42 protein-coding genes are annotated in these 54183 nt (G+C 52.6%); 17 read left to right on the top strand and 25 right to left on the bottom strand.

Annotated elements, in window-relative coordinates; all coding sequences use genetic code 11:
- The first annotated feature begins 380 nt into the window (after positions 1-380).
- Complete coding sequence (locus Q3A88_RS16605; protein ID WP_039525560.1) at positions 381-671, top strand: DUF333 domain-containing protein; 291 nt, start codon at positions 381-383, stop codon at positions 669-671.
- Positions 672-704: 33 nt separating this feature from the next.
- Here the strand turns inward: Q3A88_RS16605 and Q3A88_RS16600 are convergent, their stop codons facing one another.
- From Q3A88_RS16600 to Q3A88_RS16590, 3 genes are all read right to left on the bottom strand, one after another.
- Complete coding sequence (locus Q3A88_RS16600) at positions 705-1697, bottom strand: 2-hydroxyacid dehydrogenase (protein ID WP_014915622.1); 993 nt, start codon at positions 1695-1697, stop codon at positions 705-707.
- Positions 1698-1816: 119 nt separating this feature from the next.
- Positions 1817-3370 (bottom strand): methyl-accepting chemotaxis protein, encoded by a 1554-nt coding sequence (locus tag Q3A88_RS16595; RefSeq protein ID WP_110163198.1) that lies wholly within the window; start codon positions 3368-3370, stop codon positions 1817-1819.
- A 359-nt stretch (positions 3371-3729) separates the two neighbouring features.
- Positions 3730-5283, bottom strand: a complete 1554-nt coding sequence (locus tag Q3A88_RS16590; RefSeq protein ID WP_317178313.1) for a methyl-accepting chemotaxis protein — start codon at positions 5281-5283, stop codon at positions 3730-3732.
- A 372-nt stretch (positions 5284-5655) separates the two neighbouring features.
- On the opposite strand from Q3A88_RS16590, the gene Q3A88_RS16585 reads away from it, so the two are divergent.
- Both Q3A88_RS16585 and Q3A88_RS16580 read left to right on the top strand, forming a co-directional pair.
- Entirely contained in the window at positions 5656-8247 is a 2592-nt protein-coding gene (locus Q3A88_RS16585; protein WP_317178312.1) for a YdbH family protein, read from the top strand.
- Positions 8248-8262: 15 nt separating this feature from the next.
- Positions 8263-8496, top strand: coding sequence for a YnbE family lipoprotein (locus tag Q3A88_RS16580; RefSeq protein WP_094371003.1), 234 nt, complete (start codon positions 8263-8265; stop codon positions 8494-8496).
- 43 nt (positions 8497-8539) lie between these two features.
- Here Q3A88_RS16580 and Q3A88_RS16575 read toward each other — a convergent pair whose 3' ends face one another.
- Positions 8540-9145 carry an FMN-dependent NADH-azoreductase gene (locus Q3A88_RS16575; RefSeq protein WP_317178311.1) on the bottom strand — a complete coding sequence of 202 codons (606 nt, stop codon included), beginning with the start codon at positions 9143-9145 and terminating at the stop codon, positions 8540-8542.
- A 304-nt stretch (positions 9146-9449) separates the two neighbouring features.
- On the opposite strand from Q3A88_RS16575, the gene hrpA reads away from it, so the two are divergent.
- A complete protein-coding gene (gene hrpA, locus Q3A88_RS16570) occupies positions 9450-13337 on the top strand; it encodes an ATP-dependent RNA helicase HrpA (protein WP_317178310.1) in 3888 nt (1295 codons plus the stop codon).
- Between the two features lie 16 nt (positions 13338-13353).
- Here the strand turns inward: hrpA and Q3A88_RS16565 are convergent, their stop codons facing one another.
- The 7 genes from Q3A88_RS16565 to rstA form a co-directional block, all read right to left on the bottom strand.
- On the bottom strand, positions 13354-14193 hold the full coding sequence (locus Q3A88_RS16565) for an EcsC family protein (protein WP_317178309.1): 840 nt from the start codon (positions 14191-14193) through the stop codon (positions 13354-13356).
- 47 nt (positions 14194-14240) lie between these two features.
- The gene (locus Q3A88_RS16560) at positions 14241-16019 is read right to left on the bottom strand and encodes an EAL domain-containing protein (RefSeq protein WP_317178308.1); all 1779 of its coding nucleotides are present in this window, start codon (positions 16017-16019) and stop codon (positions 14241-14243) included.
- A gap of 468 nt (positions 16020-16487) precedes the next feature.
- Positions 16488-17369, bottom strand: coding sequence for a serine protease (locus Q3A88_RS16555; RefSeq protein WP_317178307.1), 882 nt, complete (start codon positions 17367-17369; stop codon positions 16488-16490).
- A 240-nt stretch (positions 17370-17609) separates the two neighbouring features.
- Complete coding sequence (locus Q3A88_RS16550) at positions 17610-17912, bottom strand: type 1 fimbrial protein (protein ID WP_110163203.1); 303 nt, start codon at positions 17910-17912, stop codon at positions 17610-17612.
- Between the two features lie 405 nt (positions 17913-18317).
- Positions 18318-18728, bottom strand: a complete 411-nt coding sequence (asr, locus tag Q3A88_RS16545; RefSeq protein WP_317178306.1) for an acid resistance repetitive basic protein Asr — start codon at positions 18726-18728, stop codon at positions 18318-18320.
- A gap of 178 nt (positions 18729-18906) precedes the next feature.
- Positions 18907-20220 (bottom strand): two-component system sensor histidine kinase RstB, encoded by a 1314-nt coding sequence (gene rstB / locus Q3A88_RS16540; protein WP_317178305.1) that lies wholly within the window; start codon positions 20218-20220, stop codon positions 18907-18909.
- Positions 20217-20954 carry a two-component system response regulator RstA gene (gene rstA / locus Q3A88_RS16535; protein ID WP_233991169.1) on the bottom strand — a complete coding sequence of 246 codons (738 nt, stop codon included), beginning with the start codon at positions 20952-20954 and terminating at the stop codon, positions 20217-20219. The genes rstB and rstA overlap by 4 nt, the downstream gene beginning before the upstream one ends.
- A 221-nt stretch (positions 20955-21175) precedes the next feature.
- Here rstA and Q3A88_RS16530 point away from each other — a divergent pair, with 221 nt between their 5' ends.
- The 3 genes from Q3A88_RS16530 (at position 21176) to Q3A88_RS16520 (ending at position 25075) form a co-directional block, all read left to right on the top strand.
- On the top strand, positions 21176-22378 hold the full coding sequence (locus Q3A88_RS16530; RefSeq protein ID WP_317178304.1) for an immunity 26/phosphotriesterase HocA family protein: 1203 nt from the start codon (positions 21176-21178) through the stop codon (positions 22376-22378).
- A 327-nt stretch (positions 22379-22705) separates the two neighbouring features.
- Positions 22706-24262, top strand: coding sequence for an EAL domain-containing protein (locus tag Q3A88_RS16525; RefSeq protein ID WP_317178303.1), 1557 nt, complete (start codon positions 22706-22708; stop codon positions 24260-24262).
- 237 nt (positions 24263-24499) lie between these two features.
- Positions 24500-25075 carry a YceI family protein gene (locus tag Q3A88_RS16520; RefSeq protein WP_039509604.1) on the top strand — a complete coding sequence of 192 codons (576 nt, stop codon included), beginning with the start codon at positions 24500-24502 and terminating at the stop codon, positions 25073-25075.
- A gap of 49 nt (positions 25076-25124) precedes the next feature.
- On the opposite strand, the gene Q3A88_RS16515 is transcribed toward Q3A88_RS16520, so the two are convergent.
- From Q3A88_RS16515 to folM, 3 genes are read right to left on the bottom strand one after another with little or no spacing between them, the layout of a single operon-like run.
- Positions 25125-25928, bottom strand: coding sequence for an anti-sigma factor family protein (locus tag Q3A88_RS16515; RefSeq protein ID WP_110163209.1), 804 nt, complete (start codon positions 25926-25928; stop codon positions 25125-25127).
- Entirely contained in the window at positions 25925-26440 is a 516-nt protein-coding gene (locus Q3A88_RS16510; RefSeq protein ID WP_039501235.1) for a sigma-70 family RNA polymerase sigma factor, read from the bottom strand. The genes Q3A88_RS16515 and Q3A88_RS16510 overlap by 4 nt, the downstream gene beginning before the upstream one ends.
- A 30-nt stretch (positions 26441-26470) precedes the next feature.
- Positions 26471-27193: a dihydromonapterin reductase gene (gene folM, locus Q3A88_RS16505; protein ID WP_039509600.1), complete on the bottom strand. Its 723-nt coding sequence runs from the start codon at positions 27191-27193 to the stop codon at positions 26471-26473.
- Between the two features lie 138 nt (positions 27194-27331).
- Between folM and Q3A88_RS16500 the strand changes: the two genes are divergently transcribed.
- Positions 27332-27748, top strand: a complete 417-nt coding sequence (locus Q3A88_RS16500) for a hypothetical protein (RefSeq protein WP_014915606.1) — start codon at positions 27332-27334, stop codon at positions 27746-27748.
- 38 nt (positions 27749-27786) lie between these two features.
- Here the strand turns inward: Q3A88_RS16500 and dauA are convergent, their stop codons facing one another.
- The 3 genes from dauA to Q3A88_RS16485 form a co-directional block, all read right to left on the bottom strand.
- Complete coding sequence (gene dauA, locus Q3A88_RS16495) at positions 27787-29490, bottom strand: C4-dicarboxylic acid transporter DauA (protein ID WP_110163211.1); 1704 nt, start codon at positions 29488-29490, stop codon at positions 27787-27789.
- Positions 29491-29653: 163 nt separating this feature from the next.
- Entirely contained in the window at positions 29654-30754 is a 1101-nt protein-coding gene (gene chaA / locus Q3A88_RS16490; protein ID WP_110163212.1) for a sodium-potassium/proton antiporter ChaA, read from the bottom strand.
- Between the two features lie 327 nt (positions 30755-31081).
- Complete coding sequence (locus Q3A88_RS16485; protein ID WP_110163213.1) at positions 31082-31885, bottom strand: siderophore-interacting protein; 804 nt, start codon at positions 31883-31885, stop codon at positions 31082-31084.
- Between the two features lie 558 nt (positions 31886-32443).
- On the opposite strand from Q3A88_RS16485, the gene Q3A88_RS16480 reads away from it, so the two are divergent.
- Complete coding sequence (locus tag Q3A88_RS16480; protein ID WP_110163214.1) at positions 32444-33127, top strand: gamma-glutamylcyclotransferase; 684 nt, start codon at positions 32444-32446, stop codon at positions 33125-33127.
- 80 nt (positions 33128-33207) lie between these two features.
- Here Q3A88_RS16480 and Q3A88_RS16475 read toward each other — a convergent pair whose 3' ends face one another.
- The 4 genes from Q3A88_RS16475 to narX all read right to left on the bottom strand — a co-directional run bounded on the left by Q3A88_RS16475 (position 33208) and on the right by narX (position 38585).
- A complete protein-coding gene (locus Q3A88_RS16475) occupies positions 33208-34248 on the bottom strand; it encodes a DUF481 domain-containing protein (protein WP_110163215.1) in 1041 nt (346 codons plus the stop codon).
- A 302-nt stretch (positions 34249-34550) separates the two neighbouring features.
- A complete protein-coding gene (locus Q3A88_RS16470) occupies positions 34551-35828 on the bottom strand; it encodes an acyltransferase family protein (RefSeq protein WP_110163216.1) in 1278 nt (425 codons plus the stop codon).
- Between the two features lie 305 nt (positions 35829-36133).
- Positions 36134-36784, bottom strand: coding sequence for a two-component system response regulator NarL (narL, locus tag Q3A88_RS16465; protein WP_010276892.1), 651 nt, complete (start codon positions 36782-36784; stop codon positions 36134-36136).
- Positions 36777-38585: a nitrate/nitrite two-component system sensor histidine kinase NarX gene (gene narX, locus Q3A88_RS16460; RefSeq protein WP_181393576.1), complete on the bottom strand. Its 1809-nt coding sequence runs from the start codon at positions 38583-38585 to the stop codon at positions 36777-36779. Before narX ends, narL begins: the two co-directional genes overlap by 8 nt.
- 336 nt (positions 38586-38921) lie before the next feature.
- Between narX and Q3A88_RS16455 the strand changes: the two genes are divergently transcribed.
- From Q3A88_RS16455 to narI, 5 genes are all read left to right on the top strand, one after another.
- The gene (locus Q3A88_RS16455) at positions 38922-40310 is read left to right on the top strand and encodes a NarK family nitrate/nitrite MFS transporter (RefSeq protein ID WP_039289088.1); all 1389 of its coding nucleotides are present in this window, start codon (positions 38922-38924) and stop codon (positions 40308-40310) included.
- A 714-nt stretch (positions 40311-41024) separates the two neighbouring features.
- The gene (locus Q3A88_RS16450) at positions 41025-44786 is read left to right on the top strand and encodes a nitrate reductase subunit alpha (RefSeq protein WP_317178302.1); all 3762 of its coding nucleotides are present in this window, start codon (positions 41025-41027) and stop codon (positions 44784-44786) included.
- Positions 44786-46351, top strand: a complete 1566-nt coding sequence (gene narH / locus Q3A88_RS16445) for a nitrate reductase subunit beta (protein WP_010276902.1) — start codon at positions 44786-44788, stop codon at positions 46349-46351. Before Q3A88_RS16450 ends, narH begins: the two co-directional genes overlap by 1 nt.
- Positions 46344-47063 carry a nitrate reductase molybdenum cofactor assembly chaperone gene (narJ, locus tag Q3A88_RS16440; protein WP_014915595.1) on the top strand — a complete coding sequence of 240 codons (720 nt, stop codon included), beginning with the start codon at positions 46344-46346 and terminating at the stop codon, positions 47061-47063. The genes narH and narJ overlap by 8 nt, the downstream gene beginning before the upstream one ends.
- Positions 47063-47752, top strand: a complete 690-nt coding sequence (gene narI, locus Q3A88_RS16435; protein WP_014915594.1) for a respiratory nitrate reductase subunit gamma — start codon at positions 47063-47065, stop codon at positions 47750-47752. Before narJ ends, narI begins: the two co-directional genes overlap by 1 nt.
- 101 nt (positions 47753-47853) lie before the next feature.
- Here narI and Q3A88_RS16430 read toward each other — a convergent pair whose 3' ends face one another.
- Entirely contained in the window at positions 47854-48726 is an 873-nt protein-coding gene (locus tag Q3A88_RS16430) for an EamA family transporter (RefSeq protein WP_039467599.1), read from the bottom strand.
- Positions 48727-48788: 62 nt separating this feature from the next.
- Here Q3A88_RS16430 and Q3A88_RS16425 point away from each other — a divergent pair, with 62 nt between their 5' ends.
- Together Q3A88_RS16425 and Q3A88_RS16420 are read left to right on the top strand one after the other, a co-directional pair.
- Positions 48789-49316, top strand: coding sequence for a MarR family winged helix-turn-helix transcriptional regulator (locus tag Q3A88_RS16425; protein ID WP_039288856.1), 528 nt, complete (start codon positions 48789-48791; stop codon positions 49314-49316).
- Between the two features lie 3 nt (positions 49317-49319).
- Positions 49320-49796, top strand: a complete 477-nt coding sequence (locus tag Q3A88_RS16420; RefSeq protein ID WP_317178301.1) for an OsmC family protein — start codon at positions 49320-49322, stop codon at positions 49794-49796.
- A gap of 102 nt (positions 49797-49898) precedes the next feature.
- Here the strand turns inward: Q3A88_RS16420 and Q3A88_RS16415 are convergent, their stop codons facing one another.
- Genes Q3A88_RS16415 through Q3A88_RS16405 form a run of 3 tightly spaced genes read right to left on the bottom strand, consistent with a single transcriptional unit; the run spans position 49899 to position 52964 of the window.
- The gene (locus Q3A88_RS16415; RefSeq protein ID WP_317178300.1) at positions 49899-51041 is read right to left on the bottom strand and encodes a DSD1 family PLP-dependent enzyme; all 1143 of its coding nucleotides are present in this window, start codon (positions 51039-51041) and stop codon (positions 49899-49901) included.
- Complete coding sequence (locus Q3A88_RS16410; protein ID WP_205559308.1) at positions 51041-51979, bottom strand: ornithine cyclodeaminase family protein; 939 nt, start codon at positions 51977-51979, stop codon at positions 51041-51043. Before Q3A88_RS16410 ends, Q3A88_RS16415 begins: the two co-directional genes overlap by 1 nt.
- 10 nt (positions 51980-51989) lie before the next feature.
- Entirely contained in the window at positions 51990-52964 is a 975-nt protein-coding gene (locus tag Q3A88_RS16405; protein WP_317178299.1) for a threo-3-hydroxy-L-aspartate ammonia-lyase, read from the bottom strand.
- Positions 52965-53265: 301 nt separating this feature from the next.
- On the opposite strand from Q3A88_RS16405, the gene Q3A88_RS16400 reads away from it, so the two are divergent.
- Positions 53266-53889 carry a transcriptional regulator gene (locus Q3A88_RS16400; RefSeq protein ID WP_180786497.1) on the top strand — a complete coding sequence of 208 codons (624 nt, stop codon included), beginning with the start codon at positions 53266-53268 and terminating at the stop codon, positions 53887-53889.
- Positions 53890-54183: the final 294 nt, after the last annotated feature.

Raw genomic sequence — 54183 nt, 5'->3', positions numbered from 1 at the left:
GGAGCATGCCGATCCAGAACTGGCGGCTGGCGATGAGCCGTTTTATTATCGAGTTCGGCGACCGCATTGAAGGTCACCTTTAATTAATAGGGGTGGCAGTTACACAGAATGATTTACAGGGTCACTATAAACGTTGATCTAAAAATGGGTGTCCAATTTTGGGGCAGACTATCATGCCTCCTATAAGGATTACTCTATAGTCGCTTCACTTCCCATATAACCTACCATTTCCTTGATCTTTTCCCAGTTACCCACATTGAGCTCTGTGTTGTCATCCCTAGGTGTGATAGATATAGTCTTCGTCTGAAAAGTCTATTCGATAAGTGTTGATGCCAAACGTGGTGTCAGAACTTTCGCTCCACCTGATCCGAGGCCAAAACATGAAATTATTGCCATGGCTATGTACTGCCGCTGCGCTCCTGCTGGCAGGATGCAGTAATCATAGTGAGAACACTGCCGCTACCCAGCAAAATGCCACGCAAAATGATGACACAAGCACCGTGGTGTTGCTGAAAAGCAGTTCGCCGGTTGACGTTAACTGTACGTTGATTGGTGGAACGATGGCGATCTCCCGGCAGCTTGATGGTGCGAGCGTGGGAGCCTGTCAGTTAGCCAACGGTAAGCGCTGTAGCGAACAATCGCTGATGAATGGAAGTTGCCCTGCAGGGTGAGTGTTGCGGCAGTCAGCACTGCCGCAGGAAAACTTAAGAGGTAACCAGATTTGCGCAAGGCGCGTTCTGGCTGATGTCTTTCAGGTTCTGTAGCGTGGTTTGGGAAATGCTGATTAGCGCTTCTTCCGTCAGGAACGCCTGATGCCCGGTAAATAGCACGTTGTGGCACGCGGATAAGCGGCGGAAAATATCGTCCTGAATCACATCGTTGGATTTATCGGCAAAGAAGAGATCGCGCTCGTTTTCATAAACATCCATACCCAGCGCACCAATTTTCTGTTGCTTCAACGCGTCGATAGCGGCTTGTGAATCGATCAGTCCACCACGGCTGGTATTGACGATCATGACGCCGTTTTTCATTTGCGCAAAGGCCGCCTGATTCAGCAGATGATGATTCTCCGGCGTCAGCGGGCAGTGCAAGGAGATAACGTCCGCATTAGCATACAGCGTTTTTAGATCGACGTATTCCGCCCCTAATTCCAGGGCCTGCGGGTTTGGATAGGGATCGAAGGCCAGCAGGCGCATGCCAAAGCCTTTGAGGATGCGCATAGTGGCGATGCCGATTTTTCCGGTGCCGATAATACCCGCCGTCCGGTTGTGCATATTGAAGCCAATCAACCCTTCCAGAGAGAAGTTCGCGTCGCGAGTACGCTGATAGGCTCGGTGAATGCGGCGGTTAAGCGTCAGCATCAGGCCGACGGCGTGTTCGGCGACGGCTTCGGGGGAATACGCAGGAACGCGTACCACGCTGATACCCAGCTCCTTAGCGGCCTCCAAGTCGACATTGTTAAAGCCTGCACAGCGTAGCGCCAGCGTTTTAATGCCCAACGCAGCCAGTTCGGTTAACACTTCGCGCCCACCGTCATCGTTCACAAAGATGCAGACGGCCTGACAGCCCGCGGCGGTTTTCGCGGTGCGTGACGTCAGCATGAAATCAAAAAACTCCAGCTCATAGCCAAACTGCTGATTGACCTGCTCCAGATATTTACGGTCATACTGCTTAGTGCTGTAAATTGCCAGTTTCATTGATAGTTTCTCCGAAAAATCCTTAGGTTAAGCTATCAGAAAATCGGGCGGTGACAAACCGTTACCTGACTGACAGTAACGGTTTGAAATTGAGAGGCAAGAATAGCGTTAGAACGATGTTAGCGAGACGTGCTGAAAACTGACACAGCTTCGGACATCGTGGAGATCTGCTGTTCCAGGCTGTTAATGGCAGAACTGGAGTGCGTCGCCAAAATGGTGTTCTGACGCGTCAATTCATCAATGTTGTTCACCGCCGAGTTTATCTGCCCCAGCCCTTGCGATTGCTCTTGTGTCGCTAAGCTGATTTGATTCACAAGCTGCGTTACTTGCTGCACTTGAGTCAATATATGGTTCATCGACTTACTGGTGTTGCTGACCAGTTTATCACTGGTGTGGATGTTGGCGATCGTGGTGTCGATAATCGCCGCGATGTCTTTGGCGGCGACGGCGCTACGCTGTGCCAGAATACGGACTTCCCCCGCAACCACGGCGAAACTCTTACCCTGTTCTCCGGCGTGAGCGGCTTCTACGGCTGCATTAAGTGCCAGAATATTGGTCTGGAACGCCAGATTATCCAGTACGTTGATGATGTCGGTTATCTCGTTGCTGGAACGAGTCATGACCGCCATGGTGTCCGTGACCTGATTAACCGCTTTTTCACCCGCATCGACTGCCTGATTGGCATCGTTCGCACAGCGTGTTGCTAACTGTGAAGCAGACGCGTTACTTTGAATCGTCGCCGTCAGTTCTTCCATTGAGGATGCGGTAGATTGCAAGCTTTGTGCGGTATCTTCACAGCGCTGGCTCAGCGTGTAATTCCCAGAAGCAATTTCACCACAGGCGTGGCGGAGTTCGGTCAGCTTGCCGTTGACATCATCGACAAACGTGCGGAAATTCATGCCGGATTGATTCACGGCGCGTAATAACATGCCGACTTCATCCACGCGATTAAGGTGAAACGAGTTATCTGCCTGCCCAGATGCGGAGTTAATCGCCTGGCGTAGGATTTTTTCCAGAGGTTTTGCCAGATGTTGAACTAATAATTCACTGGTTACGATTGCGCCAGCAAGCAGCACCAAAGCAAAAATGAATAGCGGAGTCGTCTGTGGAAGAGTTGTAAGTAAGAAAAACAATGCCAATAGCATGAAAAGGAATATATAACTTCTTATCCGCCAACGTACGGGAATAACGTTAAATAAGCTAAGAAATTTTAGCGGGCCTTTATAAATTAACAATCCCTGAAAGAGTCGGTGGTTTTTTAATTTATTTTCATTCATTTGGCGATAAAGTGCTTCAGCCTGCCGAATATCTTCCGGTGGAACGCGCGTTCGTACCGACATATATCCTGTTATTTTTCCTTCTTTCATTAGGGGCGTCGTACTGGCTTTTACCCAGTAGTAATCGCCATTCTTGCGGCGATTTTTGACGACGGCCGTCCAGATTTTACCGGCCTCCAGCGTCTCCCACATGTCGGCAAACGCCTGCGGCGGCATATCCGGGTGGCGCACGATATTGTGAGGTTGGTGCAGAATTTCCTCAAAGTCGTAACCACTGGCATTAATAAAATCGTCATTGGCATAAGTGATATCGCTATCGATGGTGGTAACCGACATCAGCTTGGCTTTTTCATCTAATAAATACTGAATATCACTGACAGGAAAATTCTTACGCATTTATTGATCCTTTTAGTATAAACAAGCATAAATATGATGTTTTTAGATCTATTAGCGAACGGAAATTGATGGGCGCTATTTAATTAACGGCAATCTTCACGAAATACTTAGCGAGTAGACTTATATAGTCTTAATCGTGTTGTCCGTTATTTTTTCTTTAAAACATTAGTGCCTGAACCCAACTCGCTACCAGAACACGTACCGATGGCCAGAAGCATTCATTTGTTAAGTATATTATGACTCTGTGAATTTGCACTGTGGCCAACGCAGGTTGAAGAAAGAGAAAGAAGAAAGAGAAAAATGATAAGGAAACAGGGCGACGGACGCCGTGATAGGGGCGCCCGTGAAGATGAGATTAGCTAGCGGGAAAGGCTAAAGACAGAGGCGGCTTGTACCATACTCGAGATCTGCTGTTGCAGGTGATCGGTGGCCGAATGTGATTGACTAGCCAGCGCGGTATTCTGATGCGTGAGCTCATCAATACGGTTTACCGCTTCATTAATTTGCTCCAGCCCCTGAGATTGTTCCTGCGTTGCGAGGCTGATCTCATTCATCAAATTGGTGACGTGCTGAACCTGCAGCAGAATATTGCTCATGGATTTATGCGTGTGTGAAACCTGCTGTTCACCGGTACGAATACTATTCAGCGTTTCATCAATAATGGTCGAAATATCGCTGGAAGAAGAGGCGCTGCGCTGCGCCAACGAACGCACTTCACTGGCGACCACAGCAAAGCTCTTACCCTGTTCTCCTGCATGGGCAGCTTCAACAGCAGCGTTCACGGCCAGAATATTGGTCTGGAACGCGAGATTATCCATCACGCTGACGATATCCGTAATCCGTTCGCTGGAACGGGTGATCGTCTCCATCGTATCGGAGACCTGGCTGACAGCCTGCTCACCAGAGTTCACCGCCTGATTCACATCCTGCGTATAGCGTGAGGCCTGAAGCGAGGCTTCCGCATTGCTTTTTATTGTTGCAGTAAGCTGTTCCACGGAGGCGGCGGTTTGTTGCAGGCTTTCTTCCGTTTCCTCGCAGCACTGTGCCAAGGTATGGTTGCCTTGCGCGATTTCATTACAGGCGTTTTTCAGCTCGCTCAGATTGGTGTTCACATCGTCTACGAAGGTGCGGAAATTCATACCGGACTGGTTTACCGCCCGCATTAACATGCCAATTTCATCCACGCGATTAAGCTGCGTCAGGTTGTCCGCCTGCCCAGCGGCGGAACGCATGGCCTGAGCCAGAATTTGCTCGATAGGACGCGCAACATGGTGCACCAGGAGCTCGCCACTGACAAAGCAGCAGGCGATAAGCAGCGGGAAGAGTACAGAAGCGAATGCGGTTCCCGCCAGCAGGGAATAGGCGGCAATGAGCGGAATCAGGCTAAAGAGCAGAAAATAGCTGCGGATGCGCCAGCGTAGCGGCATGGTTTTAAAAAGACTCAGGATGCGTAATGGCCCCGTATAAATAAGCAGACCATGATGGAAGGTGCGATATTTCAGTTTACCTTCATTTGCACTGGCATAGAGTCCCTCGGCCTGACGAATTTCATCGGGTGAGGCGGCGGTCCGTACAGACATATAACCGCTAATTTCACCACCTTTTCTCAGCGGCGTGGTGCTGGATTTTACCCAGTAATGGTCGCCATTTTTGCACCGATTTTTCACAATTCCTGTCCAGATATTGCCTGCGCGCAGCGTTTTCCACATATCCGCGAAGGCTGCTGGTGGCATATCCGGGTGTCGGATAAGATTATGGGGCTGCCCCATTAGCTCATCAGCGGTATAACCACTGACATCAATAAAATCTTTGTTTGCGTAGGTAATGTGGCTTTCTGGCGTGGTGACCGACATGAGTCTGGTTTTTTCAGAAAGAGGGAGTTGGCGGTCGGTTACAGGGGTGTTATTACGCATAAAGCAGTCCTTGATATGCTGTGTCCGAATACTGATTTAACATGAGGCATACCCACGACAATAAATCAGCGGATAACGGTAATGGTTCAGGTCGCTCATTGCTTTTTTTAAGGCGGTCGGGCAGAAGGAGATAATCCTGATATCCACCCGTAAACGCTTTGTTCATGATGAGATAACGTGATTCATTACAAAATATAACCTCAATTAAACATTTTACCACGAAAGGGTAATGAGTACGTATGCACAATAGTAGTAAATGTGAGTTGGATGGTGCTGTTTGTTAACAAAAAGAGCGATTTGTGAATGAATAATCAGCAGAGTCATACAGGACGAATTTTTACCGCTATTGAACAGGATGATTAACTCGCGCTAATGATTAAAAAACGTCCACTTTCAATGGCTTTTCTGTTCGCCGTATTGCTGTTTCTTTCCTGGCGAGCACTGCCGCAGTGGCTACCGCGCTTTGCCAACATCTGGCTCCCGACGGAGATGTCTTTGACCGTGAATGGGACGCTTGGCTGGCAGGGCGGTGGGCTGCATAGCGCGGGGTTCAGTCTTATGGCCGGGGAGTGCACGCTCGTTGACGTACGGAATATGACGCTGCGTTGGCATAGCTGGCGATGGCATGTCGATATTGATGCCGTGACGTTAAACAGCGACTGCCTACAGCATGTGCCAGCAAGCAGCAGCACCGAGCCAGCGGCGCAGTTGGCGCAATGGCAGCAGCGATTGCCGGCTGCCGATATTCAGGTGAAGACGTTTACGCTACAGCCCTGGCAGGATTACGCTGGACAGGTGCGACTCAGCAGCGACGGCAAACGGCAACAGACGCTGGATTATCAGGGCGATCAACTGGCGTTTAAGGCAGAACTGAACGAGAAACGTCTGACCCTGCATGAGAGCATGCTCGCCACGCCAGCGGGGTTTGTGCGCCTGCAAGTCAGTGGTGAGATGGAACTGGCCGATACGCTGGATGCTGCACCGGTGCAGGGGCGGCTCACCGGAAAACTGGATTCAGGGCAAACGCCGGATCCGCTTTCGCTCCTGCTGGACTGGCATCATCAAGCGGGTGAGCTGGTACTGAATGCGGCGAATGATGAGACGCCGCTGATATCGCTGCAGTGGCAGTTGACGGATGAGGTCATTCAAGTGACTAACGGCGTCTGGCGCTGGCCTTATGCCGATCAGCCACTCTCCGGGCAGGTTGCTATGACATTACAGCATTGGCGACAAGGACTGGATGCCACCACGATTAACGCGCGGTTGAACATGCTGACGCAAGGGCATAATGGCAAGGCGAACGCCGTGTTGGTGCTGGGGCCGGGCAATATCGGCCTGCTCAACAGCGAATTACGCTTTCAGCTTACCGGGCAGGCAAATTTACCCGCACTTTCCCTGACGGCGACGCTGCCGGGGGTGTTGCAGGGCTCTATTCTCAATCCCGAACTTTCTCTTTTACCCGGAGCGCTGCTGCGTGCCTGGGGAACGCCTGCACCACAAATTTATCTTGAAGAGGCACGCTGGCCGTTGGCGGGCGTCCGAATCAGTGCGACGGGCGTGAATGGGCGACTACAGGCGATTGTGAAGGCGCGGGAAGCATACTGGGGACGTTTCAGCCTGCACCTTGACGGTCAGGCACAGGATTTCTGGCCGGATCAAGGGCAGTGGCAATGGCGTTATTGGGGTAATGGCCAGCTACCGCCGCTGAAAGGTGAGTGGGACGTGGCCGGCCGAGGCCAGTGGCAGGATACCCTGATTGAAGTCACCCAACTGTCGAGCGGTTTGGATCAGCTAGGCTATGGCATTGTGACGGTGCATCAGCCCCGTCTGACGATCACTGAGCCGATCCGCTGGCAGCGTGCCCGTTCAGGTGAACATTTTCAAGGCGCGCTGCAACTGGCTTCCGAACGGGCGCACTTCAGCAACGGGGGCTACTTGCCACCTTCGTTACTAACGCTGGCGATGCAGGGGCGTAGCCCGGATGATTTCCAGCTACAGGGGCAGTTACAGGCTGAGGATATCGGGCCAGTCAGGCTGCGCGGCCGCTGGGATGGGGAGCGATTGCGCGGGGGCGCGTGGTGGCCGACACAGCCGCTTAAGGTGTTTCAGCCTCTGCTTTCTCCGTTGTTAAAAATGAACATCCGCGCCGGACAGTTTTACGCACAGGCGGCATTCTCGGCCGCACGTAAAGAAGGATTCAGCGCGGGCGGACATTGGGTCGTGAAAAATGGCGGACTGTGGTTACAGGATGGTGAAGTTAGCGGCGTCAACTTTGTCCTGCCTTACCGCCTGAAAGATCAGCGTTGGCAATTGGGCGTCAAGCAGCCTGTTGCGCTGCGAATTGACGTGCTGGATAACCTGTTTCGGATGAGCAATATCCGCGTCGATCTCCAGGGGTTTTACCCGTACAGTGAACGACGACCGCTGGTTATGTCTCAGGCTGATATGGATGTATTAGATGGGCATATTGGCCTGTCCACGCTGCGTTGGCCACAGCGGGAACCCGCGCTGTTCACCGTGAAGAGTGTGGATCTCAGCGAGCTCATGACGGTGCTGAAGCAAAAGCAATTTGCCCTGTCTGGGCGCGTGAGCGGCACGCTTCCGCTGAATTTTAATCACCCGACCACGTTGATTGAAGGTGGACGTATTACCAATGATGGATTCCTGACGCTACGGCTGGATAACCAACTGGCTGATGAGCTAGCGAGTAAAAATCTGGCAGGCGGGGCGACGATTGGGTGGCTGCGCTATCTGGAGATTGGGCGTTCCTATGCCACGCTTGACCTGAATAATCAGGGCGAATTGACATTAACGTCGCAGGTGCAGGGGAAAAACCCGCAGCTCAGCGCGAAACGCCAGGTGATTCTTAACTATCGCCATCAGGAGAATATCTTCCAGCTATGGCGCAGCTTGCGTTTTGGCGATAACTTGCGGGATACGCTGGAGCAGCAGGCCAATGAATAAATTCAAGGTAGAACAATGAACAAGTGCGAGACATTGCTGGCGGTATGTTTCACGGTCGCTTTCCTGACGGGGTGCGTGCCGCGTATCGAAGTGGCTGCGCCCAAAGAGCCGATCACCATCAATATGAACGTGAAGATCGAACATGAGATTCACATCAAAGCGGATAAAGAAGCGACGCAACTGCTGGAAAGATCGGACAATGCGGCTGGCGATGAGATAAAGAAAAGCGCGCCGGAAGGCGCGCAATAGTCAAGCCAAGTAAACCAATGGCAAGGTCGGTAATGATGATTTTTTATGCGGTGACCAACTGAGACAGCTGGGTTTTCGCCGCTTCGGTGGCTTTCTGCGCCACATCCGGGCCGTAGCCGTAACCTTCTGCGAACACGAAATCAAGATCGGTCAGGCCAAGGAAGCCCAGGAAGACGCGCAGGTACGGTTCCAGCAGATCGGTTGGTGTACCTTTATGGATGCCCCCACGGCTGGTTAATACGATAGCGCGTTTACCTTTCACTAGACCTTCTGGTCCTTGCTCGGTGTAGCGGAACGTCACGCCAGCACGGGCAACCAGATCGAAGTAGTTCTTCAACTGGGTAGGAATGTTGAAGTTATACATCGGTGCGGCGATGACGATAATGTCATGCGCCTGCAATTCCGCGATCAGTTCGTCGGACAGTTTCAGCGCTTCCTGCTGACGTGGGGTCAGTGCAGCATCGGAAGGACGCAGTGCGCCGACTAATTCGCCATCAAGAACGGGAATCGGCTGAGCAGCCAGGTCACGTACGGTGATGCTGTCGTTCGGATGTGCAGACTGCCACTCGGTGGTGAAGTGGTCGGCCAGTTGGTTTGACTGAGAATAACCTGCCAGAATGCTTGATTTCAGAACCAATACTTTGCTCATTGCCAATTCCTTTAGTGATTAGAAGTGGGCGACAACATAACGCCCCTTGATGCGTCACATCTTATGCGGTGATCTGGAAAGAGAAAAGTGCAAATATTCGAGGTCTTTATTCGATTTTATTGAATAAGACAATGTTTGACTAAGACCAGGCTGTGGCGATTAGAGCCGTTTATGACAATGTGCTACTATCCACGGCTTAAAAATTTCGTGTCTTGCAGTAGATTAGGCTCCATCGAGCCAGATTCGGCGGCGAGCATCGCCCCGGCAGAGAAAAGAATTAGAGAAATAATTAAGGAAGAGCAACGTGAAATCACCTCTCAGTGCATTATCTACGCAGTTAAGTGAGCTAATGCTTCGCGATCGGCAACGTCTGCGCCGTCGTTTGCAGGGCGCGGCGAAGGTCAGCAGCCCGCAGGCTCAGGCGGCGATCGCTCAGGAAATTGAGGGGGAAATCGTTGCCGCACGCCAGAAAGTCGAGAACCGGCGGGCAAACTGTCCGGCGATTCACTACCCTGAACAGCTCCCTGTTAGCCAGAAAAAAGACGAGATACTGGAGGCGCTGCGTCATCATCAGGTGATTATCGTCGCGGGTGAGACGGGGTCGGGTAAGACCACGCAGTTGCCGAAAATTTGTCTCGAACTGGGGCGCGGCGTGCACGGTCTGATCGGCCACACGCAGCCGCGTCGTCTGGCAGCCAGAACCGTTGCTGACCGCATTGCTGCCGAGCTGGAAACGCCGCTGGGTGGCAGCGTAGGGTATAAAGTCCGGTTTAACGATCAGGTGAGTGACAATACGCTGGTCAAACTGATGACCGACGGTATTCTGCTGGCGGAAATTCAGCAGGACCGCCTGTTGATGCAGTACGACACGCTAATCATCGATGAAGCGCACGAGCGCAGCCTGAATATCGATTTCATCATGGGCTATTTGCGCCAGCTGCTGCCAAAGCGCCCTGATTTAAAAGTGATTATTACGTCGGCGACCATCGATCCACAGCGCTTCTCCCGCCACTTTAATAACGCACCGATCATTGAAGTGTCCGGCCGGACCTATCCGGTGGACGTGCGCTATCGTCCCGTGGTGGAAGACGCTGATGACAGCGATCGCGATCAGCTACAGGCGATTTTTGATGCGGTCGATGAACTGACGCGCGAAGGGCCGGGAGATATTCTGGTCTTCATGAGCGGCGAACGAGAAATTCGCGACACGGCAGAGGCGCTGACTCGTCTGGACTTGCCGCATACTGAAATCCTCCCGCTGTACGCGCGCCTGTCGAATCAGGAACAGAACCGCGTCTTTCAGTCACATCACGGTCGCCGCATCGTGCTGGCAACCAACGTGGCGGAAACCTCGCTCACCGTGCCGGGGATTCGCTATGTGATCGATCCAGGCACCGCACGCATCAGCCGCTACAGTTTCCGCACCAAGGTGCAGCGCCTGCCGATTGAACCTGTCTCTCAGGCGTCGGCGAATCAGCGTAAAGGACGCTGTGGCCGTGTCGCCGCCGGGGTGTGTATTCGTCTCTATTCCGAACAGGATTTCCTGTCACGGCCTGAATTTACCGATCCTGAAATTCTTCGCACCAATCTGGCTTCCGTTATTCTGCAAATGACGTCGCTGGGGCTAGGCGATATCGCCGCGTTTCCGTTTGTTGAAGCGCCGGATAAACGCAACATTCAGGACGGCGTGCGGCTGCTGGAGGAATTAGGCGCGATTAATCTGGCGGAGAACGGGCATTACCGCCTGACGCCGCAGGGGCAACAGCTGGCACAATTGCCGATCGATCCGCGTTTGGCGCGAATGGTGCTGGAAGCGCGTAAAACCGGCTGTGTGCGTGAAGTGATGATCATCACCGCTGCGCTATCGATTCAGGATCCGCGCGAAAGGCCGATGGATAAGAAACAGGCATCGGATGAGAAACACCGCCGTTTCGCCGATAAAGACTCCGATTTTCTGGCTTTCGTCAATCTGTGGGACTACCTGCGTGACCAGCAAAAGGCGCTGTCTTCCAGCCAGTTCCGCCGCCAGTGCCGCACCGATTTCCTTAACTACCTGCGCGTGCGCGAATGGCAGGATATCTACACGCAGCTGCGTCAGGTTGTGAAAGAACTGGGGCTGCCGGTCAATAGCGAACCAGCAGATTACCTGAGTATCCACTGCGCGCTGCTCACCGGCCTGTTGTCGCATATCGGGCAGAAAGATATTGAGAAACAGGAATTCAGTGGCGCGCGTAACGCGCGGTTTGCGATTTTCCCAGGTTCCGGGTTATTCAAAAAGCCGCCTAAGTGGACGATGGTGGCAGAACTGGTGGAAACCAGCCGCCTGTGGGGACGCATTGCCGCGCGTATTGAACCCGAGTGGATCGAACCGCTGGCTCAGCATCTGATTAAGCGGAGCTACAGCGATCCTCATTGGGAGAAAGCGCAGGGCACGGTGATGGCGCAGGAGAAGGTGACGCTCTTCGGGCTGCCGATTGTCGCGGCGCGTAAGGTGAACTACAGCCAAATCGATCCGACGCTGGCGCGTGAAATGTTCATCCGCCACGCGCTGGTGGAAGGCGACTGGCAAACGCACCACGCCTTTTTCCGCGCCAACCTCAAATTGCTGGCGGAAGTGGAAGATCTCGAACATAAATCGCGCCGCCGCGACATTCTGGTGGATGACGAAACGCTGTTTGCTTTCTATGACCAGCGGTTGCCGCACGATGTAGTGTCGTCGCGCCATTTTGACACATGGTGGAAAGCCGCTAGCCGGGATAATGCCGACCTGCTTAATTTTGAAAAGAGCATGTTGATTAAAGACGGCGCGGAGAAGGTGAGCGCGCTGGATTATCCGAACTTCTGGTATCAGGGCAGTCTGAAATTACGCTTGTCTTATCAGTTTGAACCGGGCGCGGACGCCGATGGCGTTACGGTTCATATTCCGCTGCCTATTCTCAATCAGGTGCGTGAAGAGGGCTTCGAGTGGCAGATTCCCGGCGTGCGCCGTGAACTGACGATTGCGCTGATTAAGTCATTGCCTAAGCCGTTACGTCGTAACTTCGTACCCGCGCCGAACTATGCCGAAGCGTTTCTGGCCCGTACCACGCCATTAGAGAAAGGACTCTTGGATGCTCTGGAACGTGAGTTGAGACTGATGACTGGCGTCACGGTGCCACGCGAGGCGTGGCAGTGGGATCAGGTGCCTGATCATCTGAAAATCACGTTCCGCGTTATTGATGAGAAGAAGCGGACGCAGCGCGAAGGCAAAGACCTGAATGCGCTGAAAGATCAGCTCAAGGATAAAGTGCAGCAAACGCTGTCATCCGTAGTGGATGACGGGCTGGAGCAGCGCGGTCTGCACGTCTGGAGCTTTGGTTCGCTGCCTGACTGCTATGAACAGAAGCGTGGCGGCTACTCGGTTAAAGCTTATCCGGCGTTGGTGGATGAAAAGGATAGCGTGGCGATTCGCCTGTTCGACACGCCGCACCAGCAACAGCAGGTGATGCGGCAGGGGCTGCGCCGTCTGTTATTGCTGAACATTCCGTCGCCGATTAAATATCTGCATGAAAAGCTGCCGAACAAGGCGAAACTCGGTCTTTATTTCAATCCGTACGGCAAAGTGTTGGATCTCATCGATGACTGTATCGCCTGCGCGGTGGATAAGCTGATTGAATCATCCGGTGGTCCGGTCTGGCAGGAAGAGGCCTTCCAGCAACTGCATGAAAAAGTGCGTGCGGAACTGAACGACACAGTGGTTGATATCGCCAAGCAGGTTGAGCAAATCCTGACGGCGGTCTTCACCATTAACAAGCGTCTGAAAGGGCGTGTAGATATGGCGATGGCGCTGGCGTTAAGCGATATCAAGAGCCAGATGAACGGGCTGGTGTTCCGTGGCTTTGTGACCGAAAACGGCTGGCAGCGTCTGCCGGACGTGCTGCGTTATCTGCAAGCGATAGAGCGCCGTCTGGAGAAACTGGCGCAGGATGTTCACCGCGACCGGGCGCAGATGCTGAAAGTGGAGCACGTTCAACAGGCGTGGCAGCAGTGGTGGAATAAGCTGCCTGCGGAGCGACGTGACGACGACGATGTGAAAGCGGTGCGCTGGATGCTTGAAGAGCTGCGCGTCAGCTACTTTGCCCAGCAGCTAGGAACGCCGTTCCCGATCTCGGATAAGCGCGTATTGCAGGCGATGGAGCAGGTCGAAGGGTAATGCTCTCGGTATCACATCAGGTCGGCAAGGGCTGCTTTTTGATCTCAAGGTAAGCCGACCTGATGGCTTCTTCACCATACTGCTGTTCCAGACGTTTTATGATGAAATGACCTTTCGCCATGTTTTGGTAGTGGTGAATAAACAGCGTATTAATGGCCGCACCGCTGGCGGCACCAATCACCGGAACAATCTGTGCGGCCATTTTTTCCGTCATGGTGACGCCCAGTCTGGTCGCGACCGCATCAATCAATTTTGCCAGCGTTTTCCCTGCCTGTGAGGTGCTCATTCTGGCAGATGCTTTCCCGGCGCTTTTCTTGCCGGCAATGCCGATTAATTCGCGGCTGGCATGTCGGGTGATATCGGCCAGAACGGCGCGTGACGTGTAATAGGCAGAATCGGCGGCATCGTCACTTTCTTGTGTCCCGCCGAGTGCGAAAACTTCCACACAGGCGGCTTTGACGGAAAAATCAGTGAGGGAGAAACCTTCGCTGCGGGCAATATCCGCCACGGAACGCATCATGATGGTGGTGCTGATAGGCAGCTCGACCAGCAGACCCGCCACGCCAAAAAAACCGCTGACTGCACCGGAAGCGGCAACAGCCAGCTTGTGTGTCTTTGGTGATGCTACGCGATCGGGCGCATCGTCTAGCGTATAGAGTGCGGCGTCTACCGCTTTGTAGAGCGCGGAATGAACTACATCCTGTATTTTATTTTTCACCATGGCGGGTAGCTTCGACAGGCTCCATTCAATCGGTTTTCCAACCAGATTCGCCGCCTGTATGGTAAAAGAGGGGGCTTCCAGCAGCGCGATGGCCTGTCTGATAGCGAGCGCATCCTGTTGAGTAAGAAGAGTCATCGGCGTTCTCCGTACCGTTGGTTGAATAGCCCGCCTGACGGGGGATGTTATGCAGACGTTTGTGACGAGCGCGTCGTTAACCAGGTGGTGAACGCATCAGGAGGGATAGGCCGGGAGAAATAGTAGCCCTGTACTTCATCACATCCAAAATGAGCCAGGTATTCGAGCGTTTCCTTATTTTCTACGCCTTCCGCCAGCACAATGTAATTCAGTTTGTGCAGCATGCTGATAATGGATTGCACAATGACGCGGCTTTTATGGTCAGTTTTTATATCTTTAATCAGCGATTTATCCAGCTTTATCACCGTAGAGGGAATATTGCGCAGATAGCTTAAGTTGCTATATCCCGTGCCGAAATCATCAAGCGCGATAGTAAATCCGAGCTGTTGCAGCGTTTGGATAGTGGCGAGCGTTTCCGTGCTTTCGATGATTTTCTGCGTCTCGACACACTCGATGTCAATGTCCCGAGGGGTGAGGCCGTGATTATCGAGAATGGTGATGAGACGTGGAATAAAATCATTCTCGGAAAAATTTCGGGCAGAAACGTTAATCGATACGGGGAAGGTGAGCCCCTCCTGACGCCACTGCTTCACCTGGCATGCCGCTTCTCGGGTGACCCAGTCCGTTAACGGGCGCATCAGCGTCGTGCCTTCCGCGAGCGGAATAAATTGATCGGGATAAATCTCACCTAACTTAGGGTGTCGCCAGCGAATCAGCGCTTCGGCACCAATCACGGTGTTAGTCTTGATACTTAATTTCGGTTGATAAATTAAATAGAGACCTGGCTTATTGTTTTGTAGCACGTCGGCCAGTTCATTAAGCAAAGTAAAGGCGATTTGCTGCGCCTGATCGGCCTCAGGGTCATAAGCGAACTGGCGGATATTTCTGAGGATGGCGGCACGCAGTGCGCTCATCGATTCACGCAAGATTTGCTGCGGATCTTTGGCCGGAATCTGGAATTCGGTATAGCCAACGAAGAACTCCAGCTTGAGCGGAATATGGCTGGTGATACTTTCATGAATTCGTTCAGCGCAGGCATCAAGTTCCGCCAGAACCTGATCTTTCCTATCGGCCTTCACCAGCAGGGCGAAGCGGCCTACGGCGGCAGAGTACAGATTGTCTGATGAATTTAAGCTAAGACGTAAAAAGACCCCGATATCTTTCAGCAGGCCTTCTACGGTCGGCATACCCAGCGCACATCCCATTTCATAGGCGTAAGAAATGTCGATGGTATCAATCAGAATGAGCAGGTAGGGCTCGTGAATGTCGGTAATGTGGCTAATGTCGTCAATCAGGCGCTGGCGATTAGGTAATAGTGTGACGGCATCAATCAGCCCAATCGCGTTACGGTATTCCATTAACACCATCGCAATGGTCGCTAAGTCATGCAGGAGCCGCAATTGGACTTTGCTGAAGGTGCGTGGGATATAATCGATGACGCTGAACGTACCGATGGAATAGCTGTCTTTAGTTTTCAGCGGTACACCAGCGTAAAAACGGATAAAAGGTTCGCTGGTGACGTAAGGGCTGTCTTTAAAACGGTCGTCCTGAGTGGCATCGGGGCAGATAAAGGATTGACCCGTTTGTACGGTAAAATGGTCGAATGAACCGATTTTATCCATATCATCCAGAGGAAAATGGGTTTTCGCTTTAACATGCAGAGATTTGGAACCGGTTAGCGTCACGAGAGCCGTTGGGGTTTCAAGGAGTTGACAGGCCAGTTTCGTGAGTTTGCGAAGAATATCATCTTGAGATGTATCGGTTTTTTGTAATTCGTCGAGAGTCTGCATGCGTTTTTTTTCGTCATGACTCAAATGTTTTAACATGTAGACTCTTCCTTTTCGCAATAATAATCGCGACAACATCAATTTAATTTAACGGCGACACAATAACATAGAGGCTAAAAATTGAGGTAACTTATTATATCGCCTTTATCTTTCCGTTAAGGCTTAGACGATTTTTTGTCTTAAATCATGTTTTCAGTTTTCAGTGTGCTGTATGGATTTGTGATATTTTCCCGTAAGTTACACGTAGAGATAAACGGTCTGGCTGAGAAAATGTTCTGCAAATAAAAGGGGGAATCTAATTATAAACAATGGCCGCTTCCAGAAGATAAAAATAGCATCCTGATAATTGTTATACCTATTGTGGGGTGACTATATGGATGATTAACCTATCTCTCTGATAAGAATAGAACAGATATTTTCTTATACTATGAAATTGGCAGGAAACGACGGCGTCAGACGGCATCCAGAATAACGATTTCCGCCTGATGGTGTTGGCTCTGCTGGGCGTTAGTGTTGTTTTGGTAAGCTTTCTTTGGGTGAACTCGTTTTTGGTGAACCTTCTTTTGGTGAACTTAGTTTTGCTAACGCTTCTAACTGCTGACGAATCGCGGTAACGGAAACGGCGCGATTATCGGCTCTATCGCGTTCACTGGCATCGGGTGCGGAACTTTGGATGCCCATGAGTACCCAACCTGCTGCGGAATTCAGCATCAGCGGGGAACCGCTATCGCCAGGCAGCGTGTCGCACTGGTGCGCCATAACGGCAGTGTGAACCCAGCCGGTGATCAAACAGTTTTGATGGCGATAAAGCGTTTCCTGATGATCCTCTGGGTAACCTGCCTGCGTGACGCGCTGACCGTTGTCCTTCAAGGCCTGCATCAATTCCTGGCGGCTGCCTTGCCAGAGTGGGAGCGGGCGAATGTCAGGTGGCGTTTGCTTTAGCCGGATCAGGGCATAATCCAGCGGCGCTGCTGAAGGGGGAACGATCCACCCCTCGCCGTCGGCTTTCAGTTTTTTAGCGAGCGTTTTATTCGCCAGCGCTTCAATTTCCGTTGTTTCATACCGCCAGCCATTTTCTGTTGCCAGAAAGCGCAGCGCGACGGGTTTATCTATTTCGCCTTTCGGTGGCGTAACCACGCAATGCCCGGCTGTCAACGCCAGATGCGGGGAAATCAATGTCGCGGTACAGAGGTTGCCGCTGGCGGTTTCCAACTGTCCAATCGCTTGCCACGGCCAGATCGCCGTGTCGGGAACGGTATCCCGATCGTCATGGTTGAAAAATAAGATTTGTTGCTGCTTTTGCGCGGCGGTGTCTGTCTGTGAGGATTCAGCCCAACTGAGCGGGGCGATAAATGATAATGAACATAACAACCAGGCTGATATGCGCATGCAGTAAATAAACCTTATGAGAAAGTCATCTTTAAGCGCTAAATATAGCGCGTTGAATTAACTATAGATGTATTTGTTGATGAGGGACTGGAAATTAAAATGTTATCGAGTGTAAAAGGCGTCGTATGACATCACTGCGCTTATTTCATCCTACGCCCTATGTTCAAAGCGTGACGCCACGATCTGAGGTGGCGTCGCATTTTCTTATCAGCAGCACAGCGAATGCGAATGGCACCCGTTTTATTCGTAGCTGACGATCACGATACGTGCATCTGAACTTAACGTTTTCGAACTCACAAAACCGATACCTTGGGGCAAAACAGCGTGTTGCGAGCTATTTTTCACGTGTAGCATTTGTATTTCACCTTGTCGTTCACAACTGATGGTCACATTATTTGATCGTGTTGTAACATCACAGACTGGTTCGACGATGGCACCCGAAAAGCGGATGATACCGGACGATGAAGAGGAGGAAGCGAAGGTATATGATGTCGCAGCCAGCATGCTCAGCAATAGGGCAGATATTTGCAGGGTTCTTTTCATTATACGGTTCTCGGTATTGCCCGGAGTGTAATGATATAAACGGCGCTGAGTGATAAAACTTTACGACTCCACCATCTTTATTTGGTTCGCTGTCTACATTTTTGACGTTTACTGTTTTTGACGTTCAATAACCTTATGATTAATAGCGGTGCGATTAATCACTGCGTGATGCAGACCCTGTGACTAGAGAAAAAAACTCAGGGTAATAAGGCCACAGAGCAGAACGAGGGATAACATAATTTCAAATGAGTAACGCCGCATCATTCTCCCATCCCCCCATGAAATAAACACCCGGTAAACCGGGTGTTTGATGATTGTTCTACGGCAAGCCCTTAGAGATAGATTTCAAATAGGGCTAACTGAAAGTGACGCCTTCCCCATGGGGAAGGCGTGAGTGCTTACCGATTACGCTGCTGGCGTAGTGGTCGCTGGTTTTGCCGTTTTTGCTTTCTTCACGTGTTTCTTGGCAGCCTGTGTTTTCTGAGCAGGGGCGTGTTTAGCTTTCTTCACGTGTTTTTTAGCAGCCTGTGCTTTCTGTGCAGGAGCTGGCTTGGCTTTCTTCACGTGTTTTTTAGCAGCCTGCGCTTTCTGAGCAGGGGCAGGTTTAGCTTTCTTCACGTGTTTTTTAGCGGCCTGCGCTTTCTGAGCAGGGGCTGGTTGAGCTTTCTTCATCTGTTTTTTATGGTGAGCGGCTTTAGCCGGAGCAGACGTGGTCGCCGTAGGCTGAGCTGGTGCGCTGGTTACGGTATCCGCGGCAAACGCTACAGAGGACAGACCCAGAGCCGCACCTGCGATCATAACTAATACTTTATTCATCATCATTTCCTCGTTGTCTCATTCACGTTTCGTAGCCCTCAGTTGGGCTGGTAGAGAGAGAATAGGAGAAACAGAGGGCGGCTTCAGTGAGTGATTGGTTTCGGCGTGTAACCTAATGTACAAGCCAGAAAAAGTGGGAAAGGCAGGGGGGAACGGTGGGGTTTCCACCGTCTCGGTGTTAGTGCTGAATGGTGATGGCGGCCTGCGTTGTTGCGGTTTTTACCGGCCAGCAAAAACGGAAACGTGCTCCGCCGAGTGGGCTGTCATCCACGGCAATGCTACCGTCATAAGCCCGTGCGATAGCATGAACAATCGCCAGCCCCAGCCCGCATCCGCCGCCGCTGTTCTCGATACCCGCTTCCAGACGGACAAACGGTTCAAACACGCTTTCCCGGCTGTCGGGCGGAATACCGGGACCGTCATCTTCGACTTGCAGACACGCGATATGGTCGGCGTCGGATGTCAGACTGATATGCAATCGGCCGTGGCAGAAGCGCAACCCGTTGCCGATCAGGTTATTCAGCACCCGCTCCATTAGGCGTAAATCGAGCGCACCAATCCGTGCCGCATGGGGCATGTCCAACGAGATGTGTTTATCAGGATGGATGAGGCGGAAATCATCAACTTTTGCCTGTAGCCACGAAGGAATATCAATATCGGCAAGATGCAGCGTCACCTGTGGGCGGTCGAGTCTGGCATACGTCAGTAGCTCGTCAATCAACGCTTCGAGTTGACCAATATCCCGGTTTAACGCCTGCTGCTCGTCTTCTGTCAGGTTGTCGCTCATCGCCAGCCGATAGCGCAGCCTGACCAGCGGCGTACGCAGTTCGTGCGCAATATTGTCAATCAGCTGCTTTTTGCTGTTGATTAGCTGGTTCAGGTTATCCGCCATGCGGTTGAAGGCGACGCCAAGCCGGTACAGGCTTGAGGTGCTATCGAAGTGAATGCGCTCCTCCAGATGGCCATCCCCGAGGCGCTGTGCGGCATTCTCCAGTTTTAGCATCGCCTGCCAGTGTGGCCGCATCCATAGGAAAACCGGCAGCGCCAGCGACAGCCCGATGAGCATCACCAGCAGTAAATCCAGCAGCCGCATTTCATGCAGGAAGAACAAATAAGGAATGGGGCCGACGGCAAGAACATAGTGGCTGCGGGGAATGCGTTGGATAAACGTGTATTCATCATCCAGCGCGATAATTTCTCCCTGATTCAGACGCTGCCGATTCTTGGGGCTCAGTGCATATTTGCTCACCGGTTCGATGTGCAGTTTGAATGACAGGTTTAAATCGAGCTGGCTGATGGTTTTATGCCACTCGCGGGGCGGAATCGCGCGCAGCTCATTACGAATGAGATACAGCGAGCTTTTCATCAGGTCATCCATGGACTGACGTCCGGCGCGTTCAGCGGTGACTTTATAGACCAGCCCGACCAGAAGCGTCATGACGACAAAACAGGCGAACAGCAATAGAAAAAACTGGACGAACAGCTTTCTCATAGCGTGACGCTCTCCCAGGTATTGGGGGCAAACAGATAACCTTTGTTGCGCACCGTTTTAATACGGAACGGCTCCAGCGGGTTGTCGTACAGTTTCTTACGCAAGCGGGAAATCGCGACGTCAATGCTGCGATCCATGCCGTCGTAGGTCACGCCGCGCAGATTTTTCAGCAGCGCATCCCGATCCATAATGTGACCTGCGTGAGTCGCCAACTGCCAAAGCAGATCGAAATCTGCGGTGGATAACACAATGTGTTCTTGCCCTAATGTCACTTCCCGATTGACCGGATCGATGCAGAGCAGACCGAAGTGCAATGATTTGTGCACCTGTAACGCGGCGGGTGCAACGTTTTCCGTCACGGCCTGTGGTGCCGCAGCGTATTGCCGCAAATGCAGGCGCAGACGGGCGAGTAACACGGCGGGTGGTGTGGTTTTCAGAATGTAATCATCGGCACCCATTTCCAGCGCCAGAATATGATTCATGTCGCTGTCCAGCGAAGTCAGCAGCACAATCGGGCCGCTGTACTGTGGTCGCAATTCCCGACAGATTGTCATGCCGTCTTTGCCGGGCAGCATGATGTCCAACAGCACAAGGTCAGGCTGCTGCTGTTCAATAAAGGCCAATGCCTGATCGCCCCGTGCTTCAACCTGAACATCAATGTCATGCTTACCGAGGTAAGCGGCGATTAATTTCCCCACCTCGGTATCATCTTCTATAAAAACAATCTTATGCATGGTATCTACGTTATCCCCAACTCACTGTTGATAGCATAGCCTGATGATAGGCGATAAACGAGAAATGAAGCGTAAATGGGTGTTAAGTGTTTGTTTATTTGCCCAAGTTAGATACGCTGCGGGGCGTGCTTTTTTGAGGCGATATCGCACCTGACTCTCGACGTTTACCGAGAGCAGTCACGACATAATGACCGATTATTCCACAGGGAACCGTGCTGAAGATGAAACCGATTGACCAGATAAACAGCTGGATGCAGGAAACCTTACGCCCTTATTTCGGGCTGGAACCGCTCTCGTCTGAATGGGATATTTTAACCGTACGTGACGGCTATTTTATCTGCTTCGACGGCGATACGATCCGTAAGCGTATTACCGCCACCGAGTTAAATTATCAGGAAGAAGACGTCATTATTCATACACGCGGACGTGACGTTATTCTGCCGAGAACCGCGCGCGGTAAAGAAAAGAAGCTGACGTACACCAGCGTTTCCAGCGTGATGGCCGATGGCATTGTGTTTTCTGCGGGCGTCAGAACGCTGAATTCGGGACGCTACGGTTATATCAATGCCAGCAATTACCGTAACTCAATCGGACTACCGTTGCCGGAATGCCGTCATTTGACCAGCAAAGCAGAGATTGTCGACTGGCTGCACGTTTATCGTGAACGGTTACCGTCTGATTATGCGCACAAGCTGGAACGGCTGATGAGTATGAAAAAACAGCAGCATAAAACGATTCCGGGTGACATCTTTCGGGTTGAAATAGACTTGCATACCGATGGATATGTTTTGGTGATTGGTAACCTGCGTCAGATGCAAAAGGACGGCCTGTTTGCGGAACATAGCATCTGGAATGATGTGATGACGATGCCGCTGTTTGTGCGGCCTTATCTTCTTCGCACAACCGAGCGTAATCTCCCGCTGTCGGAGATTGTGGCATCGTCCTTGTCTGAAAAGTGCTGGATTGTTATGGATAACTCGTTTCTGCGCGGTAACTATGAGTATGTGGGATCGAAAACGTTGTCGGAAGAGGACATTTTGTTCCCCGTTGGCTATGGCCCAAGCATCAGCGCACAGAAAAGCGACTATCGTCTGTCGTGGGGGCCTTGTTCGATCAATAAAGCTAGTCAGGATACCGCTTTTAAAGCCGGGCGTAGCTATATGAACAATGGAGCCTATAGTGGCGTATCAGCCGAATGCTTCGCGGGTAAAGGCTTCCCTGGCTATGATAAAACGCTGCACAACCCGGAACAGCGTGACGCGTGGGAACAGGCACTGGCCGAGTTTGGTTTTCCACCAGATACGACCTACGATGCGTTTGCCCAGCGTACTGACGGCCTGACGCGTGCGGCCTACCTGAGATATGTTGCCAGCAATAAAGCGTACCAGCGTAAGCTGCAAGTGAAGAAAAAAGAGACGAAATAAGACCAGCCATCTCGTTGCACGTGCTTTCAGGCACGTGCAGGCCGGTGGACTGCGGCGGGGCAATAATTATCGCTAATAATGTATATGAAATGCATTAATGTGTGACTGGTTGGTTATTTCTTTATGTAATCAAATGGTTACTCACATGGTTTTTAAATCGTTATTGCTTAATAAAACGGAGCTGATTTATTAACCGAAGTGAATTATAAAAACGTGCTAATTTTAACTGTATGTTTTTGAAAGAACTGGACACGAAAATTTCATCTGGTTACTATCGCTGGCCTGGATTTAAATGCGCTTTTAAGCATTAACTGACATTGGATCGCGATGCGTTTTTCAGGATTTAAAAAGATAACAATAGCCATTTTCATGATGGTTGTTATCTCATTTTCTTTTTTATTTTCATTAAATGAATTATTGGTTAATCATCAGGAAAGCAAATTAACATTGCGCTCTGAAAAGTTACGCTTTCAGGCTGAAATGTTAGCAGAACAGGCGCTGTCTGCGTTGGGTGATATTAACGCTATTGATGATGATATTTGCTCGCCAAACTACATTGAAAAATTAAAAATGATAAGGTGGCGTCATCTCAATATTGAAGATGTTGCTTCTTTAAAAGAAAATCGTATTTATTGCAGTGCCTTTTGGGGAGAGGTGAGTCCTCCTCTGAATATTACTGTAAGGAATGAAATGGAAAATAATAAACCAGCATTGATTGCAGTAAAAAATAATAGCAAAACGCGGTATGACAATATCGGTCTCTATCAAGGTCATGCTGCGGTGTTTATCTCGCGGGGAACCTATGAAAGTATATTGAATACGGTCAATGATGGATATTTCGTTATGACATCAGCGGATAAATCGCAAAAGTATTTTGAATCGAATTCGAAGGAATATATTGCTTCGGGTAATCCGTTACTGAGTAAACTATTTACCGCCAACACCAGCCTTTGTAGTCCCCAATGGCAGTTTTGCGTGATAGCTCAAAATGCACGCAGCGGACTGCTGTCGCTCACACCGGGTCTCCTGTCTTTTGTCACGGTGGTTGCATTGATGCTGGGTGGATTCCTGACTTTCTTCTGTTTAAATATTGTCGATAAAAGACAATCGCTGAAATCCCGTTTGAAGAAATCCATCAAGAGAGGGGATGTTTTTCTTGAATATCAACCGATGGTGAGCGCTATCGATGGGAAAATAGCCGGTATTGAGGCGCTAGTCAGATGGCGTGATGGCATACATGGCTATGTTTCTCCCGACGTCTTTATAAAGATTTCAGAAAAAATCGGGTTTTACTCAAAAATATCTGATTTTGTAATACAACACTCAGTGAGAGAGATGGCCGCTGTTCTCAATAAAAACAGGAAGCTGACGCTATCTATAAATATAACCGATCATGAGATTAGCGATCTGGCTTTCATGGACCGATTGATTAAGGTGTGTGATTTCTATGGTGTTGAGCCTGCTCAGATAAAGTTGGAAATATCAGAACGCTGCCAGCTATCGCAAAAGGAAATCCAGCTTTTTGCCGAGCGTGTGGCAAAAATGAATATCAAACTGGCGATTGATGATTTTGGCGTGGCGAATTCGAACTTAGCATGGCTTACCGGTTTCAGGTTTGATGAAGTTAAACTGGACGGTTCGTTAATGAAAAATCTGGACAATAAGAATAAAGAAAAGATATTGCATGCAATCTGCTCGCTCATTAAAGATATGGGGAAAGACATTGTTTTTGAAGGCGTTGAAGATGCTGAGCAATTAACGATTGCCAGGGAAATTGACGCAGATTGCTTAATTCAGGGGTGGTTTTTTTATCGATCACTGTCAGCAAAAAATATTGAAAGCCTGTTAATCACTCAGGAAAAAAATCACGCAGTGTGCCCCTGATGTTTATGCTTGTCCCCCTCACGTTAAGATCATTAACTTAACGGCCGCGCAAGATGCAAGAAAAGAAGACATGGCGTGAAATATCGCGCCATGTCTTTGTGGCGGCGCTTTAACGCAAAAGCCTGCCCACCCCAACACTCGATGTTTTCTCAGCATTGACAAAAATAATGAAAATTGGCCGAATAAATTCGTTCGTTGGTGCGTTTACACATTGTCTACTTTTAGGAGAACCCTGTTATGACGCGCATCGTTCCCGTTTTGGCCGCCGGGCTGCTCATCAGCCCACTGTTGCACGCTATGCCTCTCAACTACACCATTGCCACGGATAAAACCGCCATTGCGCTTTCATGGCAAGCATTTGGTCACCTTTCACAGGCTTCTCTCGACGGCGTGACGGGAAACATCACACTGGATGCTGAAAAGGAAATAAACGACCGTATTGATGTGAAAATCCCCATCACGACGCTGCAGGCTTCCAATGGCCTGCTGACTTACCAGTTAAAAAGCAGCCTGTTTTTTGATGCCGAACACTATCCCGATATCATGTTTACCAGCAGCAGAGTGGTGGCGCTAGGCCATGGCCATTTTCGGGTTTTTGGTTCACTGTCGGTAAAAAATATTCAACGCCCCGTTATTCTGGACGCCACGCTTGAAGAACATGGCGGAAACGTATCTGGCGAAGAGGCGTTGTCTCTCCATGCCACCACGGCAATTTCTCGCTCGGCTTTTAATATGGATCGCTTTACCGGGGTGGTGGACGATCGCGTGGCAATCAGTATTGATATCCAGGCGAAAGCGCGACATACCGCATAAACGTTTCCCGCCACTCAAGGGAATCAGCGAGTGGCGGGTGCGTCAATGACTAGGCCAGAGACGTTTGCAGCCTGAGCGCGCTTTCAGTCAGTTGCGGTACAGGGTTACGGCCAATTAATACGAACTGATAGCCACGATTGTGCCACCAGACGACATGCATATCATGGCGCTGCTCATTGTTAAGCGCAGAGGTGGTTGCTCCCCGATCGGGAGAAATGCACAACGCTATGGGGCCATACTCGGCGTGCATCCAGGCAATCTGCGCAATGGCGGTGCTATCGTAGCGCAGCATTCGCACTATTTTTAGCTCCGCGCCTTGAAGCGTCAACTGCCGTTCATGGAGCGGCAGCCCAATCTCTTGAGTGGCACGAGACAGCCCGCGCTGTAAGGTGGGTAAGGAACTGTCTGCATCAAGCAGGGTTTCGGTGCTGTACAGTGACATGTACTGCGCTTCAAGATCGCGAATTTTCTCACTGTCGTTGCGAACAATCGAAACAGGACGGGCAAGGTAGCCTAGCCCTGAGCCAATCACCAAAAAACTGAGTGAGGCCGCAATGAGCGAACGGCGACTGACACCGGCATGCGAGGGCGGTTCTACAGACGCCGGATGCGTTGCTAGCAGTTCCTCAAGCCGGGCCTGCATTTTTGCCTGAGGCGCTTTGTTGAGTAACGGCGCGAAGGCCTCTTCAACATCGAGATGGCTTTTCATCAGCTCGGCGGTGCGCTCGGCAAGTGGCTCATCTCTCTCCAGCTGTGTGGCGAATTGTTGTGCATCGTCGTCATCCATCTCACCATCTAACCAGGCAACGATGGCTTCATCACTGTAGGGGGGCGTAAAACGCATGGTTTTCAAGACCGTTTCTCCTTTGCCGCGGGCAGAGCATCAACTGATTTTGCCAGCGTACTTCGTGCGGTGGCCAGCCGGCTCATAATGGTGCCGATGGGGACCGATAGCGTGTCTGCTGCCTCCTGATAGGTAAATCCTTCGACATAAACTAAAAATACGGTATTGCGCTGCGCTTCTGGCAAGGCGCTAACGCGCTGCATTATTTTCTGGTAATGCCGAGAATCATCATTCCGCTCTCGGGTATCCGGGGCCAATAGGGCTTCGCTTTCGACAAAACCTTGCCCCAGACGCACGCGGCGTGCGCGCAGTTCGGAAATCCATATCGAGTGGAGAATGGAGAACAGCCATTTGTCGATGCGAGTGCCCGGTGTAAATTGCCCGCTTTTTTCAAGTGCGCGAACACAGGTGGACTGGACTAACTCCTCGGCAACTTCATGGCTGCGCGACAGCACCAGTCCATAGCGCCATAGGCGCGTCAAATGAGCAGTAAGCTGCTGGCGAACGTCGCTGGTAGTGATGGGTTTATCCTCACATTGATACTCAGGGAATTAACGCAAAGCCCGTCCACCATCAACGCCTAGCGTTTTCCCGGTGACGTAACGGCTGCTGAGCAGGTAATCCACCAGCCGGACAATTTCTTCTTCACCGGGGGCAATTTTCATCAATGACTTTTCCAGCGCCTGCTGACGATAGGCGTCGTCATCCTTTTCATTAAACAGGATTAGACCGGGGGCGATCGCGTTGACTTTCACCTCTGGTGCCAGCTTGCGGGCAAATGACCGCGTCATGTTATCCAGTGCCGCTTTGCTGGCGGCATAGGCAATATGCTTATCGCTGCCTTTTTCTACCACGTAATCCGTCAGATGAATGATATCTGCACCCGCGATGCCTTGCCCACGCAGGCAGGGTTCCAGCAGTTGGTTGAGTAAATAGGGCGTATAGACATGGATTTGCAGCATATCGGCTAGCGTTTTTTCTGGCGGTGTGGAGGGGCTTTCCGGCTCCCAGCGGCTGGCATTGTGAATAATGGCGCGCAGCTGCGGCGTGAGCGACTGGATTTGCTTCGCGAACGCATAGATGTTTTCCGTGGTGGAAAAATCGGCGGTCAGACAAACGGCGCCATCTTGCTGTAGCGTCTCCAGCTCAGGATAAGGTGTGCGATAGCTGATGATGACCGGAATCGACTGGGCCAGAAACGAACGCGCCAGCGCCAGCCCAATACGCCGTGCGCCGCCGGTAATTAACACGGGAGCAGAAGAAAAAGTTGTCACAATTAGGTCTCCTCAACACGCTAGTCAAAAGGGGGCGAAGCGTGACAATATACCTGAATTAACCATCATATTGTTTACGGTTTTATACCCGTCAGGGTAGTGCGCGGCAAACCACTGGCGAAGAGGAGAAAAGGGAATATGGAAAAGTCCCCTGAGTCTACAAGTTCCAGTGAGCCACTCTGTCTGGACTACACGGATTATTTAGCGGCATTGTGCAAGAAACGTTGGCGTTTCGTAGATGCAATGTACGGCGTGATGCCGATTTTTGGCATGGTAACCAAGATGGCACCGGCTCGGCAGAGTGCGCCGAAAGAGCGGCTGAAGGGACTGGCGCTACAGGTGCTTTCTACGCAGGTGAGTGACGAAACCAACATCATCAGGCTGATTACGCTGGCACGTCAGCAAGGTCTGACCGCGTTTGATATCCAACTGCCTTATTCGCTGACGAACGAGCAACTGAGCGCTATTAGCCGCGAATGCGACGACGCGCTGGATTTAACGCTGCGGGACGAACGCCTGTCCGTCCGATTTAAGATGCCAGCCGTGCAGCATTAGCACGGCGTGGCCCGCACACTATTTCTATTCTGTTTCCGTTACGCTGAACGCACCGTCGTCGCCTCAATCGCCTGGGCGAGTGAGCCGTAGAAGCTTAGCCGCCCTTCAATCGGATGAACCTTCGCCCGCGCCAGCGTTTTTAACGGCTGGAAGGGAATATCGGTGATGATGAGCTGTTTACCTTCAGGCAGCGTTTCACTAAAGCGCAGGAACGCATTGAGTCCGCCAGCATCCAGCACTGGCACTGCATCCCACTGTAAGATGATATTTTGATAGCCTTCGCTGCGTACGGTCAGATCGTTGAAGATGCGTTCTGCAGCAGCGAAGAACAGCGGGCCGTTAACACGTAGTACCAGATGATCCGGGATTTTGGTGTCCGGCAGTTCGCTCAGTCGGGTCATCTGCGCGATGCGCCGCATGAACAGCAGGGATGCCAGTACGATACCGACGGTAATCGCGATCACCATATCGAACAGCACGGTCAGCGACATACAGAGCAGCATCACGATAATGTCGTCTTTCGGCCCGTGGCGCAGCAAATCCACCACCTTGTGCGCTTCGCTCATGTTCCAGGCGACAATCAACAGCAGCGACGCCATCGCTGCCAGCGGCAGATAAGACAACCACGGCGCAAGGATCAGCAGCGCCAATAGAACCATAAGCGCATGGATCACGGCGGAGATCGGCGAGTTTGCGCCCGCGCGCACGTTAGCGGCGGAGCGGGCAATCGCCGCGGTTGCGGTAATGCCGCCAAAGAAGGGCGCGATAATGTTACCGAAGCCCTGACCCATCAGCTCCGCATTAGAATTGTGTTTTTTGCCCGTCATCCCGTCCAGCACGACGGCGCACAGCAGCGACTCAATCGCTCCCAGCATCGCCATAGAGAACGCCGCGGGCAGCAGGGCGGAAATACTTTGCCAATCCAGCGTCATCGTCTTCCCATTGGGCGACGGAATATCCCACGGCAGAATGAGTTGCGGTAGGATAGGAGGAATCCCTTGCCCCTGCGAACCGTCCGCCAGCATATAACTGAATCGGGAACCGATGGTAGCCACGTTTTCACCGAGCAGTGACATGATCCCCATCACCGCGACGCCTGCCAGCAGCGCAGGCAAATGACCGGGCAGGCGAATACCGAGTCTGGGCCAGACGATGAGAACCAAAAGCGTCGTTGCGCCAATCAGCGTATCAGCAAGATGCAGGGTCGGCAGCGATTGCGCCAGCGCCGCCACTTTTTCGACGTAATGCTCGGGGACTACCGCCATCTGCAAGCCGAAGAAATCCTTGATTTGCATGGTACCGATGGTGATAGCGATCCCGGAGGTGAACCCCAGCGTCACGGAAAGCGGAATATATTCAATCAGACGGCCGAAGCGGCAGAGCCCCATCAGCAGCAGAAATACGCCGGACAGCAAGGTGGCAACCAGCAGACCGGATAACCCGAACTGTTGCGACACCGGATACAAAATGACGACGAAGGCGGCCGTCGGGCCTGAGACGCTGTAGCGTGAGCCGCCGCTGACGGCGATGACAATCCCGGCAATGGCGGACGTATACAGTCCGTACTGCGGAGGAACGCCGCTGGCAATAGCCAGTGCCATCGCTAGTGGTATGGCGATGATGCCGACGGTCACGCCAGCGATAATGTCGTGGGTAAAACGTTGCAGCGTATATTTTTCGCGCCAGCACGCGTCAATTAGCGCGCTGAACGGCCTGACGCCGTTAATTCCGTGCGTTTTCATCTAAGCAGAAACCAAAGTAAGGAAGTAAATCAATATGGCGGGCCTGCCGGTCCGTCGACGACAGCCTTACGATACGCCGGACGCGCTTAGAAGATCCAGATATACATCAAGAGAAGTGGTTTTTGGCGAGGCCGACGCAGCGAAAACTGCGTCGGCAGGGGAATTACAGCGTGATGGTGATCAGATAGGCGGCAAAGAGCGCCAGATGCGCGCTGCCGCTCAACACGTTGGTTCTACCGGTGGAGAATGTAATGTGGCATAGCACCAGTACCGACAGCATCACGACAATGTGCGGCATATCCAGACCGAAGTTCAGCGTGCGGCCGGTCAGCATGGCGATAATCGTGACGGTAGGAACCGTCAGTGAAATGGTTGCCAGCACGGAACCGAAAAACAGGTTCATGGCGCGTTGTACCTGATTTTTCAAGACCGCGCGGATCGCTCCCAGCCCTTCAGGAGATAGGATTAACAGCGCGACCAGGAAGCCCGTAAACTGCGTCGGCGCATTCATTTCGGTCAGCAGCGTTTCCAGCGGCATGGAGTTTGTTTTCGTTACCGCGATAACGGCAATCAGGTGAACCAGCAGCCAGGCAGTGTGCCACAGGGAACTGTGCGCGGACGGTTTACCATGGTGCGGATCGTCACCGTCGCCTTCGTCTTCATGCTCATATACAAACAGACTTTGGTGCGTACGAGTTTGAATCAACAGGAAAACGCCGTACATCGCCGCAGAAATAGCAGCAATAATCAGCGACTGCGCTACGCTAAAATTACCACCGGGTAAGGCGCTGGGGAAAACCAGCACAATCACCGCCAATGGGAAGATTGCCATCAGGTACTGCTTGATGCCGCTGAGGTTGACGTACTGTGTGGCGAATTTACGGCCACCGAGTAAGAGGGCGAAACCGACCAGACCACCGGTGACAATCACGATAATGGAATAGAGGGTGTCACGCATCAGGTCCGGGCCAGCGTCACCGGTTGCCATCAGTGCCGAAATCAGACTGACTTCCAGAATGACGACGGACAGGCTGAGGATCAATGAACCGTAGGGTTCACCCAGACGGTGTGCGAGCACGTCGGCGTGACGTACTACGCTAAAGGCGCTGAACAGTATCCCGGCTAGCGCGATGGCGTTGATGCCGAGAATGGCGAAGAAATCTTGTGAAGTGCCCCACATGTAGAGCACGGCCAGCGCAATAACAGGAAAAATAAGTGAGTATTCATGATGGCGAGTTTTGACCACCTCAGCATGAGACTTCATTGCGGGAGTTCTCCTTATCCAGAGGAATGATACGGCAAAATATCCCCGTCATATTTCAAACCAGCATACTGGCCGCTCGAACTATTTAGGGCATAAAGCGATTTATTGTGGTCGTAAGCCCTTTATTAAGGACGTAGAACAACGATAAACAGCAAAAGGTTACTAAAAAGTAGTTATAACGTAATAAAACGAACAATATGATAACAGATTGTCGTGTCAGTGCGGGAGGTTTTACGGATTTTTACGCTTTGCGCTTAAATTTAAATGAAAAGGGAGAATCTGCGTATCTTCTCCCTATCATGATAATATCAAATGTATTTTTTGTGGTTATTCGTCAGGATTATCCATAATATCGTGACGTTTATGATGATAATCCTCTTCATTTAACCCTTCTCGCCAATAAGGCACGGCATACATCTGATTTCGCTCACACCCGCGTTCGCGACGCACGTGGCGACGAAGCTGAACCACGATACGATCCTCACCTGCTAACCAGTAAAAGACATTTTCAGCCGACGGAAGTGACTGAAACTGCTGTAACAATGCATCGGTCACGTCCGTTCCGCCAATAACCCAGTGCAGCTGAAGCTGTGCTGGTTTCGCGATATCAAGTTTATCAGCCTCGCTGTCGACACGGATGACCGCATGCCCCGTTGCGTCATCAGGCAAATTCTCCAGCAGCGCCATGAGCGCGGGGAACGATGACGGGTCAGCGGCCAGATAATAAGCAGCCGCTGGTGGCAGCATCGGGAGCGGGCCACCGGGTTGTGAAATACCGACCCAATCACCGGGCTTGGCCTGACGGGCAAAGGTGACGGCAGGCCCAGCGTGCTCATGCAGCGCGAAAACCATATCCAGCTCCGCATCCTCCGGGCGCAACGCGCGGACGCTATAGGTGCGAACGATGGGGCGGGCTTCGCCCTCTGGCCAGATCGGGCCGCGTTCGCCAATCGCGGGCAGAGCCGGTTTTTGCTGCCCAGCCTGAGGCAAAAAGAGCTTGATGTGTGCACCGTATCGCTCGGTCGGATAATCGCGCAGCGCGTCATGATGGAAAGTAATGCAGCGTAAATGAGGGGAAATATCGTGGATGTGTTTAACCTGAACTAAAACAGGCTGACGCGGCGTTGCCATTTAGTGTCTCCGTGGATAGTCGATTCCAAATTAAGGATGATAATAACACGAGATGATAATTATTATCATTTGATGTCTGCCCGTTATTATTCTTGTCGCCGCCAATACGTTTTATTGGCGTCGAGAGCTTTCACGTCAAGCGTACGACAGGCTCCTGACGTCACAAAAATGAGGTTTGTATCAGGAATGCGTCAAGTCTGGCTGTGAGTTGCCGATTAAGTTGATATACCCGTCATACTTCAAGTTGCATGTGCGTTGGCTGCATTCAGTCACCCGAATCACTTACCTGAGTAAGCTCATCGGGATGCCTTCTCTTGCCGCCTTCCTGAAATTCGAATTATTTAGGGTACAAAATCGGAATTTTGCGTGAGTGAAACATTATCACGAACTTTTTCTGTTTTTGTGACTAGTATCAAACTTGATTGCAAAGCCATAAATGAATAACCTCAAGATCCATAGTGTTGTAAAATTAAGCAGATGAAGCAGTTAGATTTGTACACGCAGGGCGAGAGCCGATCTGACGAGCAGCAAAAAGAGTAAGGTTGGGGGTAGTAAGTAGTGTTAACACGCGATTTTTTGCAGAAAGCAGATTGTAGAACGTCTTTTGGTTGTATTGAAGAAACCTTACTGCTCACCCCGCAGCAGCGGGCTGACTCGTTGGATAGGACGCTGGCGCTCCGGCCAAATAGCTGTCCTGTTTGGGTGTTTGGCTATGGTTCGCTCATGTGGAATCCGGTTTTTGACGCCGAAGAAACCTGTCTGGCCACGTTGGCAGGGTGGCAACGTGCCTTTTGCCTGCGCCTCACCATCGGCCGTGGTACGGTAACGCAGCCGGGGCGGATGCTGGCGCTGAAACCCGGTGGGCAAACAACGGGATTGGCTTTCCGACTGCCGGAAACCTCATTGCGTGAAGATTTGGAGCTGCTGTGGAAGCGTGAAATGCTGACGGGCTGCTATCGTCCGCTCTGGTGCGAACTGCACCGCAAGAACGGTGCACCGCTGACGGCGCTGGTGTTTGTCTCCGAGCCAGAGCATCCCCTCAACGAAAATGATACCTGCATTCAGAGCGTTGCCCCGCTGATTGCGCGCGCGAGCGGTCCGCTCGGCACCAATGCGCAATATCTGTTTGCGCTGGAGCAAGAGCTGAAAAATCATGGGACGGAAGATGCAAGCGTGAGCGAACTGGCACAGCGGGTGCGTATCCTGCAACAGTCGTGCTCTGCGGCATCAGGGAACGGCTAATAACGAAACAGCGATGAGTGGAAGGATTGAGGTGAACGACAATATCGCCGTTCACCTTGAGACACTGTGAAGCCACTGACTTACCAGCCGACGCCAACACCCATGGTGTACAGCGTGTCGTCAACATTCCCCTGATTACTTTCGATACGGGTACGTGACACTTTCATCGTCATCGAAGACCAGTCGGTCAGCTTGAAGCGCATGCCTGCATCCGCTTTCAGATAGATTGGCGCAGTGCCGTCAAATGAACGCCCCAATTCACCGTTGGTGAAGGCTTCAACCGATTTGCTGAACAGGTAGCGGTTGTACGCCCATTTGATCCCACCGGAGTAGAAGTCATCCTCGCCCTGATCGCGGTAGACGAAGGTTTGGGAGTTGACCAGTGACGTCAGTGAGAACGCACCTAAATCGTTATCCCAGAACTGATAACCGGGACCGAGACCGAAAGAGCGGTTGATTTTAATGCTTTCAATCCAGTCGCGTTTGTACTGATAACGACCCTGCCAGAACCAGTTCTCATCCACGAACTTATCCAGTGCATATTCGCCAGCCGCATTCTTGGTGCTCTCGACTTTATCCTCTTTTGCCAAATGGTAGCTGGCATCAAGGTTGTGTCGCCACGTATCGTGACGCGCTTTGGTGTTCAGCGTCACATCGTAGTTGTCGGTTTCTGTCGAACTTTTCTTATGCGACATGCCGGCGTCAATGTTGCCTTTCCAGGCGAAATCGGTCACCAGCGGCTTCTGCGCGACGATGGACGTGATTTCAGAAAGTGGCAACGTTTGTGGGCCAGCCGCTTCGTTAGCCAGCGATGGGCTTGCGACGACGGCGCGGTTTTCGCCCGCTTTAACAGCCGGATACAGAACGCCTTTCTCGTAGCGTTCGCCTTGAATCACCAGACCATGGTCGGATTCAAAGGTTTTCACCTTATCCCAGGCAACAGAAATAGAGCCGGCATAATCGGTGTTGATAAAGAGTTTACCGCCGTCAAGCAGTGTGATTTTCCCTGTAAGCTGGTCGCCATTGGTCAGCCAAATGGTGTCAGCGCGGCTCTGTGTAATGCCAGCAGAGAGGGCGATAACCAGGCTGAGGGAAGAGAGTGCGTGTTTGGATAGTGTCATTATTGCCAAGTAAACAGTGGTGACAGGTATTGAGATGTCCGTCAAAGACAAAGACGTACAGCCGATGATAAAGAACCGGTTTAGTCCGGAACGGCAAACATTAACAGGAATCGTAGTGATGCTCTACCCGAAAACGAAAATTGATTAGAATGTAAATAGTTATAAAAGTGGCTATTGATGATTAACAGCTATAACGCGACAGCTGTCACATTTTTGGCTGGCGGAAAGGGGATGAGTCGTGCAGGGATGATGCTCTCTGACCCTGCTTGTTTCAGGCCAGAGAGCGTGTGCGATCAAGAGCGCTATGCGGTGCGCTGCGTGCGGGAGGTGCTGTTGTTGCTCAGGAAACGTGTGGTCAGGAACGTCCTTACGCGGAACACGATCTGTTCCTGGAAGAGAACACAGAGCGTCACGGTGCTGAGCAGGAAAATGATATAGCCCGTCATGGACAGCTGTACCTGACCCGCCGCGGAAATGCACTGGCCCCAGTCGCTGAAGCAGGCCATCGGGTTACCGCGCACCAGCTGTTCCAGCGTACGGAACAGATTAAAGAGCGGAACGTGTAGCGCAAAGATAGACAGCGAAGCTGCTCCCAGTCGGGGCGACCAGTGCCGCAGCCAGTCACTGTTAGGTTCACGCGCCAGCGCGCTGAGACAAACCAGACCGACCTGAGCCGGCAGAAGCAAGCCGTTGTGCAGCAAGAAGTACCAATAGGCTTCGCCTTTTGTGAACAGCCAGGTAGCGACAAGGAAATTCACACCGATAAAGAGGGCGAGTGCGTAGCGCTGGCCTTTGGTCAACGGTAAGCGATCTTTCTGACGATAATGACGGAAAAGCGCATAGCCCAATATCCCGGCCAGGAACTCTGGCAGACGGAAGATCGGCCCACGCTGCAACAGCCCGGTGTACGGCATACCGAACTGCTGTTGCCAGATCACCCAAATCGGCGGTAGCAGATACAGCAGGCAGACGATCCCCATCCACAGCCACGGATGGCGACTATTCAACAGACGCGGTGCCAACAGCGGAAACGCCAGATAGAAAAAGAACAGCGTGGAAAGTGACCATAACGGGGCATTGAAGGTCAGGAAGTAAGGATTCCATGCCTGCAACATCAGTACCTGCAATAACCCGTTGAACGCCAACTGTGCATTCGTCATGTAATGGCGCAGCGTTTCGGGGTCGGCTGCGGGATCGTTGGTGTCATAAATGACGAAACGCGCGCTGGCGACTTGTCCTTCCGGTGGCACGGCCAGCCACTGCATCAGTGTGACAACGGCAATCGAAGACAGCAGGGCAATGATATGGATGGGATAAAGATTAAAGAAGCGTTTGGCCCAGAACTGGCGAACAGGTTCACGCAGACGTCCGTCCTTAATGTAGACATGGGCTAGCAAGAAGCCAGACAGGACAAAGAACGTGCTGGTCGCGAAGAATCCCATGCTGGTGAGCTCGCTCAGGAAAGGAATGCGCTCACGCTGGGGATAAACGTGTACTGTGTGATAAATCATCACGTAGCAGCCGAGCAAAAACCGTAACCATTCCAGGCCGATAAACCGCTCCTTACTGACCTTTTTCATGTTGTTCCTCAACGTTAAACTCGGTGTAAAAGCCGAAAAATGCGATTACTAACTAGTTTAGACGAGAGCAACGTCACATTAATTAGGATAATGGCTATAAATGCCGGTGCCGTTTAGCAAGCGTTTAGATTGGGCGGGGTGTTGATGGTATTTCCAACAATTATTTTCATCAACCCTGTTTTCATCAACTTTGTTTTCATTAGCTACGGCGGCATCCTCGCTCACGCGAGGATAATCTCGGACGGAAGGGCGCCAGAGCGCCTTATCCGTACCGCTGACAATAGCGGTATCTTGTGACGATGGGATTAAATCACTTTTTCTTGTAATACCCAGACAGCCGCTTCAACCCGTGATTTTAGCTTCATTTTTTTCAACAGGTGTTTGACGTGAACCTTAACGGTACTTTCGGTAATCGTGAGCTTGCGGGCAATCACTTTATTGGATAATCCCTGAGCCAGCAGCTTCAGAATATCGCGTTCGCGTGGCGTGAGCTGCTGAATGTCCCGGTCGCTGCTGTGGCGGCTTTCACGCAGGCTGGCGGCCAGAATCGGGGTCAAGGTTTCACTCAGTACCATTTTTCCTGACGCTGCCTGATGCAGCGCAGCCAGCAAATCTTCCGGCTCCATATCTTTCAGCAGGTAACCGTCAGCACCATTTTTCAGGGCATTGACAACATCGTCTTCATGGTTGGATACGCTAAAGACGACAATGCGGCCAGACAGCGATTTTTCCCGCAGACGATTCAAGGTTTCCAGGCCATTCATGCCGGGCATGTTCAAATCGAGCAGAATCAAATCCGGATCCAGCTGTTCCGCTAGCTCGACACCCTGTTCGCCGTGACTGGCTTCACCTGCCACCTGCAATTCTGGGTCCATGCTGATGAGTTGCTTAACGCCATTCCGCAACATGGGATGGTCATCAATCAGCAGTAGGGTGGCGGCATCTTCGTTAATCATGAGTTTCTCCTGTTAATGGCAGCCGGTGACGATATTCGGAGAGGAAGTTGACATTGACTTCAGTGCCCCCCGACGGCCGGCGTCGAACAATGCATTCGCCGTGCAAACCCCGTGCACGGTCGCGCATGATAATAAGTCCGTAGTGGTTGGCGCGGCTGGCATCATCCGGAATACCGATGCCATTGTCGGCTACGCTGAGTTCGATGTAGCCCTGACGTAGTTGCAGGGTGATATCGACCTGTGTGGCCTGCGCGTGTTTATAAATATTGCTCAGCGCTTCACGCACAATTTGCAGGACGTGAATACCTTGGTGAGCGGAAACCGACTGCGGCGGCAGGCGGTAATGCAGTTCGATGGGATAGCCCAGTCGCTTGCTGAATTCATCGACCGACGCCCGCAGCGCGGCGAGTAAGCCGGATTCCGACAGCTTCAGCCGGAAGGTCGTCAGCAACTCACGCAGTTGGCGATAGGCTGTGTTCAGCTCCTCCCGCATTTCCGTCAGCAGCTGTTGTGATGCGGGTGGCAAATCGTTGCCCTGCATTTGCAGACAGCTCACCTGAATTTTCAGGCAGGAGAGGGACTGGGCGATAGAGTCGTGCAGTTCGCGGGCAATCGTGGCGCGTTCTTCCATCAGCATCAACTGCTGTTGATGGTTAGATTGGCGCTCCAGCGCCAGCGTGCTGGTCAACTGTTCCAGTAAGGTATTCAGTAACTGATTCTGATCGCGGCTCAGTACCGTGTTGCCCGGCAGCGTGGCCAACACGACGCCATATTGCCCGTGCTTGTCATGCAGGTCCCAGCAGTGAGGCTCGCCCGGCAGCTCTTCCCGTTTTGCCTGCATCCCGCAGCTCTGACAGCTGTTATCCGGGCAGTGATCCGGCTGTGACTGGCTGCAATCGCTAAACTGGTGAAACTGTTCCTGATTGTTATCTTCATACAGCCGCAGTTGAATATTGCGCAGCGGAGTCAGCGACGGCAATTCGTTCAGGATCGGCATCAGTCGGCTACACAGCGGTGCGCCGGTATGCAGGCGTCGACTGGCGCGATAGAGGAAAGACAGCAGATCGTTTTTCTGTTGCAGGTCGGCCGTTTTCTCGGCGACGCGCAGTTCCAGACTGTGGTACATGGCGGAAAGTTCATCCGACATGCTGTTCAGCACCTGTCCCAGCGTGCTCATTTCGTCATGACCGCTGATAGCGACGCGCTGGGTGAAGTCACCTTGCCCGATAGCTTGTCCCATCGCAACCAGACGTCGCCATGGTGTCAACAGTCGACGGCGTAGGTAAAAGAACGTGGTGACCAGCAGAATAAACATGATGCCGATGAAGATGCGCTGCACCAGCGTGACCATCCTCAACCGCTGTTCGGTTTTATGATCGATGGCGGAAACCAAATCGTCGAGCTGTTTCACGAAGCGGGCGACATCCGCCGAGGCATCAGCAGAGTTCGTTGCCTGCCGCAGGTGCGGTTGCAGGTTTTCCAGCCAGAAAACACGCAGCGCAGTGAATTGTTCGCTAAGCCCCTCCCGACGTACTGCCTGCTGTAGGTCGCTGCTGATTTCGTCTTCTTCCAGCTCTTGCAGGTAGATTTCATTCTCGGCAGAGAGCGGCACCATCGAGAGCAGACGGTAACTCTGCATACGCAGCGAGCCTGCTTTATTGATAGCGTGCGCGTTCCCTTGAATGCTTTGAGACATCCAACTGGAAACCGACATACCTGCAATACCCAGCAAACCGAGTAGCAGCATCAATAAGGCAACCTGATTGACGAGCGACAGCGGCAGCAGGAAACGTTTCAACATAATAAAGCGACCTCTGCTGGAGGAGTAGAAAACCAGTACCGAGAAGGATAACCCTTTAGGCATTTTTCCCGATCCTACATGATAACCCTATACCTACTAGTGAGTACCACCGAATATCCGCCCCTTGAAAGGGGATATGACAGTGAGAAAAAATAGAGATATAACAGCTTGAATTATCGTTGCTTATTTTTCTATTTTTATTACTCATTAAGGAGTGTGGTTATTTTTACACGGTTTTTTTACCTGACAGCGCGTTGATTTGCATCAACTTTACCTGCGGTGTAATCCCTAATGTTGCGCCTTAATTCTACCGCGTTTTTATTTATCGAGGTTTTTATGACGCAGCCTTCATCACCCGAAAAAGTATCGCAAAGCACGCTGATAAGGGAATGGAACCCTGAAGATACAAAATTCTGGCAATCTGGCGGCCAACGGATAGCACAGCGTAATCTTTGGATCTCTGTACCGTGCCTGCTGTTATCGTTTTGTGTCTGGATGATTTTCAGCACCGTAGCCGTTAACCTAAACAAGGTCGGATTTAGTTTTACCACAGACCAGTTATTTTTGCTGACCGCGCTGCCTTCTGTCTCCGGTGCGCTATTACGTGTTCCATACTCCTTCGTTATCCCAATGGTTGGCGGTCGCCGTTGGACGACATTAAGTACCATCATTCTGGTGATCCCGTGTATTTGGCTCGGGTTTGCCGTACAAAACCCGCAAACGCCGTACAGCATTTTCGTCACCATTTCTCTGATGTGTGGTTTCGCGGGTGCTAACTTCGCGTCCAGCATGGCGAACATCAGTTTCTTCTTTCCCAAATCACGTCAGGGTAGTGCGTTAGGCATTAACGGCGGGTTGGGCAACCTCGGTGTGAGCGTGATGCAGTTGCTGGTGCCGGTGGTGATTTTCCTGCCGATTCTGGGCTTCTCTGGCAATGGCGTTGTTCAGCCTGACGGGCACCAGATCTGGCTGCACCATGCAGCATGGATGTGGGTACCGTTTTTGGTGATTGCTGCAACCGCTGCCTGGTTTGGCATGAACGATCTTCCTGCGCCTAATGCGTCAATACGCAAGCAGTTGCCGGTTCTGAAGCAAATGCATCTGTGGGTGCTCAGCTTTCTGTACTTGTCCACATTTGGCTCATTTATCGGCTTTTCGGCGGGCTTCGGCATGCTGTCCAGAACACAGTTTCCAGACATCGTGATTCTGTACTACGCGTTCTTTGGACCACTGCTGGGGGCGTTGGCGCGTCCGGTGGGCGGAATGCTGTCTGACCGTTTTGGCGGTGTGAAAGTCACGTTGATTAACTTCATCTTGATGGTGATTCTCTCGGTATTACTGTTCCTGTCCCTGCCGAGTGCGAACTCTGCGGGTTCATTCGGGATGTTCTTTGGCATCTTCATGATGCTGTTCCTGACGGCTGGTCTGGGGAGTGGGTCAACCTTCCAGATGATCGCCGTGATTTTCCGTAAATTAACGGCAGATCGCGTGAAAACTCAAGGTGGAAGCGATGCGGATGCGCAGCGTACAGCAGCCACGGATACCGCAGCAGCGCTGGGCTTTATCTCAGCCATTGGCGCTATCGGCGGCTTCTTCATTCCTCAAGCCTTCGGGATGTCGCTTGAGTTAACCGGTTCACCTACCGGTGCGATGAAGGTGTTTGTGGTGTGCTATGTCGTGTGTGTATTGGTGACCTGGTTGTTCTATGCCAGAAAGAAAAGTTAGCGGCCTACATTTCCGAAATATTCTCTGCCTTCGTTTTTCCCGGCGTAAAAAATTGTGCTGAGGTGGGCGTGGTTGCCGGGTGAGGCGCATGGATGCGACGAAAACCAGTGCCGCGTCGGGAACGCGTCACTGGTGGCCCGAATTGCAGCCACGAACGCCGAAGGTATCGCGTAGCGACACAATTAGCGCCAAATAGCCACAGGTCAAGGAGCGCGGCAATTGAGCGCTCCTTGTCGGGCGCGTGCTACGAAGTAGCATGAAAATGACAGTGTTGTCGCGCACGAAACATTCGCAATATCTGCATAAAACATAAAAATATAACTACGACGCCTCCTCCTTTTCGGGGAGGCGTTTTTTTTCGCGCTGCATCCAGCTACCCCCTTTACTGAATTTGTACGATTTTTCGTCGCTTCCCGACTACTACCTCTAAATAGTCGTGTGTATGAATTCAGTATAAGCACAAAACGAATGGTTTTATTTTTATCTTTTAAAATCAATTAATTATGTGTTTTTTCTGTAATAATTCTTTGGTGGTAGTTAGCGATATACTCCGTTTTTCACAGGGTGACACTCTTGATCGTTATCAAGTTTGACAACGCGGTTGCTGGATACCCTAGCGCCAACTTGAGCGATGTGTCGTAAGCAAAAACAGATGTCTGCTACGAGCATTTCATAACGACAGGGGCCAGCAGGCTTCGCAGCAGGAGAGTCCGGATGAGCAAATTCCTTGACCGGTTACGTTACTTCAAACAACTGGCCGAACCGTTTTCCGATGGGCATGGCCAGACCCTCAATACCAATCGTGACTGGGAAGACGGCTATCGCAGTCGCTGGCAGCATGACAAAATCGTGCGTTCTACCCACGGGGTAAACTGTACCGGTTCATGTAGCTGGAAGATTTATGTGAAAAACGGTCTGGTGACGTGGGAAACGCAGCAGACTGACTACCCGCGCACCCGCCCGGACCTGCCTAACCATGAACCTCGCGGCTGCCCACGCGGTGCCAGCTACTCTTGGTATCTCTACAGCGCCAACCGCCTAAAATACCCAATGATGCGTAAGCGCCTGCTGAAACTGTGGCGTGAAGCGAAACTGACGCATAGCGATCCGGTGGATGCCTGGGCGTCTATCGTCAATGACCCCGAAAAAACCAAATACTACAAACAAATTCGTGGCCGTGGTGGCTTCGTTCGTTCTGACTGGAATGAAGTCAACGAACTGATCGCTGCCTCTAACGTTTACACCACCAAGACCTTCGGCCCAGACCGCGTGATCGGTTTCTCACCGATTCCTGCGATGTCGATGGTGTCCTACGCAGCGGGCGCCCGTTACCTTTCTCTGCTCGGCGGTGTGTGCCTGAGCTTCTACGACTGGTACTGTGACTTGCCACCGGCGTCACCGATGACCTGGGGTGAGCAGACTGACGTACCGGAGTCTGCCGACTGGTATAACTCCTCTTACATCATTGCCTGGGGCTCTAACGTTCCGCAAACCCGTACGCCGGATGCGCACTTCTTTACGGAAGTTCGCTACAAAGGCACCAAAACCGTTGCGGTCACGCCGGACTACGCTGAAATCGCCAAGCTGTGCGACCACTGGCTGAACCCGAAACAAGGTACCGACAGCGCAATGGCGCTGGCAATGGGCCACGTTATTCTGAAAGAGTTCCACCTCGACAAACCGAGCCAGTATTTCAGCGAGTACGTTCGTCAATACACGGACTTACCGATGCTGGTGCTGCTGGAGCCGCGTGAAGACGGTTACTACGCGGCGGGTCGACTGCTGCGTGCTTCCGATCTGGTGGACAACCTCGGCCAGGACAACAACCCGCAGTGGAAAACCATCGCGATTGACGATGAAAGCGGCAATCTGACGGCTCCGCAAGGGTCGATCGGCTACCGTTGGGGCGATCAGGGCAAATGGAACCTGGAACAGCGCGACGGCGTGAGCGGCGAAGAAGTGAAGCTGCGCTTGAGCCTGCTGGGCTCGCACGACGATGTGGTTGATGTCGGCTTCCCGTATTTTGGCGGCGCGGTCAGCGAACATTTCAACAATGTTGCGCTAGAAGAAATCCTGCTGCACAAACTGCCGGTTAAGCGCCTGACGCTGGCTGACGGTAGCGAAGCGCTGGTTGCCTGCGTGTATGACCTGACGATGGCGAACTACGGTCTGGATCGCGGTCTGGGCGACGACAACTGCGCACGTGATTATGACGATGTGAAAGCGTACAGCCCAGCCTGGGCCGAGAAGATTACTGGCGTTTCTCGTCAGAACATCATCCGTATTGCGCGTGAATTCGCGGATAACGCCGATAAAACGCACGGTCGTTCGATGGTCATCGTCGGTGCCGGTATCAACCACTGGTACCACATGGACATGAACTACCGCGGCATCATCAACATGCTGATTTTCTGCGGCTGTGTTGGTCAGAGCGGTGGCGGCTGGGCGCACTATGTCGGACAAGAAAAACTGCGTCCGCAAACCGGTTGGACGCCGCTGGCGTTTGGTCTGGACTGGCAGCGTCCGCCTCGTCACATGAACAGTACGTCGTTCTTCTATAACCATTCCAGCCAGTGGCGTTATGAAACCGTCGCGCCGCAGGAACTGCTGTCACCACTGGCGGATAAATCTCGCTTTACTGGCAGCATGATTGACTTCAACGTGCGCGCCGAGCGTATGGGCTGGTTGCCGTCTGCACCGCAGCTGAACGTTAACCCGCTGGATATCGCAGAGAAAGCGCGTGCTGCTGGTGTCACGCCGCAGGAATATACCGTTGCTGCGTTGAAATCAGGCGAAATCAAATTTGCCGCTGAACAGCCGGATAGTGAGCAAAACTACCCACGCAACCTGTTCATCTGGCGTTCTAACCTGCTGGGTTCCTCCGGTAAAGGCCACGAATACATGCTGAAGTACCTGCTGGGTACGGAGCACGGCATTCAAGGGCAAGATCTGGGTACCGCGGGCAGCGTGAAGCCGGAAGAAGTGGAATGGCGCGACCAGGGCGTTGAAGGCAAACTGGATCTGGTGGTGACGCTTGATTTCCGTATGTCTAGCACCTGCCTGTACTCCGACATCGTCCTGCCAACGGCAACCTGGTACGAAAAAGACGACATGAATACCTCGGATATGCATCCGTTTATTCACCCGCTGTCTGCGGCTGTCGATCCGGCGTGGGATTCCAAAAGTGACTGGGAAATCTACAAAGGCATCGCGAAAGCCTTCTCCCGCGTCTGTCAGGGACACCTTGGTCAGGAAACCGATCTGGTTACCTTGCCTATTCAACACGATTCCCCGGCTGAAATGGCGCAGCCGTTCGGCGTGGATGACTGGAAAAAAGGCGAATGCGATCTGATTCCGGGCAAAACTGCACCGCACCTGATGATGGTGGAGCGCGATTACCCGAACCTGTACGAACGTTTCACCTCGCTCGGTCCATTGATGGACAAGCTGGGCAACGGCGGTAAAGGCATCGGCTGGAACACGCAGACCGAAGTCGATTTCCTGAAAAAACTGAACTACACCAAGGCTGACGGTGCGGCGGCGGGTCGTCCGAAGATTGAAACGGCGATCGATGCGGCAGAAGTGATTCTGTCTCTGGCTCCGGAAACCAACGGTCAGGTAGCGGTGAAGGCATGGGAAGCGCTGAGCAAATTCACTGGTCGTGACCACACGCATCTGGCACTGAATAAAGAAGACGAAAAAATTCGCTTCCGCGATATTCAGGCGCAGCCGCGCAAGATTATCTCCAGCCCGACCTGGTCTGGTTTGGAAGATGAACACGTTTCCTATAACGCCTGTTATACCAACGTTCATGAGCTGATTCCGTGGCGTACGCTGTCCGGTCGCCAACAGCTGTATCAAGACCATGAGTGGATGCGTGCCTTCGGTGAAAGCCTGCTGGTATACCGTCCGCCGGTCGACACCCGTGCGGCTGAGCCGGTGATGAATAAGAAACCTAACGGCAACCCGGAAAAACCGCTGAACTTCCTGACGCCGCACCAGAAATGGGGTATTCACTCCACGTACAGCGACAACCTGTTGATGCTGACGTTGGGTCGCGGTGGCCCGATTATCTGGCTGAGCGAAGACGATGCCCGCGATTTGGGTATTGCGGATAACGACTGGGTAGAAGCGTTTAACGCCAACGGTGCGCTGACGGCGCGTGCGGTTGTCAGCCAGCGTGTGCCAGCGGGAATGACCATGATGTACCACGCGCAGGAACGCATTATTAACCTGCCGGGGTCGGAAATTACCCAGCAGCGCGGCGGTATTCACAACTCGGTAACCCGTATCACACCGAAACCGACCCATATGATCGGCGGCTATGCCCAACTGGCTTATGGCTTTAACTACTATGGCACCGTTGGGTCAAACCGCGATGAGTTCGTCGTAGTTCGTAAAATGAAACGCATCGACTGGCTGGATGATGAAGGCCAGGACTATGTACAAAAAGCGGTACAGCAGGAGAAAGCCTGATGAAAATTCGTTCACAAGTGGGCATGGTGCTGAATCTGGACAAATGCATCGGCTGTCACACCTGCTCCGTTAGCTGTAAAAACGTCTGGACCAGCCGTGAAGGGATGGAATACGCCTGGTTCAACAACGTCGAAACCAAACCGGGCGTGGGTTATCCCCATGCCTGGGAAGATCAGGAAAAATGGAAGGGCGGCTGGATCCGTAAAATCAGCGGTAAGCTCGAACCGCGTATGGGTAACCGCATCAGCGTGTTGTCCAAAATCTTCGCTAACCCGGATGTGCCGGAAATCGACGACTACTATGAGCCGTTTGACTACGACTATCAGAACCTGCGTAAAGCGCCGGAAGGCAAGCATCAGCCTGTCGCGCGTCCGCGCTCGCTGATTACCGGTCAGCGGATGAAGAAAATCGAGAACGGCCCGAACTGGGAAGACGATCTGGGTGGTGAATTCAGCGTGCGCTCCAAAGATAAGAACTTTGAGCATATGCAGAAAGAGATGTACGGCCAGTTCGAAAACACGTTCATGATGTATCTGCCGCGTCTGTGCGAACACTGCCTGAACCCGGCGTGTGTGGCGACCTGTCCGAGCGGCGCGATCTACAAACGTGGCGAAGACGGTATCGTCCTGATCGATCAGGACAAATGCCGCGGCTGGCGTATGTGTCTGACCGGTTGCCCGTACAAGAAAATCTACTTCAACTGGAAGAGCGGCAAATCAGAAAAATGTATTTTCTGCTACCCGCGTATCGAAAGTGGTCAACCGACGCTCTGCTCAGAAACCTGCGTCGGACGTATCCGCTATCTGGGCGTACTGCTCTATGATGCCGACCGCATCGAGCAAGCGGCCTCTGTGGAAAACGAGAAAGATCTGTACCAGAGCCAACTGGATGTGTTCCTTGATCCGCACGACCCGAAAGTCATTGAACAAGCGCTGAAAGACGGCATTCCAAACAGCGTCATTGAAGCGGCACAGCAGTCGCCGGTATACAAAATGGCGATGGACTGGAAGTTGGCGCTGCCGCTGCACCCAGAATACCGCACGCTGCCGATGGTCTGGTACGTGCCGCCGTTGTCACCGATTCAGTCTGCTGCGGATGCAGGTCAATTGGCGCACACCGGCGTACTGCCGGACGTCGAAAGTCTGCGTATTCCAGTGCAATATCTGGCGAACCTGCTGACCGCAGGGGATACCGAGCCCGTATTGCTGGCGCTGAAACGTATGCTGGCGATGCGTCACTACAAACGTGCAGAAACCGTAGAAGGCAAAATCGATACCAGCGCGCTGGAACAGGTTGGGCTGACCGAAGCGCAGGCGCAGGAAATGTACCGCTATCTGGCGATTGCGAACTACGAAGATCGTTTCGTGATTCCATCAAGCCATCGTGAACTGGCGCGTGAAGCTTTCCCAGAAAGCAAAGGCTGCGGTTTCAGCTTTGGCGATGGTTGCCACGGCAGCGATACCAAATTCAACCTGTTCAACAGCAAGCGTATTGATGCCATTGATGTCAGCAACAAAACGCGCGACATGAACAGCAAAATCATGCGGGAGACGAACCATGATTAGCCTGCGGATTATTGCCCGCCTGCTGGACTATCCCGACAGCGAGCTGTGGGAGAACCGGGCTGAGTTGATCGAAGCGGTAGAGCAGGCTGATGCTTTGCCGCTGCGCGAGAGTCATCAGCTCATGCAGTTCATCAATACGCTGTGCGCGCAGGATTTGTTGGACAAACAGGCAGAATATAGCGGCCTGTTTGACCGCGGTCGGGCGACCTCGCTGCTGCTGTTCGAACACGTTCACGGTGAGTCTCGCGATCGTGGTCAGGCGATGGTCGATCTCATGCAGCAATATCAGGATGCCGGTCTGGCACTGGATTGCCGTGAGTTGCCGGATTACCTGCCGCTGTATCTTGAGTACCTTTCTCGTCTGGAACCCGCGCAAGGTCGCGCGGGTTTACTCGACATCGCGCCGATTCTGGCGTTGATTGGTGCGCGTTTGCAGCAGCGCGACAGCAGCTATGCCGTGCTGTTCGATCTGCTGTTGGCGTTGTCCGGCAGTGACCTGAAAAGTGACGATGTCACACATCAGGTCGCTGACGAAGCGCGCGACGACACGCCGCAGGCGCTGGATGCCGTGTGGGAAGAGGAACAGGTTAAATTCCTCGGCGAAGAAGGCTGCGCATCGGCCCAACAAACGCAACACCAACGCCGCTTCGCTGGCGCGGTGGTGCCGCAATATCTGAATCTTGACGCTACATCAGCGGGAGGGCAACGCTAATGAGTGCAATCACGAACTATTTCAATATATTCTTTTTTGACATCTATCCTTACCTGGCGATGGCTATTTTCCTGATTGGCAGCTGGCTGCGTTATGACTACGGTCAGTACAGCTGGCGTGCCGGTTCGAGCCAAATGCTGGATAAGAAAGGGATGCGTCTGGCGTCTAACCTGTTCCATCTGGGGATTCTGGGCGTATTTGCCGGGCACTTCCTCGGTATGCTGACGCCGCACTGGATGTACGAAGCCTTCCTGCCAATGGATGTAAAACAGAAAATGGCGATGTTCGGCGGTGGTGCGGCAGGTCTGCTGACGTTTGTCGGTGGCGTGCTGTTGTTAAAGCGCCGTCTGACCAACCCGCGTATTCGTGCCACGTCCAGCGTTGGCGACATTCTCATTCTGTCTCTGCTGGTGATTCAGGCTGGTTTAGGGCTGCTGACTATCCCATTCTCTGCACAGCATATGGACGGCAGTGAAATGCTGAAGCTGGTCGGTTGGGCGCAAAGCGTAGCGTTCTTCCAGGGCGGGGCGTCTGAGCATTTGGCGGGTGTCGCACTGATCTTCAAGCTGCACATCGTGCTGGGGCTGACGCTGTTTGTTCTGTTCCCGTTCTGCCGTCTGGTTCACATCTGGAGCGCTCCGGTCGAGTACCTGACGCGTCGCTACCAGTTAGTACGTAACCGTCGCTAAGTATGATAAACACAGCGGCGTTATCATAACGCCGCTGTTTTAACGCCTTCCTTTTCATCTTTCCCCGCCAACAACGAACGCCATCAGCAGTTCTTCGTTGATTATTTACCCCGCGCCGTCGTCCATTGCACGGCGAAGACGCTGGCTAATACGATGGCCAAACCCAGAAATGCCGTACCGGTCATCGACTGTGAAAGCAACGCCCAGCCTAGCACCACGGCGGTCAGCGGGCTCAGCAACCCCAATGAGGCAACGGCAACCGTCGGCAGGCGCGATACGCCACGAAACCAGAGCCCATAAGCGAGCACGGCACCCGCAAGACAGAGATAGGAATAGGCGGCCCACTGTGGCAGGGTTAAAGCAGGCAGCGGCGCATCGGCTATCCATGCAACGGGTGCCAGCATCAACCCGCCGAGGAAGAGTTGCCAGCCGGTAAGCGGCAGTACGGGCAAATCAAGTTGCCAGCGACGTGTTAACCAGACCCCGGTCGCCATACATACCGCCCCCAGCAGCGCGGCGGCAATGCCCACGGGCTCAAATGTTGTCTGCGGCGACAGCAGCAAAATGGCCATGCCCGCCACACCGATGATCGCCGACCACAGCGTCGCCAGTCTGGGCGCACGATGATCCACTGCCCAGACCAACACCATCACCAGCAGCGGTTGGATCGCGCCAAGGACGGCTGCCAGTCCGCCTGGCAAACGATAAGCCGCGACAAACAGCAGCGCTTGAAAGACGCCGATATTCAGGGCGCTGAGCACGAGCACACGCCACCAGTCTCGGCGGGCGGGGAAGCGGCGCGTGAATAAGAGCAGTAGCAGACCCGCAGGCAATACGCGGATAAGCGCCGCCGTAAAGGGGCGATCTGGCGGCAGGATTTCTGATGTCACGATGTAGGTCGAGCCCCAAATCGCGGGAGCCAGCGCCGTGAGTAGGACGTCACGCCAATAGTGTGGTGAGGATGTAGTGTTCATGACTTTACCTTCAATTCAAGATATCATGATAGTGTTGATTAATTACCTTGAAGTCAAGATAAATGAAAAATCAAACCAGCGAACGCGAATACGACGCGGTAGATGCCATCCTTGAACAGTGGCGGCGCGAACGGCCCGATCTGGATGCCAGCCCCATGGGACCGATTGGACGCCTCAGACGATGTGCTGCGTTCCTCGAACTGCGTCTGGAGGCCTGTTTCTCCCGATTTGAACTGAGCAGTTGGGAGTTTGATATGCTGGCTACGCTGCGGCGTGCCGGTGCGCCACATTGCCTCAGCCCGACGGAACTGTTCTCCGCGCTGATGGTGACGTCAGGCACCATGACTCATCGACTAAAACGCCTTGAAACCCGAGGATTTATCGAACGTGTGCAGAACGCACAGGATGCGCGCAGTACGCTTGTGCAACTCACCGGCACAGGGCTTGAACTGATTAATCGTGCCGTTGAGGCACACATTGAGAACGAACGTCAGGTGCTCTCTGTACTGCCTGCCGATGTGTTGGCTTCTCTTGATGCTAACCTTGCAGCGCTACTGCGAGGGCTGGAAAACCATAACAAAGGGAACTGAATCATGTCTGAATACCGTGCTTCAATCTGCTGGCAGCGCGATGGGCAAAATTTTATTGATAACCGCTACAGCCGATTGCATCAGTGGCAGTTTGACGGTGGTATTACGCTGCGCGCCTCGTCGTCACCGCATGTCGTCCCGCTGCCTTTTTCGCTGGAAGACGCAGTCGATCCTGAAGAGGCGCTAGTGGCCTCGTTGTCCAGTTGCCATATGCTGTGGTTTCTTTCCGTTGCAGCTAAAAAGCGCTTCTGTGTCGATGACTATCAGGATAACGCGGTGGGCACGATGGGCGTGAATGCGGCAGGAAAAACGGCGATGCTGGACGTCACGCTGCGTCCGCAGGTCACATTCAGCGGCGAAAAGCAGCCTACTGCCGAGCAGTATGCCCAGTTGCATGAACTGGCGCATGACGCCTGCTACATCGCCCATTCGGTGAATTTTCCGGTGAACTGCGAGCCGACGTTAGGGACGAGCAACTGAACTGAATGCGCTAACGGCGCGCAGAAATAAACATGCGTAATGCGAAATGACCGCCCGACGCGTTCAGATCGGACGGTGTGACCGATTACGGTCAGCCGAGCATTACCAGCCGGTAATGCGCTGCCAGGTTTCCTGCTCGTGCGTGCGTGATTTCAACACCTGATAGTGCTGATGCATCGCGGCCGTCGCGCAGGCGTGGTTAGGCAATATCCGCAACCGCGTGCCGACGGGGAAATGATCGACCGAAAGCCCACTGTCGGCGGGTAGCGCAATGATGCCGTGTTCCTGATTGGTGATCGTCACGCAGAGGTCGTGGTAAGGGCTGCCATACAGATCGCAAACCAGCCCGTAACCGTAATCTTTTGCCTGAGAGGCCGTACCGCGATCGCGGGAAAGTGCCATCCAGCCCGCATCGATAAACACCCAGCCTTTTTCGCGATTATGTCCAATCACAGTGCTGACGACCGACAGCGCGATATCATCCAGCGAACAGACCCCGACATTTTTCATCACCAGATCGAACGTGGTGAAAACGCCTGCTCTGACTTCGGTAATGCCAGTTAAATCCTCGGCAAAGTGCGCCGTCGGCGTGGCACCGACGCTGAGCACGGGGCAGGCAATTCCCAGCGCGCGCACTCGCTGTCCGGCGGTATTGATGGCTTTGCACTCGGCGCGTGCAGCTGCTCTGATCGCCTCGTCCGTACGGCAGGCGTACGATTCTCCCGCGTGTGCCAGCAGGCCGGTGAGCGTCGTGCCGTTGCCGTCGATCTGTTGTGCTAGCTCAAGTAATGCGCCGCTTTCCGGTGGGATGCCGCCGCGATGCCCGTCACAGTCGATCTCAATAAAGACCGAAAACGTCACGCCATTGGCGCGTGCATAATCCGTCACCGCGCGCGCCTGTTCTGGGCTATCCAGCAGAATATGAATATCCACGCCTTTGCGGATTAAGCTGGCGATACGCGGCAGCTTGTGCGGGGCGATCCCTACGGCGTAGAGCAGATTGGTATAACCGGCGGCGGCAAAGGCTTCCGCTTCTGCCAACGTCGAAACCGTCGCGGGTGACGCCGCGTCTTTGAGCAGATAGCGACCGGCTTCAATCGAGCGTAGCGTTTTGAGATGCGGCCGGATCTGGCTGCCTAATTTTTCCGTACGCTGATAAAGCCTGTCGATGTTGCGTTGAAAGCGGAACTCATCGATCAGCAAAAAGGGCGTTTCCAGCGCGTTAAGCCATTCAATATTGTTCATTATGCACCTTCATTTTGTTTAGCCTGCTGCCAGGCGGCAAGAATGCGTTGGCCGATATATAAGTCCTGAATGGACAAACCGGAGCTGTCAAACACGGTGATATCGTCCGGCGTTTGTCGTCCTGCTGCGCTTGCACTAATCACGTCGCCGATGGCGGTCAGCGTCACATGGGCTGGCGCGTGTTGGAAGTCACCAATCATTCGGGACTGGGAAGGCAGATCGCAAAACAGGCGGCCTGCGGTAAACAGCTCTGGCGGCAGTTCCTGCTTGCCGACGGCGTCCGATCCCATGCTGACAACATGCGTTCCGGCGCTAACCCACTCGGCGTTAAACAGCGGCGTGCGTGATGGCGTTGCGGTCACGATGATATCCGCCGCGCGACACGCGCTTTCGGCATCGCTGACGTGCGCATCCAGTCCGGCTTCCTTGAATTCTTGTGCCATCTCTGCGGATTTGCTGCTATCACGCCCGACGATCAGCAGGGTACGAATGGGCCGAATTCTTGCCAGCGCGGCGCATTCATAGCGGGCCTGATGACCGGTTCCGAACACGGCGAGAACCGAAGCATCGGGTCTTGCCAGCAAATCGGCGGCAACGGCGTTGGCGGCGGCGGTACGAAAGGCGTTTACCTTTCCGGCTTCAATCGCGACCGCTATTTTCCCGATTTGCTGATCGAACAGCAGAATGAGGGAATTATGGCGGGGCAGCCCGTTGGCGGGGTTTCCCGGCCAGAACGAACCGACTTTTAGTCCCGCGAGTTCATGGGTTGCTGAGGCCTTGATGCTGAAGGTGTTGGCCGGATCGGAGCCTTGTCCGTGCACCACGGGGAAACTGCGTGCTTCAGGTTCGCTGGCGGCGAGCAGGGCTTCACGAACGGCGTCATAAGCCAGCTCATGACTGATAAGCGCCGCTGACTCTGCTTCAGAAATAAAGATCATCGTTTTTTCCTTAGGCGTTGCCGGTCAGAAATGCACCGTAGCGGCTGATATCGACATTCCCGCCGCTGATAACAATGCCGATGCGTTTACCGCGTAGCGATTCCCTGAGATTGCGCGCCGCTGCAAAGCTGAGGCATCCCGTTGGCTCAACGACGATCTTCATGCGCTCGGCATAAAACCGCATCGTGTCAACCAGGTCGTCATCCGTCACGGTCAGAATATCGTCGACGTTCTGACGAATCAGGGCGAAGGGGTAGTGGCCGAGTTGCTGTATTTGTGCGCCATCGGCAATGGTTTGCGGTGTGTCGATATGCACGATATGGCCACTGCGAAGCGATTGCTGCCCATCGTTGCCTGCAAGGGGCTCGACGCCATAAATTTTGCCATGTGGAGACAGTTGACGGGCGGAAAGCGCAGATCCCGCCAGCAAACCTCCACCACCTACGCAGACGAACAAGGCATCCAATTCGCCTGTCTCTTCCAATAGCTCTTTCACCACCGTTCCTTGCCCGGCAATAACATGCGGATGGTCGAAAGGAGGAATGAGCGTCAGGCCATGCTTTTTCGCCAGATCGTTACCGATCTGCTCACGATCTTCAGTGTACCGATTGTATTGCACCACGTTGCCACCGTAGCCCCGTGTTGCGGCGATCTTTATCGTGGGGGCATCATGCGGCATGACAATCGTTGCGGGAATGCCGAGTAATTTGGCGGCCAGCGCAATCGCCTGCGCATGGTTACCGGAAGAGAAGGTGACCACGCCAGCCGCTTTTTGCGCGTCAGTGAATTGTAATAAGGCATTCATGGCGCCGCGAAACTTAAATGCGCCTGTACGCTGGAAGTTTTCACACTTGAAGAAAACCTCTGCACCGAATGTGTCATTGACCGTGCGCGATGTCATCACCGGTGTTTTATTGGCATAGCCATCAATACGTTCCGCTGCGGCTACCACATCGTCGTAAGTGGGGAGGCGTAAGTCGCTCATAGTTGGATAATCCGATGTTAGTGATTATGAATACCGGAACCGTCGTTCCGACGCTGTCGAATGCTTGATAAACAAAATATACAAAATTAGATAAATTGTCTAATGTGATTTATCTTTAGGTTTTCGACCACCGTGAGGTGCATCGCGTGTCGCTGAAAAAAGTGGGAACGAGTACGTGTTGCGGAACTCGGAGCGACCGCTGACGACATCGCGTGTGGGTACTAAATCAGGTGTACTTACAGTACACTCAGCGCCAGAAAACGCGCTTGCGCAAGCATGAGTAGAGGAATGGGAGAGGAATATGTCTGCATCTGGAGAAGGTCTGCTGCTGACGCAATTAGAAGCGATAGCGAAAGGGCTGAGCGAAACGTTTGCGCCATTCTGTGAAGTGGTTGTGCACGATCTGAAAAACCCAGAACACGCGATACTTTCCATTCACAATAACCTCTCCGGCAGGGAGGTGGGTGCGCCTGCAACGGAACTGGGCCTTGCCCGTATCGCCTCGCCCGAATTTCCCAATATTTTGGCGAACTACGCCAACCAGTTTGCAGACGGACGCCCGGTAAAAAGCACCTCGGTCGGCATCAAAAATGCGGAAGGTGACTACGTCGCGGCGCTGTGCCTGAACGTCGACATGACACTCTTTCGCGGCATGCAAAATGCGCTGGCGCAGTTCACCCAGCTCGCGTCGGACTCCGTAACGGAGCATTTAGAACCAAACGGCGCGGCAGCGATCAGACAACACATCGATCACTTCGCCGCCCGGCTTGCCACCACACCACGGGCGCTAAAAGCGCAGGACAGAAAAATCCTGCTTCAGGAACTGAAAGACAGCGGCCTGCTGGAAGTCAAAAAATCCATGGAGACCATCGCACAACACCTCGGCGTATCACGGGCGTCGGTTTATTTGTATGCGAAGGATTAAGTAAAGGGCGGCGTTTAATGCCAGATTGTTTTGAGACGCCAAGTTACTGATGTGATGATGGTTGAATTTTTTAAGTAAAATGGTCGTAAATCAAGAAATGTATACGACCATTAGACGTTATCTTCAAATGAGCGATTAACAGCTAATTTTTTCTTATATAGAGTAAATTCTGGGTCACGTATTCAACTCGGTGATCGTCAGGTAGAATGTTCATCTGTTTTCCTAAATATTTAGAAGAAGAGCCTGATGGCAACGGTTGAGGTAAAATGCCCGTTTTGTGAGCAAACAGACCCG

Origin of the sequence: Pectobacterium sp. HCp5_1 (assembly GCF_032905925.1) — a bacterium.
GTDB lineage: Bacteria > Pseudomonadota > Gammaproteobacteria > Enterobacterales > Enterobacteriaceae > Pectobacterium > Pectobacterium brasiliense_A.
This window is presented reverse-complemented; position numbering and strand designations above follow the sequence as displayed.

What these genes read in the sequence shown, in the direction of transcription:
- Q3A88_RS16605 (WP_039525560.1), top strand. Translation starts at nt 381, where the DNA reads ATGAAATTATTGCCATGGCTATGTACTGCCGCTGCGCTCCTGCTGGCA.
- Q3A88_RS16600 (WP_014915622.1), bottom strand. Translation starts at nt 1,697, where the DNA reads ATGAAACTGGCAATTTACAGCACTAAGCAGTATGACCGTAAATATCTG.
- Q3A88_RS16595 (WP_110163198.1), bottom strand. Translation starts at nt 3,370, where the DNA reads ATGCGTAAGAATTTTCCTGTCAGTGATATTCAGTATTTATTAGATGAA.
- Q3A88_RS16590 (WP_317178313.1), bottom strand. Translation starts at nt 5,283, where the DNA reads ATGCGTAATAACACCCCTGTAACCGACCGCCAACTCCCTCTTTCTGAA.
- Q3A88_RS16585 (WP_317178312.1), top strand. Translation starts at nt 5,656, where the DNA reads ATGATTAAAAAACGTCCACTTTCAATGGCTTTTCTGTTCGCCGTATTG.
- Q3A88_RS16580 (WP_094371003.1), top strand. Translation starts at nt 8,263, where the DNA reads ATGAACAAGTGCGAGACATTGCTGGCGGTATGTTTCACGGTCGCTTTC.
- Q3A88_RS16575 (WP_317178311.1), bottom strand. Translation starts at nt 9,145, where the DNA reads ATGAGCAAAGTATTGGTTCTGAAATCAAGCATTCTGGCAGGTTATTCT.
- Q3A88_RS16565 (WP_317178309.1), bottom strand. Translation starts at nt 14,193, where the DNA reads ATGACTCTTCTTACTCAACAGGATGCGCTCGCTATCAGACAGGCCATC.
- Q3A88_RS16560 (WP_317178308.1), bottom strand. Translation starts at nt 16,019, where the DNA reads ATGTTAAAACATTTGAGTCATGACGAAAAAAAACGCATGCAGACTCTC.
- Q3A88_RS16555 (WP_317178307.1), bottom strand. Translation starts at nt 17,369, where the DNA reads ATGCGCATATCAGCCTGGTTGTTATGTTCATTATCATTTATCGCCCCG.
- Q3A88_RS16550 (WP_110163203.1), bottom strand. Translation starts at nt 17,912, where the DNA reads ATGAAAAGAACCCTGCAAATATCTGCCCTATTGCTGAGCATGCTGGCT.
- asr (WP_317178306.1), bottom strand. Translation starts at nt 18,728, where the DNA reads ATGAATAAAGTATTAGTTATGATCGCAGGTGCGGCTCTGGGTCTGTCC.
- rstB (WP_317178305.1), bottom strand. Translation starts at nt 20,220, where the DNA reads ATGAGAAAGCTGTTCGTCCAGTTTTTTCTATTGCTGTTCGCCTGTTTT.
- rstA (WP_233991169.1), bottom strand. Translation starts at nt 20,954, where the DNA reads ATGCATAAGATTGTTTTTATAGAAGATGATACCGAGGTGGGGAAATTA.
- Q3A88_RS16530 (WP_317178304.1), top strand. Translation starts at nt 21,176, where the DNA reads ATGAAACCGATTGACCAGATAAACAGCTGGATGCAGGAAACCTTACGC.
- Q3A88_RS16525 (WP_317178303.1), top strand. Translation starts at nt 22,706, where the DNA reads ATGCGTTTTTCAGGATTTAAAAAGATAACAATAGCCATTTTCATGATG.
- Q3A88_RS16520 (WP_039509604.1), top strand. Translation starts at nt 24,500, where the DNA reads ATGACGCGCATCGTTCCCGTTTTGGCCGCCGGGCTGCTCATCAGCCCA.
- Q3A88_RS16500 (WP_014915606.1), top strand. Translation starts at nt 27,332, where the DNA reads ATGGAAAAGTCCCCTGAGTCTACAAGTTCCAGTGAGCCACTCTGTCTG.
- dauA (WP_110163211.1), bottom strand. Translation starts at nt 29,490, where the DNA reads ATGAAAACGCACGGAATTAACGGCGTCAGGCCGTTCAGCGCGCTAATT.
- chaA (WP_110163212.1), bottom strand. Translation starts at nt 30,754, where the DNA reads ATGAAGTCTCATGCTGAGGTGGTCAAAACTCGCCATCATGAATACTCA.
- Q3A88_RS16485 (WP_110163213.1), bottom strand. Translation starts at nt 31,885, where the DNA reads ATGGCAACGCCGCGTCAGCCTGTTTTAGTTCAGGTTAAACACATCCAC.
- Q3A88_RS16475 (WP_110163215.1), bottom strand. Translation starts at nt 34,248, where the DNA reads ATGACACTATCCAAACACGCACTCTCTTCCCTCAGCCTGGTTATCGCC.
- Q3A88_RS16470 (WP_110163216.1), bottom strand. Translation starts at nt 35,828, where the DNA reads ATGAAAAAGGTCAGTAAGGAGCGGTTTATCGGCCTGGAATGGTTACGG.
- narL (WP_010276892.1), bottom strand. Translation starts at nt 36,784, where the DNA reads ATGATTAACGAAGATGCCGCCACCCTACTGCTGATTGATGACCATCCC.
- narX (WP_181393576.1), bottom strand. Translation starts at nt 38,585, where the DNA reads ATGTTGAAACGTTTCCTGCTGCCGCTGTCGCTCGTCAATCAGGTTGCC.
- Q3A88_RS16455 (WP_039289088.1), top strand. Translation starts at nt 38,922, where the DNA reads ATGACGCAGCCTTCATCACCCGAAAAAGTATCGCAAAGCACGCTGATA.
- Q3A88_RS16450 (WP_317178302.1), top strand. Translation starts at nt 41,025, where the DNA reads ATGAGCAAATTCCTTGACCGGTTACGTTACTTCAAACAACTGGCCGAA.
- narH (WP_010276902.1), top strand. Translation starts at nt 44,786, where the DNA reads ATGAAAATTCGTTCACAAGTGGGCATGGTGCTGAATCTGGACAAATGC.
- narJ (WP_014915595.1), top strand. Translation starts at nt 46,344, where the DNA reads ATGATTAGCCTGCGGATTATTGCCCGCCTGCTGGACTATCCCGACAGC.
- narI (WP_014915594.1), top strand. Translation starts at nt 47,063, where the DNA reads ATGAGTGCAATCACGAACTATTTCAATATATTCTTTTTTGACATCTAT.
- Q3A88_RS16430 (WP_039467599.1), bottom strand. Translation starts at nt 48,726, where the DNA reads ATGAACACTACATCCTCACCACACTATTGGCGTGACGTCCTACTCACG.
- Q3A88_RS16425 (WP_039288856.1), top strand. Translation starts at nt 48,789, where the DNA reads ATGAAAAATCAAACCAGCGAACGCGAATACGACGCGGTAGATGCCATC.
- Q3A88_RS16420 (WP_317178301.1), top strand. Translation starts at nt 49,320, where the DNA reads ATGTCTGAATACCGTGCTTCAATCTGCTGGCAGCGCGATGGGCAAAAT.
- Q3A88_RS16415 (WP_317178300.1), bottom strand. Translation starts at nt 51,041, where the DNA reads ATGAACAATATTGAATGGCTTAACGCGCTGGAAACGCCCTTTTTGCTG.
- Q3A88_RS16410 (WP_205559308.1), bottom strand. Translation starts at nt 51,979, where the DNA reads ATGATCTTTATTTCTGAAGCAGAGTCAGCGGCGCTTATCAGTCATGAG.
- Q3A88_RS16405 (WP_317178299.1), bottom strand. Translation starts at nt 52,964, where the DNA reads ATGAGCGACTTACGCCTCCCCACTTACGACGATGTGGTAGCCGCAGCG.
- Q3A88_RS16400 (WP_180786497.1), top strand. Translation starts at nt 53,266, where the DNA reads ATGTCTGCATCTGGAGAAGGTCTGCTGCTGACGCAATTAGAAGCGATA.